A 57,483-nucleotide genomic window follows, 5' to 3' on the forward strand; every position below is an offset into this window, starting at 1 on the left:
GCCCCCGCCCGGTCGACCCGGCCCGCGCACTCGCCGGCACGGAGTCGTTCTGGGCCGACTGGATCGAGCACTGCGACTACCGCGGCGAGTGGCAGGAGGCCGTGCGCCGGTCGCTGGTGACGTTGAAGGCGCTCACCTACGCGCCCACCGGCGGCATCGTCGCGGCCGCGACCACGTCCCTGCCCGAGGCGCTGGGTGGCTCGCGCAACTGGGACTACCGCTACTGCTGGCTGCGCGACGCGACGTTCACGCTGCAAGCGCTGCTGGGCACCGGGTACGCGAAGGAGGCCAGCGCCTGGCGCGAGTGGCTGCTGCGCGCCGTCGCCGGGGACCCGGCGGACCTGCGGATCATGTACGCCCTCGACGGCGCCCGCCGCATCCCGGAGTACGAGCTGCCCTGGTTGTCCGGGTACGCCGGCTCCTCTCCGGTGCGGGTGGGCAACGCCGCCGCGGGGCAGTTCCAGCTCGACGTGTGGGGCGAGGTGCTCGACGGCCTGCACTACTCCCGGGCGTCGGGACTGACCCCGACCGAGGACGCCTGGTCGCTACAGCGGGCGCTGCTGGACTTCCTCGGGGGGCACTGGGACGACCCGGACAACAGCCTGTGGGAGGTCCGCGGCGATCGTCGGCAGTTCGTGCACTCCAAGGTGATGGCGTGGGCCGGGCTCGACCGCGGGATCCAGGCGGTCGAGCGGTTCGGGCTGGACGGGCCGGTCGACCGCTGGCGCGAGCTCCGCCAGGAGGTCCACGACGACGTCTGCCGGCACGGCTACGACGCCGCCCGCGGCACCTTCACCCAGTACTACGGGTCGACCGGCCTGGACGCCGCGCTGCTGCTGCTCCCCCGGGTCGGCTTCCTCCCGCCCGAAGACCCCCGCATCGTCGGCACCGTCGAGGCGGTGCAGCGCGAGCTGGGCCAGGACGGACTGCTGCTGCGCTACCACCCGGACGCCGACGGCGGGGTCGACGGCCTGGCCGGCCGCGAGAACCCGTTCCTGGCGTGCAGCTTCTGGCTGGCCGACGCGCTCAGCATGATCGGCCGGCAGCAGCAGGCGCGGGAGCTGTTCGAGCGGCTGCTCGGCCTGCGCAGCGACCTGGGACTGCTCAGCGAGGAGTACGACACCGGCGCCGGCCGGCAGGTCGGCAACACCCCGCAGGCGTTCAGCCACGTCGGCCTGGTCAACACGGCCTGCCAGCTGGCCGGCGGTGACCGGCGGACCCGCTGAGCCCGGCCCGACCTGCGGCCCGGCGCACCGCGGGAGATACTTGGTGCATACCAATTGAGCTGAGGAGCGGCTGTGGGTCCGCAGGTGGTCGTGGTGACCGGTGCGAGCGGGGGGATCGGGCGGGCGACCGCCGTCGCCTTCGCGCGCCGGGGTGACAAGGTGGCCCTGCTCGCCCGCGGGGTGACGGGCCTGGAGGCGGCGGCGGAGGACGTGCGCGCCGCGGGTGGGACACCGCTGGTGGTCTCGGTCGACGTCGCCGACGCCGACGCGGTGGAGGCGGCCGCCGACCGCGTCGAGACCGAGTTGGGACCCATCGACGTGTGGTGCAACGTGGCGTTCACCTCGGTGTTCGCCCGGTTCTCCGACGTCAGCCCAGAGGAGTACGAGCGGGCCACGGCCGTCACCTACCTCGGCTTCGTCAACGGCACCCGCAGCGCGTTGGCGAGGATGCGGCCGCGGGACCGCGGCGTGATCGTGCAGACCGGGTCGGCGCTGGCCTACCGCGGGATCCCCCTGCAGAGCGTGTACTGCGGCGCCAAGCACGCGATCAAGGGCTTCACCGAGTCGCTGCTCACCGAGCTGAAGCACGAGGGCAGCAACGTGCACGTCACGATGGTGAACATGCCCGGGGTGAACACCCCGCAGTTCGACTGGGTGCTCAACAAGCTGCCGAAGAAGCCGCAGCCGGTGGCGCCCATCTACGCCCCCGAGTTCGTCGCCACCTCGATGGTGTGGGCCGCCGAGCACCCCGGGCGGCGGGCCTGGTGGGTCGGCATCCCGACCGTCTACACGATCCTGGGCAACAAGGTCGCGCCGGCCTTCCTCGACTGGTACCTGGCGCGCACCGGCTTCGCGGGGCAGCAGACCAGCACGCCGGCCGGCCCCGACGACCCGCACAACCTCTGGCAGCCCGCCGACGGCGAGGGCGGCCGGGACTTCGGCGCCGACGGCCGGTTCACCGACGGGTCATGGACCGCCGACCCGCAGATCTGGGCCAGCCGCCACCACGGCACCCTGGCCGCGGCCGGCGCCACGGTGCTCGCCGGCGCCACCGCGGCGCTGCTGCGCGGCCGGCGATGAACAGGCTCGGCGGGCGCGGGACGACCCGCGCCCTGGCGGTCGTCCTGGGCGCGACGAACCTGGCGCTGGTGGCCCGCCCGGACGACGTGTCCGCGGCGGTCGCACCGGGGCGGGAGCGACCGCCGAGCTGGCTGGTGCGGGTGCTCGGCTCCCGGGTGGCGCTCCAGCAGCTCCTGGTGCTCGCCCGACCGACCCGGGGCCTGGTGCTGCTCGGGGCGGCCGTCGACGCGCTGCACGCCACCAGCATGGTCGCCGCCACGCAGATCTGGCCGCAGCACCGGCGGGTGGCCGGCGCCAGCGCGGCCGTGGCCGCCGCCTCCGCGGTCCTGGAGCTGACCACGGCCCCACCGGGGACGCACCGCTGAGCGGACGGAACGCCCGGTACACCCCTGCGCTGGGCCCCGATCCCGACCGTCGCCACGAGACGACGGTGCACCTGGTCTGACCCCGGAGGCGCAAGGACGATGCCGACCTGGCTGGAAGCGGGACTGTGGGGCCTCCTGGGCGGGGGCGCACTGGTCCTCGGCGCCCTGGTGGCCTGGTTCGCGCGGGTGCCGTCCGGCGTCATCGCCTCGGTGATGGCGTTCGGCTCGGGGGTGCTCATCTCGGCTGTGGCCTTCGACCTGATGGCGGAGGCCGCGGACACCGGCGGCCTCTTGGCTACAGCGGTCGGCTTCCTCGGCGGTGCCGTGGCCTACCTGGGTGCCAACGCGCTGCTGGCGCGGCGCGGTGGCCGGCACCGCAAGCGCTCGGGTGACCAGCAACCGTCGGAGTCCGACCAGTCGGGCAGTGGGGCGGCCATCGCCGTGGGCGCGCTGCTCGACGGCATCCCGGAGTCGGTCGTCCTGGGGCTCGGTCTGCTCAGCGGCGGCGGGGTCAGCCTCTCGGTGCTGGCGGCGGTCTTCATCTCCAACGTGCCCGAGGGCTTGTCCAGTGCAGCCGGCATGAAGAAGAACGGTCGGTCGGCCACCTACGTCTTCGGCGTGTGGACGACGATCGCCGTGGTCAGCGCCCTCGCCGCACTCGTCGGCTACGCCGCCCTGGGCGGCGCTCCGCCCGAGCTGATCGCCGTGATCACCGCCGTCGCGGCCGGCGCGATCCTGACCATGATCGCCGACACCATGATCCCGGAGGCCTTCGAGACGACCCGGACCTGGACCGGCCTGATCACCACGGTCGGGTTCCTGCTCGCGTTCGCCATCGATCGCGCCGGCTGATCCTGGGAGCGACCAGCCGGCCGCGGGGTTCAGCCGAGCGAGGCGGTCATGGCGACGGCGTCATCGGTGACCGACGAGCAGGCGAGGGTCAGTGGACCGGCGGACACGCTCTCCCCCTGACCGCACGACACCTCCTGGTCGCCGATCCTGAAGGTGGCCCGGCCGTTCTCGACTCCGCCGAGAACCACCGACGTCCCGAGCACGTCGGCCTCCGCACCGTCACCGGTGAGGGTGACCGTGCACTCACGGCCCGAGCAGTCGACGTCGGCGTCGGAGTCGGACTCGCCGGACGCCTCGGCGCTGCCGGCCGTGCCGGTGGCCGCGTCCGTCGACTCGGTCGTCTGGTCCGCTCCGTCGGTGACCTCGGCCGGGGAGCTCTCCGTGACGCTGACCTCAGGTGTGGCGTCGGCAGCCCCCGGTTGGGAGTCGTCCCCGCAGGCGGCCAAGGGCACCAGCGTGAGGCCTCCGGCGAGCACGAGGGCGGAGACGCGTCGGCGCTGCACTCTTCTCGTTCCCATGCTCCGACGGTAGGAGCGTGTGCCCACGGCGGCCTGCTGGATCCGGGATCCGTCACAGGGTCGTCATGCTCCCGCGCTCTGGTCATCTTCAGCCGAGGACGACGCCACGACCCGCGGTGCGGAGGACGAGGCCGGAGGTCTGCACCTGGGTGCTGGTCACCTGCTGGGCGAACGGCAGCGGGTCCAGCGGCACGCGCAGGCTGAACCGCTAGGTCACCAGCAGCTCCGGCAGGCCCTGCAGCGGCTGCCCGGCGTCCAGCGCCGTGGGCCTCAGGACCAGGTCTGCGCCGTCGGCCGGCGGGCATGCCTTCGACCAGATCGTCGTTCCCTGCGCCGTAGAAGAGCAGTGACCGGAACCGGAAGAGACGCAACCAGGCCACCACCACCGACGAGAACGGCGAGCACTCCACCCGGGCGCTGAACGCCGCGGCCGTCGTCGCCTACACCGCCAGAGCCGACGCCGGGTGTCGCGCGGCCCGCACCAGCGGCCAGCGGCCGGCTACGTCGGGGTGATCGACGAGCGGCTGGACCTGGACCTGGTCGCCGACCTCGCCGCCTCACTGCCCCACTGGACCATCCGGATGGTCGGTCCGGTGACCAAGATCGATCCCGCCCACCTCCCGCAGGCCGACACCCTCGAGTACCCCGGCCTCGTGGCCTACCACGAACTCCCGGAGGTGATGGCCGGCTTGGACGTCGCCCTGATGCCCTTCGCGCTCAACGAGGCCACCCGCTCGATCAGCCCGACCAAGACTGAGCACTCCGTCCACCATCACGAGGTCCGCCGGGACGCCTGCATCCAGTGCTGCTGGCTGCCTACGTCCGGCGGCTGGCCGCTGACCAGGCTGGTGGAGGCGGTCATGAACGTGGTAGACGAACTACCCACCTCCGACCGGGCACGAGCGTGCCCGAGGAGCCGAACGCGCCCGAGCACAGTTCCATCTCCTAGCCCCTTGAGGTGCCGATGCAGGACGACCAGCGTTCACCAGCGCGGATCAGCGTGATCATGCCGTGCTTCGATCAGGAGGCTTACCTGCCGGGCGCGGTCGCCTCCCTGCTCGGACAAACGTGTGCCGACTGGGAGCTGGTCGTGGTCGACGACGGCTCACCCGGCGACGTCGAGGCCGCTCTCGGGGCCGATCTACATGACGCGAGGGTCCGGATCGAGGCGTTCCCTGCCAACCGAGGGCTCGGCGCGGCCCTGAACCGCGGGCTCGACGTGGCGGTCGGAGACTTCATCACCTACCTGCCGTGCGACGACCGCATGCACGCCGACCACCTCGCGTCCCTGGTCACCCTGCTCGGCGCCCACCCGGAGGCACCGTTCGTCTTCTCGGGTCTGAGGCACGGCCAGGACCAGACCACGACCGGTTGCGTCGACGGTGAGCCGCTGCAGCTCATCCAGGTCATGCACCGGCACACGGAGGAACGCTGGCTCGAACGTGCCGAGCTCACGACGGACGACCTGGAGCGCATGTTCTGGTCCCGGCTGCCCGCATCGGCGGAGCCACCGCTCGGGACCGGTGCCGTGACCGCCACGTGGGGAAGCCATCCCCGGCAGCGCCACCGGGTCCTCCGCGAGCCTTGGGGTGGGTTGAACCCGTACCGGGTGCGCTACGGGGTCCAGGAGCCGTTACGTCTGCAGAGCTCCGTCGGTCATCTCCACGACGAAGTCAGCCACTACCGGCGTTTCCGCGAACGTCCCGCCACTCCCCCAGCGCCGGACGGGCTCCGGATCCTCCTCGTCGGGGAACTGGCCCACAATCCCGAGCGCATCCTCAGCCTCGCGGAACGGGGCCACACCCTCTATGGGCTGTGGACCGACGACCCCGTGTGGTTCAACACCGTCGGGCCGCTCCCCTTCGGCCACGTGACGGATCTGCCGAGACAGGGGTGGCGCGCGGCGGTCGAGGAGCTGCGCCCCGACCTGATCTACGCGTTGTTGAACTGGCAGGCGGTGCCCTTCGCACACGAGGTCCTCATGTCCGGATTCGACATCCCGTTCGTCTGGCACTTCAAGGAGGGCCCGTTCTTCTGCCTCGAGCGTGGCCTCTGGCCGCAGCTGGTGGACCTGCACCTGCGATCTGACGGACAGATCTATTCCAGCCCCGAACTCCGGGACTGGTTCGCAGCCACCGTGCCGCAGACCCGCTCGGGGATGAGTCACGTCCTCGACGGTGATCTGCCGAAGGCCGAATGGCTCACGGGCGAGCCCTCACCTCTGCTCTCCGAGCGTGACGGGGAGGTCCACACCGTGATCCCGGGCAGGCCGATGGGTCCACATCCCGACGTCATCGAGCAGCTCGCCCGGCACGGCGTGCACGTGCATCTCTACAGCGAGAAGGCTCACCTGCAGATGAAGGAGTGGGTGGACGAGGTGCGGAGGCGAGCGCCGCGCCACTTCCATCTGCATCCTCAGGTCGATCAGCATGGCTGGGTGGAGGAGTTCTCCCGGTACGACGCCGGATGGCTGCATGACGTCCGCAGCCACAACGGTGGCGACCTGCACGCCGCCACCTGGGACGACCTCAACTACCCCGCGCGGATGGGCACGCTGGCCGCAGCAGGCCTGCCCATGATCCAACCCCGCAACGACGGATCCATCGTCGCAACGCAGACGCTGACGGCAGCCCGGGGGCTGGGGCTCTTCTACTCGGACCCGCAGGAGTTGGCCCGGGCGCTGACTGACACGCCGGCCATGTCGGCTCTGCGTCGGAACGTGTGGGAGCAGCGCAGTCACTTCACCTTCGACGCGCACGTGAGCGACCTCGTTGCCTTCTTCCGCACCGTCATCGCAGGCCGGAACGAACGAGGAGGTCCTGACCTGCTCGCAACGGCATGAGGAGGTCTCCCCCGGACGCCGGGTCGGGCCTCAGCCCGTTGCTCGGGGGGTAACGGGCGTGCGGCCGGTGCGCCCGTCCTCGTCGTCGGGCCGCTGCAGGTGGGAGCGGATGGAGCGGGCGCACCTGCTGCAGATGCGGCGCACCGGCGATCTCCGGTGTCCACGGCACCGGCGCCGCCGAAGCTCTACCCCGGTGCCGACGTGGACCGGGACCACGTCCGTCGGGCGGTCGGTGAGCAAGCCGACGATCGTCTGCCCAAGACCGGGTCTCAAGGGGTGAGGCAGGGTCGGCGCGTGGCGTCGATCGCCTTCGCCGAGCGCAGCGAGGACAACGGCTCGTCTCAGGTCATGCACTCCACGTGCCGCGCGCCTAGGTTGGCCGTCGTGGAGTTCCGACGCCTGGGCCGTTCCGGCCTGACCATCTCGCAGATTGCCTACGGCAACTGGCTGACCCACGGCAGCCAGGTCGAGGAGGACGCCGCGCACGCCTGCGTGCGGGCCGCCCTCGACGTGGGGATCACCACCTTCGACACCGCCGACGTCTACGCCGGCACCAAGGCCGAATCTGTCCTCGGTAGCGCGCTGGCCGGCCAGCGCCGCGAGGGCCTGGAGGTCTTCACCAAGGTGTACTGGCCCACCGGGTCCGGCGCCAACGACCGCGGCCTGTCCCGCAAGCACATCACCGAGAGCTGCAACGCCTCGCTGAAGCGGCTGCAGACCGACTACGTCGACCTCTACCAGGCACACCGCTACGACGCCTCGGTGCCGCTGGAGGAGACGATGACCGCCTTCGCCGACCTCGTGCGGCAGGGCAAGGTGCTCTACCTGGGCGTCTCCGAGTGGCGCGCCGAGCAGATCGCGGCCGCGGCCGAGCTGGCCCGGGAGCTGAAGGTCCAGCTGATCAGCAACCAGCCGCAGTACTCGATGCTCTGGCGGGTCATCGAGTCCGAGGTGGTGCCGACCAGCGAGAAGGAGGGCCTCTCGCAGATCGTCTGGTCGCCGCTGGCCCAGGGTGTGCTCACCGGCAAGTACCTGCCCGGCCAGCAGCCGCCGGCCGACAGCCGTGCGGGCCACGCCGCGGCCGGCACGTCGATCCAGGGCTTCCTCACCGACGAGGTGCTCACCCGGGTCCAGCAGCTGCGCCCGATCGCCGACGAGCTGGGCCTGTCGATGGCCCAGCTCGCGATCGCCTGGGTGCTGCAGAACCAGAACGTCGCCGGGGCGATCATCGGGGCCAGCCGTCCCGAGCAGGTGCACGACAACGTCAAGGCGGCCGGCATCCGGCTGCCGGCGGAGGTGATGACCCGCATCGACGAGGCCCTCGGCGGCGTCGTCGAGCGCGACCCGGGTCAGGTCTTCCTCCCGGCTGACAGGTCTGCCCGGAGCTGACGGACCTGGTAGACCAGGAGTACCTACCCTGACGTCAGGGTAAAGGCGAGGGGTGACGCGCAGCCCCACCCCTCCGACCGGCACCTCCACCCTTCAGGGGGGCACCTTGGACACTCTCGGTGGCAGGGTGCCCGTTCCGACGTACGACCGCAGTCGGGTGACCACGGGCATCGTGCACATCGGCGTGGGCGGGTTCCACCGCGCGCACCAGGCCATGTACGTGGACCGCTTGATGAACGCCGGTCTCGCGCTCGACTGGGGCATCTGCGGGGTCGGCGTCCTACCCGCTGACGTCACCATGCGCGACGCGCTGAGCGCGCAGGACGGCCTGTACACACTGGCGGTCAGGCACCCCGACGGCTCGGTCGACGCACGGGTGATCGGCTCCATCGTGGAGTACCTGTTCGCCCCCGACGATCCCGAGGCAGTGGTCGAGAAGATGGCGGCAGCGTCCACCCGGATCGTCTCGCTGACCATCACGGAGGGCAGCTACAACATCGACCCGGTCAGCCGCCGCTTCGATCCATCGGCGCCGTCGATCCAGGCAGACCTCAGCGCGGGGGCGACGCCGTCCACCGCGTTCGGCCTGGTCACCGAGGCCCTGGCCCGCCGCCGGCAGCGCGGGGTCGCCCCGTTCACGGTCCTCTCGTGCGACAACCTCCAGGGCAACGGTCGGCTGGCCTGCCAGGCGTTCACAGCCTTCGCCGAACTGCGCGACCCGGAACTGGCTTCGTGGATCCACCGTGAGGTGTCCTTCCCGGACGGCATGGTGGACCGGATCACCCCGGCGACCAAGCCACAGGACGTCACCATGATCGAGGAGCGGTTCGGGATCGCCGACGCCTGGCCGGTCGTCTGTGAGCCGTTCGCCCAGTGGGTCGTCGAGGACGACTTCCCCGCCGGCCGGCCGCCCCTGGAAGCCGTCGGAGCGCAGTTCGTCCCCGACGTGGAGCCCTACGAGTCCATGAAACTGCGCCTGCTCAACGGCAGCCACCAGGCCCTCGCCTACTTCGCCGCCCTCGCTGGCCACCGGTTCGTCCATGAGGCCTGCCAGGACCCGATCTGGGCGCGCTTCCTCAGGGACTACATGGACCGCGAGGTGACCCCGACCCTGGATCCAGTGCCCGGGGTGGACCTGGACGCCTACAAGGCAACGCTGATCGGACGGTTCTCGAACGCCGCGGTCGCCGACACGGCAGCTCGACTGTGTGCCCAGACGTCGGCGCTCATCCCCAAGTTCGTGCTCCCCGTGGTGCGCGACCAGCTCGCACGAGGCGGAGAGGTGCACCGGGCAGCAGCCGTCGTCGCGAGCTGGGCGCGCTTCGCGGAGGGACTCGACGAGCAGGGGCGGCCGGTCCCGATCGTCGACCGCCGGGCCGATCTCCTGCAGATCAACGCCCGGCGACAGCGGGAGGACCCGCTTGCGTTCCTGGCTGAGCGGAGCATCTTCGGGGACCTGGTCGATGACGAGCGCTTCGCTGCTCCGTTTCTGCAGGCTCTGGACTCCCTGCACCGGCACGGCGCCCGCGGCACCCTCCAACGACTCACCGAGGGTGCGGGCCTCGCGTCCTGACCGGGCTGCGGGCCCACAGCTGGTGCGGACCGGCGCTGCAGCTGCCCAGTCAGCCTCACGTAGCGTGAGTGTCATGAGCCGCAGGCGTCGTGACCACGAGACCCTCCCGACACTGGCTCCCTCGGCACTGCGCGTGGTGCCACTGGGCGGACTGGGTGAGATCGGCCGCAACATGACCGTGTTCGAGCATGCCGGCAAGCTGCTGGTCGTCGACTGCGGCGTGCTGTTCCCCGAGGAGCACCAACCGGGGATCGACGTGATCCTCCCCGACTTCACCTCGATCCGGGACCGGCTCGATGACGTGGTGGCCGTCGTGCTCACCCACGGGCACGAGGACCACATCGGCGGCGTCCCCTACCTGCTGCGTGAGCGGCAGGACATCCCGGTCGTCGGCTCGAAGCTGACCCTGGCCTTCCTCGAGGCCAAGCTCAAGGAGCACCGGATCACCCCGGTCACCCGACAGGTCGCCGCGGGCGACCGGATCGACCTGGGCCCGTTCGGCTTGGAGTTCCTGGCCGTGAACCACTCCATCCCCGACGCCCTGGCCGTGGCCATCCGCACTGCGGCCGGGCTGGTGCTGCACACCGGCGACTTCAAGATGGACCAGTTCCCGCTGGACCGCCGGATCACCGACTTGCGCGGGTTCGCCCGCCTGGGCGAGGAGGGGGTCGACCTCTTCCTCACCGACTCCACCAACGCCGACGTGCCTGGTTTCACGATGTCCGAGGGCGAGCTCACCCCGGCCATCGACCAGGTGTTCCGAACGGCGCCCAAGCGGGTCATCGTCTCCAGCTTCGCCAGCCACGTCCACCGCATCCAGCAGGTCCTCGACGCCGCGCAGGAGCACGGCCGCAAGGTGGCCTTCGTCGGCCGGTCGATGGTCCGCAACATGGGCATCGCCCGCGACCTCGGCTACCTGCGGGTGCCCAAGGGCTTGGTGGTCGACATGAAGGTGCTGGAGAAGCTGCCCGCCGACCAGGTCTGCCTCATCTGCACCGGCTCACAGGGCGAGCCGATGGCAGCGCTGTCCCGGATGGCCAACCGAGACCACGTCATCCGCATCGCCGAGGGCGACACCGTGCTGCTGGCCAGCTCGCTCATCCCCGGCAACGAGAACGCCATCTACCGGATCATCAACGAGTTCACCCGGCTGGGCGCCAACGTCGTCCACAAGGGGAACGCGAAGGTGCACGTCTCCGGGCACGCCAGCGCCGGCGAGCTCGTCTACTGCTACAACGTCGTCCGGCCGCGCAACGTCCTGCCCGTGCACGGCGAGTGGCGACACCTTCAGGCCAACGCCGACCTGGCGATCCGTACCGGCGTGGACCCGAGCCGGGTCGTGCTCGCCGAAGACGGCGCCGTGGTCGACCTGGTCGACGGCCGGGCGTCGATCACCGGCCGGGTCCCGGCGAGCAACGTCTACGTGGACGGATCCACCGTCGGCGGGGCGACCGAGGCCTCGCTGACCGACCGGCGGACGCTGGCCGAGGAGGGCGTAATCACGGTCGTCGCGATCATCGATGCGGACACTGGGCGACTGGCTGAGGCGCCGGACTTCCTGGTGCGAGGGTTCGTGCACGAGGCGTCGTCCTTCGACGCGGCGGTGCCGCTGATCGAGAAGGAGCTGGCTCGGGCCGCCGAGGAAGGGGTCACCGACGTCGTCCAACTCGAGGGGCTGATCGCCCGTGCCGTCGGCACCTGGGCGCACCGCAGCCACCGCCGCAGCCCGATGATCATCCCCGTGGTCATCGACGCCTGACCGCCAGGATCAGGAGCTGGAGCGGCCTCGCGGTGGCCGACCAGGGCTCTACGCCGTCCCCCAGCACTCCGCGCGAGCCCTGCCCTCGGCTCGGCGAGCGCACCGCCTGTCGGTGATGGGCCGATTCCCGGAGCGCCGGGTGAGGGCGGCGGTCGCGGTCCGGTGGTCGTCCGAGCGCGTCGATGTCCGCCACGCTGGCCTGACAGGCGGCCTCCTCGCGGCCGGTGAGCAGACCGGCGACCCGGTGTGTTCGGCGACGGCGATCCCGCCGACCATTCGACGGGCGTCGGGGTGGCCCGGGAGGCTGAGCAGGCCGACGGTGACGGCCGGCGCGGCCACCAGGTCCTGCGGATCTGCCGCCGCGTGGTCGACTCAGCTCACCTCGGCGTAGCAGGTCAGTAATTCGCGCACCGCCGGAGGATGAGCTGGATGGCCGCGCACCCGGGTGGTCATTCACAGGACGCCGACGGCGGCCGGATCCAGCTGGACAGGCGTCAGTACGGCGCGCGGATCCTGCTGGCCAGGGCCATGGACCAGGCGCCGCGCGGCACCGGGTCGGGGAGACCGGGCGTGTGAGACGGCAGATGGCCCGTTGCGTGGCGAGCCGCCGGGATGGGCACTGATCAAGCGTCTTCGGTCCTCGCAGGTGGTCATGCTCGCGCGACACCACGGTGATGAACCCCACCGCAACACTTCCCTGACGTCAGGGTATGTTGATGACGACGCCACGGCCCCTCGGCCGTCGCCCCCGGAACGCAGACGTTCCGGACCCCGTCGCCGGCGGCCTCCTGCTGGGGAGCCACACCGTGCACGTCCGGTGCCTCACGCACCCATTCCCGCTTCGCGACACTCCCAGTGCCGCGCTCCCCCTGCGTCACCAGGCGCACGACCCGGAAACGGTGACATGACTCCTGCTCTGCCGGCGCCGCCCAAGCCGCGCCTGGCCCGACCCACCTGGCTCTCCCCGAGAGTCGCCCGCACCGAGGCCCTCGCCGGCGTCGTCGTTGCCCTGGCGCTCATCCCCGAGGCGATCAGCTTCTCGATCCTCGCCGGCGTCGACCCCCGGGTCGGCCTGTTCTCCTCGTTCGTGATGGCCGTGGTGATCGCCTTCACCGGCGGTCGCCCCGCCATGATCACCGCCGCCACCGGGGCCATCGCCCTGGTCGTCGCGCCTCTGGCGCTGGAGCACGGCGTGGAGTACCTGCTCGCCGCCGTCATCCTGGGCGGCGTCTTCCAAGTGCTCCTGGGCCTCTCCGGCTTCGCCCGGCTGATGCGGTTCATCCCGCGCAGCGTCATGGTGGGCTTCGTCAACGCCCTGGCCATCATGATCTTCATGGCACAACTGCCGCAGCTGACCGACGTCCCCTGGCTGGTCTACCCGATGGTCGCTGTCGGGCTGCTCATCATCGTCGGACTGCCCCGGCTGACGACGGCGATCCCCGCCGCACTGGTGTCGATCGTCGTGCTCACCGCGCTCACCATCGCCGCCGCGCTCACCGTGCCGAACGTGGGCGACGAAGGGGCGCTCCCCGACAGCCTGCCCTTCTTCGGGATCCCCGACCTGCCGTTCACCTTCGAGACGCTGTCCATCATCGCGCCCTACGCGCTCGGCGTGGCCTTCGTCGGGCTCATGGAGTCCCTCATGACCGCCAAGCTGGTCGACGACCTGACTGACACCCACTCCGACAAGACCCGCGAGTCCTGGGGCCAGGGCGTGGCCAACGTCGCCTCCGGCTTCTTCGGCGGCATGGGCGGCTGCGCCATGATCGGCCAGACCATGATCAACGTGAAGTCCGGCGCTCGCACCCGGCTGTCGACCTTCCTGGCCGGAGTCTTCCTCCTCGTCCTGGTCGTCGCGCTGGGGGACGTGGTGGCACTGATCCCGATGGCCGCTCTCGTGGCCGTGATGATCTTCGTGGCCGGCGCGACCTTCGACTGGCACAGCCTGCGGACGATCCACACCATGCCCCGCAGCGAGACGCTGGTGATGGTCTCCACCGTGGCGGTCACGCTGGCGACCCACAACCTCGCCATCGGGGTGGGCGTCGGCGTCCTGGTCGCCTGCGTCGCCTTCGCCCGTCGGGTCGCGCATCTCGTCGAGGTCACCAGCGAGACCGACCCCGATGGGGACACCCGGGTGTACTCCGTGCAGGGCGCCCTCTTCTTCGCCTCCAGCAACGACCTGTACAGCCGGTTCGACTACGCCGGCGATCCGGAGAACGTGGTCATCGACCTGACCGACGCGCACGTGTGGGACGCCTCCACCGTCGCCGCACTCGACGCGATCACTCACAAGTACGAGACCCGGGGCAAGCACGTCGAGGTCATCGGCCTCAGCGGGCACTCCGCCGCCCGCTATGACCGACACAGCGGCCAGCTCGCTGGCGCCCACTGACTCGCCGTCCACTCCCCAGGCCGCGCCGGCTCTCGTGATCCGGCTGACAGACCTCCGGGGCGGTCGGCTGCTGGCCGCCCGGCCGCCCCGAGCTCCCCGCACCGCAGGCAGGAGAGTGCAGGATCCGATGCCCGTTCCCGACAGCGGACCGTGGTGGCTCAGCACCCTCATCGTGGACGTCACAGGGCTGCTCCAACACCAGCTGCGACGCGACCGGGACCACCCTGGGCGCCACCACGGGACTCGACGAGGACCGGGCGGGCGGTCGCGATCCCAGTCCACTTTCGACGATGACCGCATTGCCGCCATGCTCTACGACCAACACCTGTTCGACGAGTCACTCTTCCCCCCGGCCGAAGACCCTCCGACCGACTCCGACGACGACCCCCGGGGCCACCGCCACGGATGACGGCCACATCGACAGGGTCAGGACGGCGTGGTCCGGAGGGCGTGGTCACGGCGACTCGGCGTGCCTGCGTCTCATCGAGCACAGGTGCAGCACGACTACAGCCGGAGCACCGATCACCCCGCCAGCCACGACGTAGGCACTGACCTCCGACCACGCGAGAGAGGCGTTCGACACCGCAGGTCGGTCACGAACGACACCTCGCCCCTCGGCGCGGCAGGAGCACGGCAGGGCTCCCCATGGTCGCGAGCCCGAACTCCCCCGATCAGGCGGCTGGTCCGTGCGATGAACTGCCGGTGCCAGATCCCGTCCTGGGTGAGCGTCAGCGGCTCCCCCCTTCGAGCGGCGGCCAGCGAACCGACCAACCGGATCGTGGACTGATCGGCCGGCATCAGGAGGAGCAGGAGGACGCGAGCCAGGTCCGTGACCAGCGTGGCCGGATCGCACCCGACACAGTTGCGCTGGTCGGTGGTGCGGTGCTGCCTCTGGTGGTGGCGCTGGCGGCGATGGCGCTCCCTACGCCTCGTCCGGTGGACCAGCTGCCATCGGTCGACGGGCCGGCGCTCATCGACGACGTCCCGCCACCACCAGTGGACCCTGGACCTCCGGCGGGGACAGCCCTGACGCAGCTGCCGATTCAGATGGCGAGCGCTCCAGGCTGTGAGGCTCGCCGCCATGCGGCAGGGAACAACTACGTCACGTAAGGGTTAGATTGTGCAGGCGCTAGGACCGCCGGGGACTGCACACCCCGACCGCGGACGATCGGCGCGCCCGCCCGACGGCAGCCTCTGCAGGTCGGGTCCCGACTCGGGGTGCAGCGCCGCACCTCTTCCCACCCGCGCCCATGCGGACACCCGCGCCGCACGGCGCTCGACCGAAGACGGTGGCATGTCCTCCCTGCCCGCACTGTCCGCACCAAGCCGACCGGCCTGGCTGTCTCCCCGGGTGGCCCGCACCGAGGTCCTCGCCGGCCTCGTCGTGGCGCTGGCGCTGATCCCCGAGGCGATCAGCTTCTCGATCATCGCGGGCGTCGACCCGCGGGTCGGTCTGTTCGCATCCTTCACGATGGCGGTGGTCATCTCCTTCACCGGCGGCCGCCCGGCGATGATCAGCGCCGCGACCGGCGCCGTCGCCCTGGTCATCGCCCCGCTGGTGCACGAGCACGGCCTGGGCTACCTGCTGGCCGCCGTCGTCCTCGGCGGGATCTTCCAGATCCTGATCGGCCTGGCCGGCTTCGCCCGACTGATGCGCTTCATCCCGCGCAGCGTCATGGTCGGCTTCGTCAACGCCCTGGCCATCCTGATCTTCACCGCCCAGCTGCCGCAGCTCATCGACGTCCCCTGGCTGGTCTACCCCATGGTGGCCGTCGGGCTGGCCATCATCTTCGGGCTGCCCCGCATCACCAACGCGATCCCCGCGCCGCTGGTCAGCATCATCGTGCTCACCGTCATCACCGTGGTCGCCGGCATCGGGGTCCCCAACGTCGGCGACGAGGGCGACCTGCCCAACAGCCTGCCGTTCCTCGCCCTGCCCGACGTCCCGCTCACCTTCGAGACGCTGCGGATCATCGCCCCCTACGCCCTCGGTGTGGCCTTCGTCGGGCTCATGGAGTCGCTGATGACCGCGAAGCTGGTCGACGACATCACCGACACCCACTCCGACAAGACCCGCGAGTCCTGGGGCCAGGGCGTGGCCAACATCGTCACCGGCTTCTTCGGCGGCATGGGCGGTTGCGCCATGATCGGCCAGACCATGATCAACGTGAAGTCCGGGGCCCGCACCCGGCTGTCGACCTTCCTCGCCGGGGTCTTCCTGCTCATCCTGGTCGTCGCCCTGGGCGACATCGTCGCGATCATCCCGATGGCCGCGCTCGTCGCCGTGATGATCTTCGTGTCGATCGCCACCTTCGACTGGCACAGCCTGCGCACCCTGCACACCATGCCGCGCAGCGAGACCCTGGTGATGCTCGCGACCGTCGCCGTGGTCGTGTACACCGACAACCTCGCCATCGGCGTCGGGGTGGGCGTGCTGGTCGCCTGCGTGGCCTTCGCCCGGCGCATCGCCCACCTCGTCGAGGTCACCGCGACAACCGACGAGCAGGGCCGCCGCGTCTACTCGGTGCACGGCGCGCTGTTCTTCGCCTCCAGCAACGACCTCTACACCCAGTTCGACTACGCCGGCGACCCCGCCGAGGTGGTCATCGACCTGTCCAACGCCCAGGTGTGGGACGCCTCCACCGTCGCCGCACTCGACGCGATCACCTACAAGTACGAGACTCGGGGCAAGACTGCCACCGTGGTCGGGCTCAGCGACCACTCCGCGGCCCGTTACGAGCGGCACGCCGGGCAGCTGAGCGGAGGTCACTGATGTCCCCCACCAACAGGTCGACGACGGCCCCCTCGCCTGAGGAGCGGACGCCGAACCCCCGTGCGGGTCTCATGCAGATCGGGCAGGTCGCCGAGCGGACCGGGCTGAGCCTGCGCACGATCCGCTGGTACGAGGAGACCGGGCTCGTCGTCCCGACCACCCGCAGCGACGGTGGGTTCCGGCTCTACAGCGACGAGGACGTCGAACGCCTCGAGGTCATCAAGCGGATGAAGCCCCTCGGCTTCTCCCTCGAGGAGATGCAGGAGCTGCTCAACCTGCTGCACGACCTCACCCACGGACGCGGCGACCGAGGGCAGCTGATCGACCGGCTGGCGATGTTCCACCAAGCGGCCACGGCCCGGGTCACCGCCTTGCGAGACCAGCTGTCCTACGCCGAGGGCTTCGCCGACACACTGGCGAGTCACCTGGAATGCCACCAGTGACTCTGCGTACCGTGACCTGAGCAGTCCTGGCGCTCGCGCATGTCGTACGGCCCCGCCGACGGTGGGTTCAGGCGGCCGAAGGCCGGTCTAACGCCGCCGACCAGATCCCCGCGCGCCTCAACAGCCAGAGTGCGCAGCGCGCATCAGCGCCCTCAGGCGTCAAGGCAGCAACCGTCGCCAGCGTTCTCACCGGGCCGGCGAGCTGTCTGGCCGTCCTCCGGCAGGTCCAGGTCGACGTCGCTGCGCAGGCGGTGAGCAGGGATTCAAGGTCACCAACGTCGTAGTTGGATACACACAGGCGGGCTGACGCTGTCTGATCGGCCATTCGGTGGGGGCGGCGCCCGTCCTAGTCCGTGATCAGAGCGGACGACAAGCCAAGCCGCAAACGGTCACGTAGCTGGACCGCTGAACCTGTGCCACCAGGGGTTCCACGGCGAGCGCCCACTGCTCGGAGGTGCGCACGACAGGGTTGACCGGGAGGTCGAGTCGCTGCTCAGCGCGCTCCGCAGCCTCGGCAACCGCGACACCAGGCGGCGACCCCACCACCAGGACGTCGACGTCTCTGGCCGGAGGCGTCTCGTGACCGGCGAGGCCGTCTGCCCATTCGCCGAAGATCAGCACGCACTGGGTTGCCGCGAGTGCTGAGAACTCTTCCCCGACGACCGGAACTGGTCCAGACCTGGCCGCGAGGAACTCGGGAAGCGCTCGTGCACAACTGTGTGTCGTGTCCGCCTGGTAGACATCAGCCGAATGGTGCAGGCGCTGGGTCACCAAGCCACCCGCCACCAGTGGCCGTACTTCCAGGTCGACAGCCCACGTCGGCATCCCCACGTCCACGGCCAGTTCTACGAGAGCGAATGCTTGGGCCGGGTGCAGGAAGAGGCGCGCCAAGATCTCGGCCTGACACCTGGTCAAGTGCCTGGGTGGGCCCTCACTCATACCGGCGCCTCCGCAGTGCGGCCCGCAGGACGGTTGCTGCCCGGCAGCCCAGCGAGGCCTTCCGAATGTCCTACTCTACCGTGACGTCACGGTAGTTGCGGCGCGCCCTCGGAGGGCGGATGCACCAGGCCCCGGTTTCCCGGGAACGGCCTCTGACCTGCCACTTCTTCTGTCGGGCTGACAGGATTCGAACCTGCGACCCCTTGACCCCCAGCCACCTGCCCGGGGTCCGCCCGAGTCCGCCGCCGTCTCGTTCTTGCAGGTCAAGCGTTCGTCCCGTTCGCGCCCGTCCGCACCGGTACCTCGCCGATCGGACCGCGTTGCTGTACCGGTTGCTGTACGCGGTCTTGGTTCCGAGCCGCCTGACGCGGCCTTCAACCGTGTGTGGATGATCTCCTCCGGCTCGCAGGACGCGGTCACACCCCCACCGGCAGCCCGGTCTCGGGCCCCGGCGTCTGCTCGACGTCCTCGCCGAGGAGAGCAACATCCTGGATCAGACGCTGACGTCGGCCAGCAGGTATCGCACCGCCATCTCGCCCAAGTCGGCGGTGAAGGCGTCGTCGCCGACCGGAACGGACGTCGCGAAACCCGGTCCGTAGGCGACGCGGATGATGGAGCTCGCGAACACCGTCCCAAAGCAGGAGCGGACAGCGGCCTCCGCGTCGTCGTGCCGGATGGCCCCCCGCGCCCGCAACACCACCCGAGAAAATCCCTCCCCCAGCTCTGCGCTGTAGCGCGAGCCGCGGCAGCGGACCTCCGCGTGCGCAGCCGAGACCAGCACGACCGCACGCAGGAACCGCTGGTGCCGCAGCGAGATGCCGACCATCTCGGCCACCGCGGCCCGGACCAGATCGGCGGGCGCCAGCCCGGCCCAGCGCTCCTCGTCGGCGAAGACCGCCTGATCGGCCTGCAACCGCGCGATCCCGTGCTCGTAGACGGCCAGGAAGAGCGCGTCCTTGCTCGTCGTGCGGGCGTAGAGGGCCGTCGGCGCGACCTGCGCACGCTCACTGACGGCCGCGATGGTGAAGCCGTCGTACCCGCCGTCCTCCAACACCGCAACGCCGGCGTCCAGCACCCGCGCCCAGGTCTCCCGGCTCCGCCGCTGCAGCGGCGGCCGGACCGCGAGATCGCTGAGGGGGGCGTTGTCCATGGGTGCATCCTCCCCGCCGTCATGGCCTTGACAGAATTGTGACGCGCACTACTGTTCTGATGCAACGGTAGCGTTCGCTACTGTTCCTCCGCACAACGAGGTGTGCCGTGACTGTTCCACCCTCCCCAGCTCCCCGTGGCCGGGTCGCCGTCCTGGGCGCCGGTCCGGCGGGCATGGCCGCCGCTCTCGGCGCCATCAAGGCCGGTCATGACGTCGTCGTCTACGAGCGCTACCGCGAGGCCCGGCCGGCCGGCAACATCCTCAACCTCTGGCCGCCGCCGCTGAAGGCGCTGCGCTCCCTCGGGGTCGACACCGTCGACCTCGGCGCCCCCACCGACTCCGAGTTCCGGAACCTGCGCGGCAAGGTCCGGGCACAGGTCAAGCTCGACGAGGACGTGAAGCGCGAGTTCGGCGGCGGCTTCATCGGCCTGCTGCGGCCCGAGCTCTACGAGCGGATGCTGGCCGCCCTCCCCGCCGGGGTGATCCGGTTCGGCCAGCAGGTGGCGCGCATCGAGCAGGACGACCGTGCGGTCACCCTGCACTTCGCCGACGGCAGCACCGCCGAGCACGACGTGCTGGTCGGCGCCGACGGCATCGACTCCCTCGTCCGCCGCACGCTGTGGGGCGATGCGCCCAAGCGGGAGCACCGGCTGCACATCTTCGGCGGGTTCACCTTCGCCGACGTCCCGGGCACCGAGCCCGACAAGTGCATCGTCGGGCACAGCCGGACGACCCAGGGCAGCTGGACGTCGATCCGCAACAAGGGCCGCAGCGGGCATCAGTGGTGGGTGCTCACCGCCACCGACCCCGATGCCCCGGCACCGGCCGACCTCAAGGCCGCGGCCACCGCGCTGGCCGCGGAGTTCCCCGCCCCGCTGCCCGGGCTGGTCGCGGCCACCGACCCGCAGAGCGTGCAGCGCTGGGTGCTGCGCGACCGGCCCGCCCTCACGCAGTGGTCGAAGGGCCGGGCCACGCTCGTCGGCGACGCAGCCCACCCCACCTCCCCCTACGCCGCCTACGGCGCCGGCATGTCCATCGAGGACGGCTACTTCCTCGGCCGGGCGCTGCGCGGCGTCGACCTCACCGACCCCCTCGCAGTCTCCCGGGCGCTGCAGACCTACGAGGACCCGCGCAAGCCGCACACCGCCAAGCAGGTCCAGACGGCCTACGTCCTCGGCAAGGTCTTCCACCATGCCCCCGCACCGCTGCGGCCGGTCCGTGACTTCGTCCTGGACCGCACGCCGTTCATGCAGAAGGTCGTGGGCGACTCCAACCCCCGCGAGATCAACAAGCAGCTCGCCCTGATGGAGGACTGAACCGTGCTCGTCATCCTGTCCAGCGCCACCGCCGCCCCCGGCCGCCGCGACGAGCTCGTCGCGGCAACCCGCGCCGTCGCCGCCGCCACCCGCGGCGACCGCGGCTGCCTGTCCTACTCCTTCTCCGCCGACGTCGAGGACGACGACCGCATCATCGGCATCGAGGTCTGGGCCGACCAGGCCGCGCTCGACGAGCACATGGACCACGATCACACCCAGGAGTTCCTGCGGGTGGCTCCCGGTCTGGTCACCGGCGAGCCTGTCATGGCCTTCCACTCCGTCCCGGACGACGGACACGCGGATGTCCCCCCGCCCACTGACCCGCTCCCCACCCGAGGAGCTCAGCAGTGACCACGACGCCACACCCCTCGACCGCCCGTCCACGCACCCGCCGTGGAAAGACGTTCGACGCAGCGCTGAACCGGCTCTTCAAGCTGCCGCGAGCCACGTCGGACTACACCGTCACCCGAGGTGTCCGGGTGCCCATGCGGGACGGCGTGGAGCTGCTCGGCGACCACTACGCGCCGACGTCCAAGGCGTTGGGCACGCTGCTGGTACGCGGACCCTACGGTCGGTCCGGCCTGTACGCGGTCAACTACGCCCGCCTCTACGCCCAGCACGGCTACCACGTGCTGTTCACCAGCAGCCGGGGCACCTTCGGCTCCGGGGGCACCTTCCGCCCGATGGTGGACGAGGTCGACGACGGAGTGGACACCCTTGCCTGGCTGCGCGAGCAGTCCTGGTTCGGCGGGCGCCTGGTGACCGTCGGGCTCTCCTACCTCGGCTTCACCCAGTGGGCGATGCTCACGGACCCCCCGCCGGAGCTGGTGGGCGCGATCGTCATCGTCGGCCCCCACGACTTCACCCGCGTCGCCCACGGGACCGGGGCCTTCACGCTGAACGACTTCCTCGGCTGGAGCGACATGGTCGCCGACCAGGAGAAGTACGGCCCCGCACGGTCGCTGGTGAACATGGCCCGCGCGGAGAAGCGCCTCGGCCCGGTCCTGTACGCCCTCCCGCTGCGCGAGGCGGGCGAGCGGCACCTCGGCAGCGGCGCCCCGTGGTACGGCGACTGGGTGTCCCGCCGAGACCTGACCGAGCCCTTCTGGAGGGCCCACGACATGACCGCCGCCCTGGACCGGGTCACTGTCCCCGTCCACCTGGTCGGCGGCTGGCAGGACCTCTTCCTCGACCAGACCCTCGAGCAGTACGCCCGACTCCACGAGCGGGGGCAGGACGTCTCGCTCACCGTCGGGCCCTGGGTACACGTGGACTTGGTGACCAAGGCGGCGGGATTGGTCGGGCGGGAGGCCCTGGCCTTCCTGGGCGAACACCTCGCCGAGACCGGTACCCGGACCCGGCCGTCACGGGTGCGCGTCTACGTGACCGGAGCCGACGAGTGGCGGGACCTGCCCGGCTGGCCACCGGCCACGACTGGGCAGACGCTGTACCTGCAGCCGGGGAACAGGCTGGGTGCCGAGGTGCCGGCCGACGACACCGGCACGGTGGGCTTCACCTACGACCCGGTAGATCCCACACCCACGGTCGGCGGGCGCCTGTTGTCCCAGGGCATGGCCGGCCGCCGCGACGACCGCACGCTCGCCGAGCGGGGCGACGTGCTGGCCTTCACCGGACCGGTGCTCACCGCGCCGCTCGAGGTGCTGGGCGTGCCGGTGGTGGAACTGGCGCACACGTCCGACAACCCGCATGCCGACCTGTTCGTCCGGATCAGCGAGGTCGACGCCGAGGGCGACTCACGGAACGTGTCCGACGGCTTCGTCCGGCTGGACCCGGCCGCACCGGCGGGCGTCGTCCGACTGCCACTCGACGCGATCGCCCACCGCTTCCCGGCCGGCAGCCGGATCAGGCTGCTGGTCGCCGGCGGCTCGCACCCGCGGTTCGAGCGCAATCTCGGCACCGGCGAGGACCCGGCGACCTCCAGCGCCACCGCCCGCTCACGCCGGACGATCACCCTCGCCGGGGGCGCCTCCACCCTCGTGCTCCCGGTGACCGCCTGAGCTGAGCGGCGGCGTGCCCGCCGGGCTGGTCGTCTACGCGCACCGGGAGTCTGCCCCGCGTAGCGGGCGCCGGGTCGAGCAGGCGCGACAGGTCAGCCGACGGACTGACCGAACGTCTCGGCGACCCAGTCGGCGATGAAGCTGGTCGGGTTGGCGGGGTCGTCGAGGTTGCAGTGTTCGACGCCGCCCTCGTCAGCGGTGTACACCTTCAGCTCCCGCTTGGGGCTGCTGGTCGCCTGCTCGTAGCTGCGGTGCGCGTACTCGACGGGGATCTGCCGATCGGAGCCGCCGTGCACGACCAGGTAAGGCACCCGGAGCCGCTCGACGACGCCGTCGAGGTTGATCCGGTCCCACAACTTCTCGAAGTCCTCCATCGAGGTCTGACCCCACACCCACAGGGCGTGCTCCCAGTAGTGCGGTACCGGGTTCTCGCCCTCTCGCTGCAGCCGGCGCCGTTGCACCTCGCCCCAGTTGTGGTTGGCGCCCCAGGACACGACCAGCGCGAAGCGCTCCTCGAACGCGGCGGCGCGCGGGGCGTAGTAGCCGCCGAGCGAGACCCCGAGGACGCCGATCCGGTCGGGGTCGACGTCGTCCCGTCCGGCCAGGTACTCGTAGCAGGCGGTGCCGTACGCCTCGGTCTCGGGGACGGCGTGCAGACCGTGCAGCCGCAGCGCTCCCCCGGTTCCCGGCTGGTCGACGAACAGGGTGGAGACGCCGCGCCGGGCCAGCTGCTGGGCGAGGCCGGCACCGAGCAGCTGCTCCTTGAAGCTGTCGAAGCCGTTCCACACGACGAGGCAGGGAGCCGGGGCGCCGTCCGTCCCAGCCGCCTTGTACAGGTAGGCCGGCAGGGATGCCCCGGCGTACGGGATCTCGATGACCTCCACCGGGTCGCGCGCCAGCCGCATCGCCTTGTGCTGCAGGGCGATCGCCCGCTCGTAGTGGGCACGCCGGTCCGGGGCGTGCACGCTCTGCATGCGGTCGGCGTTGATCAGGTAGAGGGCTGCCCGCCGGTACTTCTCGCCCGCGGAGAAGCTGCGGCCGGCCGCCTCGTCCCGCTCGGCCAGCCCGATCAGCCGGTCGGCCACCGCGGACCACGAGGCGAAGAACTCCTGTGTCCCGGCGTCGGCCCCCTGTGCGGCGGCCTCGCGGATGGGACGGCATGCCTCATCGACCTCGGCGAGCTCGCCACCGTTGCCCAGCGTGGCCACGACGGCCAGGTTCCACACGTAGTTGCCTGGAAAGTACTCGAACACGGGGGATCTCCTCAGAAGGACGCCGACCAGTGCGGCAGCGGCGCACCGGGGACGGGAGAGCGGAAGGTGGGCAGCGAATCGCCGCCGAGCGAGCCGATGTAGACGGTGCGCAGATCGGCGCCGCCGAAGGTGATGCTGGCCATGCGCGGAGCCAGGCCATCGCCCGGCTTGGCGTCGAGCGGTGTGCCGGCGCCGCTGCTCCCCGCAGGTACGGCGGCGTCCTTGACGGCCCGGTCGCCGTCCTCCCAGATGGTCAGGACGTCGCCCTCGGGGGTGATGGCGACGAGCTTGTCCTGGCCTATCAGGGTGGTCCACAGGTTGCCGTGCGCGTCGAAGGCGAAGCCGTCGGGCGCGCCGTACAGCCGCTCCGGGCCGTAGACCTCGCGGCCGGTGAGCGTGCCGTCGTCGTGGACCTGGAACCGGGTCATGTGGTCACCGCCGGTCTCAGCGGCGTAGAGCTGTCGTCCGTCGGCGCTGAACCGCAGCTCGTTCGTGCCCGCGAGGTCTGTCGCCACGACCCGGCCGACGGACTGTTCGCCGGGCACGAAGTCGTCGATGACGGCGATGTAGCCGTCGGACTCCACGTTCTGCCCCCGGTTGCGCCAGGCTTCAGCTGACGCGGTGACCGAGAACCACAGCCGACCCGAGGCGTCCAGAGCCGGGAAGTTGGCCTTGCCGATCGGACGGACCTCACTGTCGGGCCACATTACGGATCCCGCGACGAGAGACCAGTGCCCGTCGCGGGTGAGGTGCTCGATGACGTTCGTACCGAAGTTCCCGATGACGAAGTCCCCGTGGGCGTCGAAACACATCCCGTTGGGCATCGAGAAGCCCTGGTTGCCGTCGATGTTCGCGCCCACCTCCGGGGCGAAGGGGCCGCCGCCGTTCCGCGGGCGGACGATGTCCTGACTGCCGTCCGGGCGGATGTGCACGATGCCGCCGCCGAGGTCGGCGACCCAGAGGTCACCCGACGGCTGGGCAAGCACACACTCGGGACGACGCAGCCCCGTGCCGGTCAGCGTGATGTCGGCCGGGTCGACCGACCAGCCGACGAGGGGGTTGTCGCTCATTCCACCGGCTCCTCGGGGGCGGACGCCTCGGCGCCGATCCACACGCTGCGGACGTTGGTGAACTCTCGGATGCCCTCTTCCGACAGTTCCCGGCCGTAGCCGCTGCGGCGGGTGCCGCCGAAGGGCAGCCGGGCGTCGGAGGCGACGACCGCGTTGACGAACAAGGCGCCGGAGGTGATCCGCCGGCCGACGGCCAGCGCGCGGTCGACGTCGCGCGACCAGACGCTCGCGCCGAGACCGAACGGGCTGTCGTCCGCGAGCCGGGCGGCATGGTCATCGTCGACCGCCCGGATGACCGCGGCCACCGGACCGAAGGTCTCCTCTCGGAAGACCGCCATCTCCGAGGTCACGTCGGCCAGCACCGTGGGCGCAAAGAAGGCGCCGCCTTCCTCGAGCCGCTTACCGCCGGTCACCACCGTGGCGCCGGCCGCCACCGACTCGTCGACCTGCCGCTCGATCGCGGTCACCTGCTCGACGCGGGCCAGCGGACCTACCTGCGTCGACGGGTCGTGCGGATCGCCGACGGTGAGCTCGGCGACGGCTGCGCCGAAGCGGTGCGTGAACTCGTCGGCGATGCTGTCGGCCACGATGAACCGCTTGGCGGCCAGGCAGCTCTGGCCGCTGTTGAGGAACCGCGATCGCACGGCCATCCGTGCCGCGAGCGCTACGTCGGCGTCGTCGAGGACGACGAACGGGTCGGAGCCACCCAGCTCGAGCACCGACTTCTTGATGGCCCGGGCGGCCACCGCGGCTACGGCCGCGCCGGCCCGTTCGCTGCCGGTGAGCGTCACGGCGGCGACCAGCGGGTGCTCGATGATCCGAGCGGTCGCCTCGGCGACCTCGGTCTCGTCGACGAGCAGGGTGGTGAAGAGCGCCTCAGGCGCACCGACCGCAGCGGCAGCGGCACGGAAGACCTCCTCCGCCGCCAGGGCACAGCCGGTCACCGACGGGGCGTGCTTGAGCAGCGCGGCGTTGCCTGCGGCCAGCGCTGGTGCCGCGAAGCGGACCACCTGCCAGAACGGGAAGTTCCACGGCATCACCGCCAGGACGACACCCACCGGCTCGTGCGAGACCCAGCTGCGAGCGGCAGGGGTCTCCACGACGCGGTCGGCGAGGAACTCCGGCGCCTTCTCCGCGTAGAAGCGGGTTGTCCATGCGCACTTGTCGATCTCCGCCAGCGCCTCGGCGACCGGCTTGCCCATCTCGTCGGTCATCAGCGCGGCCAGCTCCCGCCGACGCGCGGTCAGCTCGTCCGCGACCGCCTCCAGCAGCGCCGTCCGCTGTGCCCAGTCAGTCGTGCGCCAGGAGATGGCTGCCGCGTGCGCAGCGCGGACCGCCGCGTCGACCTGCTCGGCGGTGAAGGTGGGCCACGTCGCGAGCACCTCGCCGGTCGTCGGGGAGGTACTGGTCAAGGTGCCCACGTCAGGCCTCCGGAGCGGGAGCGGCCGGCGCGGCCCCGCGCACGGCATCGGACAGGAACTTGACGCCGGCCTGGTTGGTCTGGCCACCGTCCACGGCGATCTCGGCACCGGACACGTACCGCGACTCGTCGCTGATCAGGTAGACGACCAGGTGCGCCACGTCGTCCGGGTCGCCGAGGATCCCGAGCGGGTTCACCTCCAGGCTCGCCTGACGGAACGTGGCGGGGGCGTTGGCGACCATCGGGGTGTCGATGAAGCCGGGATGGACGAGGTTGGACCGGATGCCCAGCGGCCCCAGCTCCAGGCTGGCCACCTTCGCCAGTCCGCGCACGGCCCACTTCGAAGCGGTGTAGGCCACCGTGTAGTGCGGGGTGACCGCAGCGGCGCTGCCGATGGTGACGATCGACGAACCCGGCGGCATCAGCGGCACCAGCGCCTGGATGCCCAACAGCGGGCCAGTGGTGTTGACCCGGAACATCCGCTCCCAGTCGGCGAGCTCGACGTCCAGCAGCCGGGCGCGGTGGGTGAGCCCGGCGTTGTTGACCAGGCCGTGCACCGCCCCGTACCGCTCCCCCAGCTCGGCGGCCAGCGTTGCCCAGCCGGCCGGGTCAGCGACGTCCAGCTGCCGGTAGAAGATCGTGTCCCCGTCCAGCTCGGCCGATGCGACGTCCTCCGGCGCGACCACGTCGGTGGCGACGACGGTTGCGCCCTCAGCAGCGAGCGCGCGTGCCTCCGCTGCACCCTGCCCCCGCGCGGCGCCGGTGATGACGACGACCTTGCCGCCGACCCGGCCCGTCACGGCCGCACTCCGGTGTCAGCCTGCAGCTCGGCCAGCGGGGTGGGCCGAGGGATGGGGCTGCGCTCCGGAGCTGCTGCGACCACCGGGTTGGCGACCGTGCCGAGCCGGTCGACCGTCAAGGTGATGACGTCGCCGGGCAGCAACGGGCGGGGTTCCTGCCGCCCGGCCCGGCCCCAGGCCTCGGCGAGCGAGCCGCCGTGGCAGGTGCCGGAGGCGATGAGGTCACCCGTCCGAACCCAGGCGCTGCGCGAGGCGTAGCTGACCAACTGCTCGAACGACCAGCCCATGTGCGCCAGCGTGTCCTGCCCGAACACCTCGCCGTTGATGTACGCGGTCATGGTGAGGTCCAGCCGGTCCCCGCGCCGAGCAGGCTCGAGCTCGTCCGGCGTGACCAGCCACGGACCGACGGTCGTGGCGAAGTCCTTGCTCTTCGCCGGCCCGAGGCCACCCTTCATCTCGTGCGCCTGGATGTCGCGGGCCGACCAGTCGTTGACGATCACGTACCCGGCGATGTGCTCCCGGGCCTCCTCGGGCGTCAGGTCGCGCCCGTCCCGGCCGATGACCACGCCGACCTCGAGCTCGAAGTCCAGCGCCTCGGAGCCGGGCGGCGCGGCCACCGGCTCCTCCGGCCCGACCACCGAGTGCGGGCTCCCGTACAGGTAGGTCGGCTGCTGGGACCACGCCGCGAGAGCGACGTCTGCGTTGCCGGTCATGGCCGCCGCACCCTGCACGTGCTGCTCGAAGGAGACGAAGTCGCGGAAGCTCGCCGGCCGCACCGGGGACAGCAGGCGCGCCTCCGTCATCGGGATGCTCGGGGCGTCCTCCGCCGGCTTCTGGCGGGCCACGGCCGCCGCGAGCAGGTCCGTGCCGGCCGGCAGGAGCCGCACCGAGCCGGTCCCGTAGGCAGCAGCCACGATCTCAGCGGCGCTGCTGCCCGCGTCCGGCTCCTCGGGTGTCAGGACGCCGACCCGCTCCTGCCCGTCGACGTCCAGGCGTACGAAGCGCACGGCTCAGAAGTCCAGGACGGTGGTCAACGCGCGCTCGCGGTTGGCCAGCACCGGGATCGCCTTGCCGAGCGCGTGCTCCTCGAAGTGCGGGTACGTGCCGTGCGTCTTGAAGGCCGCCTCGTCGTCGTAGACCTCGAAGATCTTGAACACCGAGGGCTGCTCGGGGTCCTGGTGGACGATGTAGGTCTGGCAGCCGGGCTCGTTGCGGGAGGCGGGGGCGAGTTCGACGAGCGCGTCGCGGACGACGTCCTCCTTGCCGGGCTGAGCGGTCCAGGTGGCGGAGCAGACGAAGGCCATGGCAGTTCTCCTTGTACTAGAGGGCAGTGCAGGTCAGTAGGGGCCGGCGAGCGTGGCCATCGAGGAGCGCATCAGCCCGGCCGGGTCGGCGCCGGGGATCGCGGGGTCGACCTCCCACCGGGCCAGTTGCACGGAGTTGTCGACGACCATCGCCGCGCGCCGCTGTCGCCGCTCCATGAAGAGGGCGAGCACCTTGTCGGCGTCGTACCCCTCGCCGATGAGCTCGGCGAGCACGATGGCGTCCTCGGCGGCCATCGCCGCGCCCTGGGCGAGCATGGGTGGGCAGGCGTGGGCGGCGTCGCCGATCACCAGCACCCGGCTGCGGTACCACGGGCCATCGATGAGCGTCGCGTCCAGGGACCGGTAGTCGATGGTCGTGTCGGGCCCCATGCTCGCCCGGATGGCCGGCCAGAGTCCGCCGTAGCCCGCAGCCCGCTCGGCCATGAGCTCGTGCAGCGGCCGGTCGCCGTAGGACTCCAGCCGCCGGTCCTCGTCGAGGACGTAGGCGTACATCCGATCGGGGCTGATGGGTGCGTAACCCGCCTTGTACCGAGGACCGCCGTAGTAGAGCTCGGCGCAGTCCATGCCGGACTGGCGAGGGCCCTCCATCCGCCAGATCGCCATGCCGACCGGCCGGCGACGAGCCTCGAGGCCGACCAGCGAACGGACCGCCGAGTGCTGGCCGTCGGCCCCGACCACCAGGTCGAACAGCTCGGCGGAGCCGTTCGAGAGCGTGGCTCGGACACCGCCGCCCTCCTCCGTCAACGCCTCGATGCCGGTGCCGAGGCGGACGTCGGCACCGGAGGCGTGCACGTGCCGGCTGAGCACCTGCTGCAGCAGGAACCGCATCGACCCCATCGTCGGCGGGAGGTCGTCACCGCCCAGCGGCGGCGAGATGATCTCCTGGATGAGCCCGCCGTCCGCGGTCCGCATCCGTAGCCGGTCGAACGGCGCGCCTGCAGCGACGACCTCGTCGGCGACGCCCACCTCACGCAACGCCCGGAGGGCGTTGCCCTGGATGGTGATGCCGTGGCCGATGGCCTTCCACTCGGTCTGCCGCTCGGCGAGGACGACGTCGAGGCCGCGCTGACGCAGGGCGAGGGTGAGCACCGATCCTGCTGTGCCACCACCGACCACGAGAACTCGGCGAACGGGCTGGTCCATGAGATCCCCTCCGGGGTTGTGCGCTGTGTGCCCGCTCACCATTCGTCGGAACGGGCCGGGCCGGAAGCTGATCGCTGATATCGCAGGCATGGCCGTCTCCGATGGTTCGGGGACCGCGCGAGGCGACGGGGCGCTGCGCCGGGATGGAGCCCAGGCCGGCACAGGCCGAGTCAGGTGGTGCGCATGCCGCGGCTGCGGCCCAGGTAGTGGGACAGCGCCACCGCGACGAGGAGTGACGCGCCGTTGAACACCGGGCTGGCCCAGGTGCTGGCGCCAGAGAGCGTCAGGCCACTGACGGCCACGGACACGAAGAGCACGCCGATGATCGTGCCAACCACGTTGAAGAAGCCCGGCCGGACGGCTGTGGCACCGAGGAACGCAGCAGCCAGCGCCGGGAAGAGCAGTCCCGTGCCGGGATCGGCGGTCGCCGAACCCGATCGGGCCAGGGCGAGCACGCCGACCAGCCCGGAGAGGGCGCCGGCGAGGACGAACGTCGTCCAGACCGACCGTTGCACCCGGATGCCGACCAACGCCGCCGAGCGGGGGTTGGAGCCGATGGCGTACAGGCCGCGGCCGAAGGGTGTCTGGGCCAGCAGGTACCACAGCAGCACGGCGATGACAGCGACCACGTACACGACCTGCGGGATGCCGAGCAGTGTCTTCGACCCGAACTGCGCCAAGCGGGGGTCCAGCCCGTTGAGGATGGTCTGCCCGCCGGTGTACCACTGGACGAGACCGCCGAGCAGCGTCGCCATGCCCAGCGTCGTGACGAACGAGTTCAGCCCGAAGCGGGTGACGAGCAGGCCGTTGAGGCCGCCGATCAGGACGCCGACGCCGATGCCGACGACCATGGCCAGCCCCAGCGGCAGGTCGTTGAAGCTCATCAGACCCGCGGTGAGCACCGAGGAGGACGCCGCGATGGCCCCGAGCGAGAAGTCGAAGTAGCCGCAGACGAGGGGGAGGATCACCGCCAGCGCCAGCAGGGCCACGGTGGCCTGGTTGCCCAGCAGGACACTGGCGTTCTGCTGGGTGAAGAAGATGTCGCCACTGGCGGGGTTGAGCGAGAAGAACGCCGCCACCGCGACCAGCAGCAGCAGGAGGGCGTGTCGTTCGAGCAGCCCCTTGGCACCGCCGTGGGCACCGGATCTGGACACCCGAGGTGGCGTGGTCCGGTCGTCCGTCCCGGGCTCGCCGGGACCCGGGGACTGCAGGGGCGGGGTGTCGGTGACGCTCATCGGGATGCTCCCTGGTGGGCCGGGTCCGCGGCCGGTGCCCCGGCCGTGCTCTGGGTGAGGGCGGTCAGGTGGTCGGGGGTGAGCTGGGCGCCGGCGACGTGCGCGGCGACCCGTCCGTCCTGCAGGACGAGCACGCGGTCGCACAGTGCGCACAGCTCCAGCAGGTCGGAGGAGGCCACCAGGACCGCGCACCCGTTGGCGGCCGCCTCCTGCACCGTGCGGTAGATGTCGGCGCGGCTCATCACATCGACGCCCTGGGTCGGCTCGTCGAGCAGCAGCAACGACGGGGTGCGCTGCAGCCACCGCGCGAGGACGACCTTCTGCTGGTTGCCACCCGACAACGAGGTGAACGGCACGTCAGCGGAGGCAGCCCGCACACCGTGCCGGGTGACCAGCGCGTTCGCGTCGGCTCGCTCCCGGCCCACCGACATCCCCCAGGGCCGCCAGTAGCGGCGCCGGACCGTGACGCTGATGTTGTCCCGGACCGTCAGGTCGGCGAACGCGGCCTCCCCAGCACGGTCCTCCGGGACCAGCGCCACACCTGCGTCCATCCGGGTCCGCACGTCGCCGTTGCCGTGCAACCGGCCGGCGGGGTCGCGCACGGTGACGCTGCCGGACGCCGGTCGGTGCTCACCGAAGACCGTGCGCAGCAGGGAGCTGCGACCCGATCCCACCAGCCCCGCGACACCGACGATCTCGCCCCGGCGCAGCTCGAGGTCCACACCACGGAGCGGGCCGCCGTGCAGGTCCCGCACCTGCAGGACGACGTCCTCACCGTCGGCGTCAGTGGCCGGAGTGGCGCGGGTGGTCGCCGCCTGCTCGTCGGCCGGCGCAGAGTCGTCCCCGTCGAGCCCGCCGGCCACCACGTTCGCGTCGATGGTCCGGGCCAGCGCCGCGCCGGTCATGTGGCGCACGAGGTCGTGCTCGGTGGGACGCTCCCCCACCAGTGCGGCCACCGTCCGGCCGTCGCGGAACACGGTGAAGTCGTCACAGACCGACAGCACCTCGGGCATGCGGTGGCTGACCATCATCACGGTCTGCCCGTTGTCGGCGCGGCGACGCACGGCCTCGAGCAGCACGTCCGACTCGTGCTGGGGCAGGGTGGCCGTCGGCTCGTCGAGCACCAGGATCAGCTGTTCGTCGCCCTCCTGGTCCTGCAGGGCCCGGCAGATCGCCACCAGGGTGCGCTGCGCCGGCCGGAGCGCGCCGACCGGGGTGCGGGGATCGGCGTCGATCTCGTACGCCGTCAGCAGTTCGGCGACGCGGCGGTGCAGGCCGCGCCACAGGACCCGGCCACCGGGGCCCGTCGGGTAGCCCGCGTCGAAGGCGAAGTTCTCGGCGATCGACAGCTCGGGGAACAGCCCCAGGTCCTGGTGGACGAAGCGCAGGCCGGCGGCGCGGCCGGCGCGGGGGTCGTAGGAGTCGACGTCCCAGGCCTGCCCGGCGACCTCGATGCGTCCCCCGTCCCCGCGGTGCACGCCGGCGAGCACCTTGATGGTGGTGCTCTTCCCGCAGCCGTTGCCGCCGACGAGGGCGTGCACGGTGCCGTGGCGGAGCGCCAGGTCCGCCTCGTCGAGGGCCAGCGTGGCGCCGAACCGCTTGGTGAGAGCGGAGACGCGCAGGACCACGTCGGATCCCGGCGGGGCGGTGGGGGGTGTTCGGGGGGTCATCGGTTCTCCTCCGTTCCGGTGGCCGCCCCCGCAGGGGCGGCCACCGGTCGAGCCGGACGGTGGGCCAGGGAGGTCAGACGCCCCAGGCCTTCTCGTACGCGGCCTGGTAGTCGACCTCGCCGGTGAACGGCTGTCCGGTCTCCGGCATGTTGTGGTCGGCGTCGACCACCTGGACACCGGAGCCCTGGGGCTGCGGCTCCTCACCGTTGAGGGCACGGATCGCGGTGTCCACCGAGCCCCAGGCGCCCCACTCAGCGGGGATCGCGACGGTCGCGTCGAGCCCCCCGTCGTTGCGGATGAGGTCGAGGTTCGGGCCGCCACCCAGGCCGGAGACGACCTGCAGGTCGGCCGACCGGCCAGAGGCGACGACCGCCTGCGCCAGCCCGACGTTGACGATGCCGCCGACCGGGAAGAAGACCGCGTTCGCGTCCGGCGCCTGCAGCAGCGCGGTGGAGAACTTCTGCGGGAGGGTCCCGCTGCCGACGTCCTGGTTGGAGTAGTCGAGGGTGGCGGCGATGGCGCACCCGTCACAGGTGGCGATCTCGTCGGAGAACCCCGTGGCCATCCACTTCCCCCACACCGCGTCGGTGAAGTTCAGCTGGACGACCTGGGCCGTGCCGTCGGTCTTGCCGATGAGCCAGTCAGCGGCCAGCTGGCCCATCAACTCGTAGTAGTCCTGGGGGGCGACGCCGTCGAGCTCGATGCGGTTGCTGGCCCACAGCGCCTGGCCGCCGGCCGCGTCGCAGTCCACTCCGCCGCCACCGACGACGGTGATGCCGGCGTCCTTGGCCTCCTGGAAGGGCTGCTGGACCGACGGGCAGTCGATGCCGATCGGGATGATGACCTTCGCGCCGGCGCTGATCGCCTGACGCACGCACGTGCCCCAGCCGTTCGGGTTCAGCTGGCCGTCGCAGACGTTGACGGTCCACCCGACCGTCTCCCCGGCCTCGCGGGCCGCTGCCGTCGGGACGGCACAGCCAGGGACCTGCTCGCCGCAGGAGACGACCCAGAGGTCGACCCCGGCCGGCGGAGTGGTCGGCGTGCTCGGCGGGGTGCCGATCTCGCCCTCGTACGCAGTGTCCAGAGCCTGCTGGGACGCTCCCGACGCGGGGGCGCCGCTGGCGCTGCTGGCGGCGCTGCTGGAGCCGGAGCCGGAGGCGACCTCCGACGGGGAACTGCACGCCGACAACAAGATGGCGAACACGAGCGCCAGGACGGCACCGATGCCGTACCGGCGCGGGGACTTCGACATGGGGCCTCTTTCACTGGACGGCGAGGCGGACGGCGAGGCGGCCGAACCTCGAACGCGGTTGACGCGAGCTGGGTCACAGCGAAGCGGGAGCAGTGCTCCACCGGAAATCACGATCGACGATGTGATCCATGCCGCTGCCCGATGCCTGAGCCGAGCGACTCACCGGCTGTACGTCGTGACCGACCCGACCTGTCAGGTCGGCGGCCGTCCGATCAGCTCCACCAGGTTGCCCTCCGGGTCCCGCACCCAGGCGAACCACCAGCCGGCCTCGGGAGACGGTGCGGGCGCGAGGACGGCGGCCTCTCCCCCGGCGACCAGTTGCCCGTAGCTCGCCAGCAGGTCGGGGACGACGAAGGCGACGTGCCCGAAGCCCCATGTGGCTGCCGCCTCCACGGGACTGGCTGCCCGCAGGCCAGGCGACCCGCTGCCGCGGGCCAGCAACTCGAATCGTCGTCCCGCGTCGTCGATCAGCATCACGATCCGCAGGTCGAGCGCCCCCAGGACGAACCGGGACTGCACTCGGTGACCGAAGGCGCTGACGTACCACTCGACCATCGCCTCGAGGTCGCGGACGTTGAGGCCCACGTGGTCGAGGCGCGGCCGGTCGCCGGGCTCCACGGGATCAGGAGTCAGTCTCACGGCTGCCACGGCCGGCCAGTCGGGGTGACCACCAGCTCGTAGGTGACGGCCCGCGGGTCCTGGTCCGCGAGGAACCGGACGGCCTCGGCCACCGCCGCCTGGTCGACGCGCTCCAGCCTGGGGACGCGCTCCTGCCAGCGCCCTTCATCGGTGGCTGGACTGTCCAGCGGTGCATCGACGACGAGGACGGCGGCGCGGATGCCCTGGGGCCGCAGTTCCTGCGCTGCCGCGTGGGTCATGGCCCGCAGCCCGGCGTGGGCCGCCGACCAGAGGCCGTGACCAGCTGCCGGTCGGCGGGCGGAGTGATTGGTGACCTGGATCAACACGCCACCGTTGCCGCCGGCCTGCAGGGCCCGGGCGCCCTCGCGGAGGAAGGAGAACCCGGCTTCGAGCACCGGCACGGTCCACCACTGCAGCGCGTCGTCCCGTGCCTCGGCCAGCGAGCCGCCGTGGAACCCCTCCGCCGGACGGGCTCGCGCCAGGCTCACCGCGTTCACCACGACGGTGAGGTCCACCAGTTCGACCCGGGCGCGGTCGAGAACGGCGGCGAGGGCGGTCGGGTCGCGGATGTCGCAGGTGTAGGCGCGGGCTCCCCGAGCTCGGGTCTCCCGGGCGGTCCCCTCGGTCAGCGAGACCCCTGCCGCCGTCCAGCCGTCGGCGAGGAACCGGTCGAGTATGGCGCCGCCGAGGTTGCGCCCGCCGAGGACGACGACACCGGACACCTGATCTCCTCGGTCTGCAGGGCACACCCCAGTGCCCCGGACGACGCTACGCAGACGTGGCGTCCCCAGGCACCGTCGGTCTCGGCATACCAGGCATGAGCTGCCCCGCTTCGGCCGGCGACGGCGGCTGCGCACTCGCCTGCGCTGGCTCGTCGACGGCCAGTTCCACGGCGACTTCCTCCAGCACGCCGACCAACCAGCGATGCCCGGCGTCGACCGTCCGGGAGGCGTGCCACCATGCCGTCTCCAGCATGTCCACGAAGCCGAAGGGTGGCTCGACCAGCCGAAACCGCTCGTCGGCCAGGAACCGGTGGACGAGCCGCTCGGGCACGACGGCGACAGCCTCCGTCCCGAGCACGGCGAAGGGCAGCAGGAGGAAGCCCCGGGCCTGGATCGCCACGCGGCGGACGATGCGGAGCTGTCCGAGCACCCGGTCCATCGGTGTGACGGCGTCGTTGTGGAACACGGTCACCGCATGCGGCATCGCCTGCAGTGCGTCGAGATCGAGGCCGCCGTCGCGGAGGTAGGGATTGTCCCGGGCCACCAGGCACACCAGGCGGTCGTGGAACAGGAAGGTGTGTTCCCCGGCGAACCCGAAGCCGAGCGGACCGACCACCAGGTCGTACCGCAACAGGGCACCCGGCGAGTTGACCAGGTCGTCCGGGAGGTCGACGAAGCGCAGCCGCACCGACGGGGCCTTCTCGCGCACCCGTCTCCTCAACGGTTCGAGCAGCACGGTCATCGCATAGTCGCTGGCCGTCACCGTGTACACCCGGTCGCTCGTCCTCGGATCGAAGACGTCCGTCACCCGCAGCGCCTCTCGTAGCAGGCGCAGCGCCTCCTGCACCTGCGGGAGCAGGTCGCGCGCCAGCGGGGTGAGTTGGTACTCCCGGCCGACCCGGACCAGCAACTCGTCGTTGAAGTGGCGGCGGTAGCGCCCCAGCACGCCGCTCATCGCAGGCTGAGCCATCCCGACCTTCGCGCCGGCGCGGGTGAGGTTCCCCTCCTCGAGCACAGCCCCGAGCGCGGCCAGCGTGTTGAGGTCGAAGGCCCCCAGGTCCACCGCTCCTCCATCGCGACATCGTCGTCACGGCCGCCCCGATGACGGAGCGCAGCTGAGGGCGCAGCCTATCCTCGGCCGCAGCCGAGCAGGGACCAGTCAGGGAGGAGCCGCATGTCCGGGGTCCGCGGCATCGACTTCAACCTCCTCGTCGCCCTCCGTGCCCTCCTCGAGGAACGCAACGTCACCCGAGCTGGGCTGGCGGTGAACATGAGCCAGCCGGCGATGAGCGCGGCGCTGGCGCGGCTGCGCGAGCACTACGGGGACGAGCTGCTGGAGCGCACCGGACGGACGTACGAGTTGACGACGCTGGCGCAGGAGCTGCTGCCGCAGGTGTCGCACGCGCTCGACGCCGTCACCACGGCGCTGGAGCCGTGGGCGGGCTTCGACCCGTCCACCAGCACCCGCCGGTTCACCGTGTCGGGGTCGGACTACGCGCTGGCCGTCCTGCTGGAACCCCTGATGACGGTGGTCCACCGGCGGGCACCGGGCATCACCGTCGACTTCGACCCGGTCCCGTTGCCAGGTAGCGACGTCGACGCCCACCTCCTGCGCCGTGATGTCCTGATCGCCGCGATGGGCTACGCCTTCCCCGGCCGCAGGCAGGTCGTCTTCTCCGACCGCTTCGTCTGCATCGTCGCGGGGAGCAACCCACGGCTGCGCGACGGCCGGCTGACCCGGGAGGACCTCGCGGAGCTGCCGTACGCCGCCGCCTTCGGTGGGCAGCTGCAGACGCCGGCCGACGCAACGCTCCTCGAGGCAGGGATCACCCCGCGCGTGGAGGTCTCGGTCCAGGGCCTGCTCGCGCTGCCCTTCGCCGTGTCGGGCACCGACCTGTGCGCGTTCGTGCCCGAACGGCTCCTCGACCGGTGCCCCCCGACCCTCGACCTCGCGGTTGCCGACCTGCCGCTCGACGATCCCGAGCTCGCGGAAGCTGCGCACTGGCACCCGTCCAGGCAGGACGATCCGAGCGTGCGCTGGCTCCGGGAGGTGCTCAAGGAGGTCTCGGCTGCTCTGGGGCACGGATTCGCCACGGCCTGATCGGCACCCATCGTGAGGGCGATGCCTGGTATGGCCGCGGTGTATTTCTGAGAGCCCCGTCACCGCGCCTAGCGTCGATGACGACATCGGCCGCCACGTGCAGCCCGGTCCTCGATGCAGGAGCGAACATGACCTCTCAGCTGATCACCCATCTCCGGCACGTCGACCTGGCCGTGCCGGACTACGACAAGCAGCTGGCCTTCTACACCGACACCTGGGGCCTGACCCAGGTCGCCGACGACACGGGGATCGCGTTCCTCGCCGCCGAGGGCTCCCCTGAGCAGTACGTCGTCCGGCTGCGCCACGGCGAGAAGCGCATGGACCTCGTGTCCTTCGGCGCCGCGAACGCAGCGGACGTCGACGCGCTCGCCGACCGGCTGATCGCCGACGGCGTCCAGATCGTGCGCGAGCCGCAGAAGCTGGACACCCCCGGAGGCGGCTACGGCTTCCGCTTCTTCGACGTGGACGGTCGCGTCGTGGAGGTCTCCAGCGACGTCGCCCTGCGGCAGCACCGCAAGATCGAGGAGCGTGAGGCCATCCCCGTCAAGCTCTCGCACTGCGTGGTCAACTCCCCGGACCCCACCCGGATGCGCGACTGGTACGCCAAGCACCTCGGCTTCCGGTTGTCCGACACGCTGGCGCACCCGCACGCCGGTGACCTCATGTACTTCATGCGGTGCAACGAGTGGCACCACTCGTTCGCCATCGCCCGCGGTCCGCACGCCTCCCTGCACCACGCGTCCTTCGAGATGCGCGGCATCGAGGAGTACATGCGCGGCACCGGCAAGATCCTGCGCGCCGGCGCCCGGATGGTGTGGGGACCGGGACGGCACCTGGCCGGTGACAACACGTTCTCCTACTTCCACGACCCGCACGGCAACACCATCGAGTACACGACCTCGATCGCCCTCCTCGACGAGGACACCTGGCACCCCGGCATCCACGACGTCACCGACCCGCTGACCCAGGACCAGTGGGGCACCGCAGACCCGATGAGCGAGTCGGTCGCCAGCACCTCGTTCAACGACCCCGACGTCCTGTTCACCCCTCCCCCGGTCTGACCGGTGTTCCTCGCCACCCACCCAGCGCTCGCCCGGCTGGCCGGTCACGCCTTCCAGCGCATCGCGCCGATCGCGCTGGCGAAGGCCGCCCCGGCGGTGCGGTTCGCCGACGTGCCAGCACGGACCGAGGTCCTCTCCGCCTCCAGCCGCCTCGGTCCAACGTCGGTGACGGCCTACCGCCCGGCCGGTGCCGATTCGTTGCCGGCGGTCTACGTGAACTTCCACGGTGGTGCCTTCCTCGTCGGGCACCCCGGCCAGGACGACCCCTGGTGCCGCTACCTGGCCGCAGCTGCGGGAGTGGTGGTGCTCAACGTCGACTACGCACTGGCGCCGCAGCACCCCTTCCCGGCAGCCGCACACCAGGCGTTCGACGTGGTCCGCTGGGCCGCCGAGGCCGGCGGTGACCACGGCTGGGACGGCACTCGGCTGGCGGTCGGGGGGCAGAGTTCTGGTGCCTCGCTGGCCGCGGCGGCCGCACGGCAGGCCCGGGACGCGGGCGCACCGCCGATCACCCTCCAAGTCCTCAACTACGGGGTCTTCGACCAGGCCGGTGACCCGGCCGACAAGCCGAAGCCCGTGCCCAGGCCCCAACTGCCGCTCCCGGTGCTGGACCTGTCCATGGGCGCCTACCTCCCCGACCCCGCACAGCGACGGCATCCGCTGGCGTCACCGGTCTTCAGCCACCCGGACGGGCTGAGGGGCATCGCCCCCGCCCTGGTCGTCGCGGCGGAACACGACCGCCTCCGCGCCGAGTCCGAGACCTACGCGGACCTGCTCGACCGAGCGGGAGCCCTGCAGGAACTCATCGTGGTGCCCGGCGCTGACCACGCCTGCAACATGCTGGCGAAGGACGACCGCCAGACCCGGGAGATGTACGACGCCATCTCGGGACGTGTGCGCGACGCCCTGAAGGCCTGACTTCGTCATCTGGCCCGCCACCTCTGCTCCCCCACCACGTCGGGCCCCACACCCGGTCACCGGCCGCGGGACGCCCGAGGCAGCCGTCAGGAGGAGTGAGCCAGGCAGGGGGAGGTCGGGGAGCTGGACGGACGTCGGGGAGCTGGACGGACGTCCACGGGCCGGTGGAGGTGGTCGCACCTCGGTGCCGCTGTACGGGAGGACCTCGGCCACGGTCCGCTGGTGGGCGGCCGCCATCCGCCGGACCACCGGCATCGGCGTAGCCCGTTCCCCGGCTCGTGGCGCGCCAGGGTGCCCAACGAGACCTTGAGGTGAGCTGCCGCCTCAGGCACCCCTCCATCGCCGTCACGGGCGACGTCCATGGGCACGTGTCGCCGGAGGTTGCGCGGGATGCAGTGCGGACGCTCGGCGAGGTCCTCGCCAACTGGCGGCCGGCTGGTGGTGGTCGGGATGGTGGTCAGACCGCCCCTGACGAGGAGCAGGGCCGCTCCGCTCCCGGTTTCCCACAAACGGCCCCTGACCGGCTGTTTCTCACGTCGGCTCACAGGACTTGGACCTGCGTCCCCCTGACCCTGTACCGGTTGCTGTACGCGGCGGCGAGGCGACCATCGGCTGCGTGGATGCCTGCACATGGGCAGATGTCATTTCCGCTGACCCACGGCGGTCAGCAGACTCGCAGGCGGCAGTGGCGCCGCTCAGCCGGGATCGGCGCGCCGAGCTCCGGAGGTCCTGTGACGTCGCCCGCTGGAGTCGTCGCTCCCCCGTCCCCGCCTGCCTTGGACGCGCTGTCCGGCCTGCTGCGCGATGCCGTCCTGCTCGCCAAGCGCGGCACCGCGACCCCGGCCGACATCGACACCGCGATGCGGCTGGGCGCCGGCCACCCGACCGGGCCGTTCACCCTGCTCGCTGGCATGACCGCCGATCAGCAGCGCGGCCTCGGTCTGCCCGGGCAGCAGCTCCCCGAGACGTCCGCCCCCGACGAGCTGCCCGCCGCGGACACCGGCTGGACCGGCCCGGTCGGCGTCGTGGGGACCGGGCACATGGCCGGCGGCATCGTCGAGACGGTGGCCCGCAGCGGGCGTCCGGTCCGGGTGCTGGCCCGCAGCCAGGCATCAGGAGACGGGCTGCGCGCCCGGCTGACGGCCAGCCTCGACCGCGCGGTCAGCCGCGGCCGGCTGGACGAGGAAGGCCGTGCCGACGTGCTGGCCCGGGTGTGGGTCACCACCGAGCCGGCTGCGCTGGCCGGGTCCGACGTGGTGGTCGAGGCAGTGGCCGAGGACCTCGACGTGAAGGTCTCCGTCGCGCACCAGCTCGACGCGCAGCTGCCCGCGTCGACGCCGCTGGCGACGAACACCTCGTCGTTCCGGGTCGCCGACCTGCGGCCGTTCGTCTCGGCCGGACGACCGGTGATCGCGCTGCACTTCTTCAACCCGGCGCCGGTGATGAAGCTGCTCGAGGTGGTGGTCCCGGACGACGTCGCGGACGCCGGCGCGCTGCGGGCGACGGCGTCCTCCTGGGCACGCGGCCTCGGCAAGACGCCGATCAGCTGCGCGGACTCCCGCGGCTTCGTGGTCAACCGGCTGCTCATCCCCTTCCTCAACGACGCCGTCCGGCTGCACGAGGACGGGCTCCCCGTCGCCGAGGTCGACGACCTGCTGCGCACCGGCGCGGGCCACCCGATGGGCCCGCTGGCGCTGGTCGACCTGATCGGCGTCGACGTCACCGTCGCCGCCCTGGAGTCCATGGCCGCCGTCGAGGACGACCCGCGCATCTCCCCCGCGGCGACCCTGCGCGAGCTCGCCGCCGCCGGTCGGCTGGGCCGCAAGACCGGCGCCGGCTTCCACACCTACTCGTGAGAGGGACCCGCATGGACGACCCACGGACGGCCACCGACCCCGCTGCCGCCTGGACCGCGCTCATCACCCGGTACTACGACGGCTGCAGCGCCGGCGACGTCGACCTGATGCTGGAGACGCTGCATCCCGACGTCGTGCACTGGTTCCTGGCACCCAACACCGGGTCGCAGGCCGTGGCGGGCGCTGAGCACCTGGCCCGCTACTGGCGCAAGGTCACCGGGATGCTGCAGGCCCGCTGGGTGGTCGACAGCATCTGCGCCACCCCGGAGCAGGCGGTCATCGAGTGGACCATGTGGTGGCTGCCCGAGGGGGCGAACGAGCGCGTCGCCACCCGTGGCGCCGAGTGGTTCACCTGCTCCGACGGCGTGATCCGGGAGATCCGGTCGTACTACCAGCTGCGCCCGGAGACCACCGAGCTCGCCGGCTTCCCCTATCCCGAGCGCGGGTACTCACTCCCCGACGCCGAGCGCAGCACGATCCACCCCCACGCCGAGCAGTACGGCCCCGGAGGCACCGCATGAGCGCCGTCGACATCACCCGGGACGGCGCGGTCGCGACCGTCACGCTGAACCGCCCGGACAGGCTGAACGCCCTGGACCGGGCCACCCGCTGGGAGCTCATCGGTGCCCTCCGCGAGGTCGCCGGCGACGACGCGGTGCGGGCGGTGGTGCTCACCGGCACTGGCCGGGCGTTCTGTGTCGGCCAGGACCTCGCGGCGGTGGAGGAGCTCGAGCACGCCGACGAGACCGTCGCCGGCTCCTACAACCCGATCGCGCAGACCATCGCCGACATGTCCAAGCCCGTGGTGGCCGCGGTGAACGGCGCGGCGGTCGGCGCCGGCCTCGGCCTGGTGCTGGCCTGCGACCTGCGGCTGGCCGCGGAGCCCGCGTCGTTCTCCTGCGCCTTCGGCAAGGTGGCGCTGGTCCCGGACACCGGGGTCTCCTGGCACCTGGTGCGGGAGCTGGGCTACGCCCGTGCCTTCGCCCTCGCCACCCTCGGCCGGACGTTCACCGCCGAGGAGGCGAAGACCTACGGCCTGGTCAACCGGGTGCTGCCTGCTGACCAGCTGGCCGCGAGCGCGCAGGAGCTGGCCGGGATGCTCGCGGCCGGCCCGACGCTGGCGTTCGCGCTGACCAAGCGCCAGTTCCGCGCCGTCGGCGAGCTGTCGTTCGAGGGGGCGCTGGCGATGGAGGCCCGGCACCAGGGCGAGGCAGCGGCCCATCCCGACCACGTCGAGGGACGCACCGCCTTCGCGGAGAAGCGCCCGGCGCGCTGGGCGTGACCGACGTCGGAGCCGTCCTGGTCCACGGCCTCTGGCACGGCGCGTGGTGCTGGGACGCCGTGCGGGCCGAGCTCGCCGAGCGGGAGGTCGAGAGCGTGGCGGTCGAGCTGCCGCTCACCGACCTCGCGACCGACACGCAGGTGACGCTCGACGCCATCGGGGGCTTCGGTCGGCCGGTGGTCCTGGTCGGCCACTCCTACGGCGGTGCCGTCGTCACCGCTGCCGGCGTCCATCCGCTGGTCCGTGAGCTCGTCTACGTCGCGGCGTTCCAGCTGGACGACGGTGAGTCGGTCAGCCGCATCCGCCCCGGCTCCGACCTCCCCGACACCCGGCTGCCCGAGGCGATGGTCGTCTCCGGTGACGAGGTGGGCATCGACCCGGAGCTCGGGCCGCGGCTGCTGTACAGCGACGTGCCAGGGGGCGCCGCCGGGGCGGCGGCTGCCCGGCTGCGGCCGGTCGGACGGATGCTCTTCCGCGGCGTCCCGGACGCGATCGCGTGGCGCACGGTGCCCTCGACCTACGTCGTCTGCGGCGCCGACGAGGTGGTGCACCCGGAGCTGCAGCGGGCGATGGCCCGGCGGGCCACGCGCACGCTGGAGTGGGACTGCGGGCACAGCCCCCAGGCCGGCCGGCCCGGGGCCGTGGCCGACCTCATCGCTGGACGGGTGGCCGTGCTCAGGGGCTGACCACGTCGGCGACCGGGATCTCCCGGACGTCGTCCGCCACCTGCAGTCGCGCCCCGCTCGCCGTCCGGACGTCGTCGACGGAGGCGCCCGGGGCGACCTCCCGCAGCACCAGCCCGCCGGGCGTCACGTCGACGACGGCGAGGTCGGTGACGATCCGCTGCACCACACCGGCCGCCGTCAGGGGCAGCGTGCACCGCTCGAGCAGCTTCGGTTCCCCGCGGCGGGTGACGTGCTCCATGGCCACAATGACCCGGCGCGCACCGTGCGCGAGGTCCATGGCACCGCCCATGCCCTTGAGCGCCTGGCCGGGCACCGTCCAGCTGGCCAGGTCGCCGCCCGCGGAGACCTGCATCGCCCCGAGCACGGCGACGTCCAGGTGACCGCCGCGGATCATCGCGAACGAGACCGACGAGTCGAAGAACGCCGCCCCGGGCTGCACGGTGACCGTCTGCTTGCCGGCGTCGATGAGGTCGGGGTCCTCGCCCCCGGGCAGCGGGAACGGGCCGACGCCCAGGACGCCGTTCTCGCTGTGGAAGACGACGTCCACCCCCGGCGGCAGAAATCCGGGCACCAGTGTCGGCAGCCCGATCCCCAGGTTGACGTAGCCGCCGTCGGGCAGCTCCTGGGCCACCCGCGCGGCGATCTGGTGTCGGGTCAGGGTCACCGGTCCACTCCCCACTGGTCGGGCTGCCCCTGCACGGTCAGCCGGTCGATGCGCTTGGGGGTGCCGGGCGGCACCTCGACGACGCGTTGGACGAAGACCCCGGGCAGGTGCACCTCGTCGGGGTCGAGCTCGTCCACGTCGACCAACTCCTCCACCTCCGCGATCGTCACCCGGCCGGCCATCGCGGCCAGCGGGTTGAAGTTGCGGGCCGCGGCGTGGAACACCAGGTTGCCGGCCCGGTCACCGAGCGCGGCGCGGACCAGCGCGACGTCGGTGCGGGTGGCGTGCTCCAGCACGTGCGGCACGCCGTCGAAGAGCTCGACCCGGCGGGGTGGGCTGGCCACGGCGACGGTGCCGTCAGGTGCGTAACGCCAGGGCAGGCCGCCGTCGGCGATGGGCGTGGCCACCCCGGCGCGCGTGTAGAAGGCGGCGATGCCCGAGCCGCCGGCTCGCAGCCGCTCGGCCAGCGTCCCCTGCGGTACCAGCTCGAGCTCGACCTCCCCGGCCTGCCACTTCGTCGCCAGGACGGCGTTGTCACCGACGTAGGACGCGGTGACCCGGCGCAGCCGACCGGCGGCCAGCAGGGTGCCGAGGCCGTGCGCGTCGGTGCCGCAGTTGTTGGAGACGACCGAGAGGTCGGTGGTCCCCGCCTCCAGCAGCGCCTGGACCAGCACCGTGGGGAGGCCACAGGTCCCGAACCCGCCGACGGCCAGGCTCGCGCCGTCCGGGATGTCGGCCACGGCTGCTGCGGCGTCGGCGACCACCTTGTCCCGTGCCATCCTCAGCCTCCGGTCTTCCGGGTCAGCCGGCGGACGCCGGCCAGCCACCGCTGCGGGTCGGCGGCCTTCTGCGCCCAGTAGGTGCCGACCTCCGGGTGCGGCAGGAGCAGGAACCGGTCCTCGGCGAGCCCGTCGACCACCGACTGCGCGACGTCCTCCGGCGTGATGACCGTGCCGGATGCGGCCACGACGGCCGCGGCCGAGCTGCCCTGCTCGAGCGGGTCGAGCAGCAGCGGGGTGGCCACCCCGAGGGGGCAGACCACGCTGACGCCGATCCCGCGGTCGCCGTACGTGACAGCCAGCCACTCGGCCAGCGCGACCGCGCCGTGCTTGGTCACCGTGTAGGGCGCATCGCCCGGGGCGGTGAGCAGCCCGGCTGCGGAGGCGACGTTGAGCAGGTACCCGCTCCCCCGCTCGAGCATCGAGGGCAGCACCGCCCGCGCCGCGTACACCTGGGAGAGCACGTTGACCGCGAAGACCTGCTCCCACACCGCGGTCGGGGTCTCCACTCCCCCGCCGGAGAAGACCCCGGCGTTGGAGCAGAACAGGTCGATCCGCCCGTGGGCGCCCAGCGTCCGCTCGACCAGGGCGGCGACCGCGGCCTCGTCGGTGACGTCGGTGGTGTCGGCGGTGCCGCCGATCTCGTCGGCCACCCGCCGGGCGGCGTCCCCGTCGCGGTCGCTCACCACGACGGCGGCCGCGCCCTCGGCGGCGAAGCGCCGGGCCAGTGCCGCGCCGATCCCGCTGCCGGCACCGGTGACGACGGTGACGGCGTCGCGCAGCCGCACGGTCAGCCCTCCCGCTGGATGCGCCGCCGGCCGCGAGGCACCGGCAGCGGGTCGGCGCCGGGGACCAGCCGGTTCTGGATCACGCCGAGCTCCTCGACCTCGATGCGCACGACGTCGCCCACCCGCAACCAGTCCGGCGCGGTGTCGGGCCGGCTGCGCTTGAGCTCGGCCAGGCAGCCGGTGCCGCACGTGCCCGACCCGAGCACGTCGCCGGGCCGGACGACGGTGCCGCGCGAGGCGTGCGCGACCAGCTCGGCGAACGACCACGCCATGTTGGAGGTGACGTCGCCACCGACCCGCTCGCCGTTGAGCCGCACCTCGGTGCGCAGCGCCAGCCGGCCGGCCTCGACCCGGTCGGCGACCTCGTCGGCGGTGACCAGCCAGGGCCCGAGGGTGACCGCGGCGTCCTTGGACTTCGACGGCCCCATCGGGAACTTGAACTCGTGCACCTGCAGGTCGCGGGCGGACCAGTCGTTGACGATCGTGTAGCCGACGATGTGCTCGGCGGCCTGCTCGGGCGTCAGGTCCGAACCGGCGCGGCCGACGACGGCTCCGACCTCGAGCTCGTAATCGTACTGGGTCACGTAGGGCGGCATCGGCACGTCGCCGTAGGGCGCGACGACCGACGCCGGGTTGCCGAAGTAGAACAGCGGCTGGTCGTACCACTCCTCCGGCGGAGGGGCCCCGGTCAGCTCGGCCAGGTGCGCCTCGTAGGTGAGGAAGTCCCGGAAGCTCGGCGGGTCCAGCAGCGGGCCGAACGACGCCTGCCCGACCTCGACGGCGTCGGCCGACCGGGTGGCCCGCCGACCGGCGTCGGCCAGTGCGTCTTTGCCACCGCGGACGACGTCCAGCATCGTGGGGCCCGGCTCGAGCAGCCGGACGACGCCGTCGGTCATCGACCCGTCGAGGACGCCTACCCGCGGGCCATCGGCCAGGAGCAGGGTGGTCAGCCGCACGTCACTTCACCGCCACGGGGTTGACCGGGGAGCCGACGGCACCGGTGAACGGCAGCGGCTGGGCGGAGAGGAAGAACTCGTAGACGCCGTCCTGCGCGCAGTCGGCGGCCAGCCCGTCGAGGTCCCACATCTCCCCCAGCAGAAGGCCGATGTGCGGCAGCGCGACCTGGTGCAGCGGCTGCATCGCGTCGGGCCACTCGTTGGGCCGCACCTCGACGCCCCAGGTGTCGGTGGCGACGGCGGCGATCTCCGAGCCGTGGAGCCAGCCGGCGGTCTCGAAGGACAGGCCCGGGGCGGGCCCGCCGGCGTAGGCACCCCAGCCCTCGCCGGCGGCCAGCCGCCGCCGGGCCCGGGTCAGCTGGCCGGTGCGGACCAGCAGGATGTCGCCGCGGCGCACCTCCGACGTCCCGCCCTGCCGGCGGACGGTCTCCGCCAGGTCGGCGCTGGTGATCGGGCAGCCGTCGGGCAGCTCGCCGTCCTCCCCGAGCGCCCGGCCGACGTCGAGCAGCACGCCCCGGCCGACGACCGGGGCGGCGAGGTGCTCGATACCGGTGGCCGAGTCGCCCTCGCTGGTCACGATCTCCCGAGCGACCCGGCCGTTGTAGGCGATGCCGTGGTCGAAGCAGTGACCGAGGCCGTCCCACTGGGTCGAGCACTGCAGCGGCATGAACACGACGTCGTCGGCGACGGACAGGCCGTGCGGCAGCCCCATCTGCTCGGCGGTGTCCATGCCGGTGGAGGTCATGGTGTGCACCGGGTTGACCCGCCGCTTCCAGCCGAACTGGGGGCCGTCGGTGTCGAAGGGCAGCGAGAGGCTGAAGGAGTCCCCGCGCCGGACCAGCGCCGCGGCTGCCGCGCGGGTGGCGGCGTCGAGGTGGTTGACCGTGCCGAGCGCATCGTCGGCGCCCCAGCGGTTCCAGTTGCCGTACCGCTTGGCGGAGTCGGCGATCGCCGCCTCGGGGTCAGGGCCGAAGTCGGTGGAGATGTCGTAGCCGTTCACGCGTCCAGCTCCAGGAGTCGGGCGGCGTTGCCGCCGCGGATGGCGTCGGTGGTGGCGGCGTCGAACCCGGCCGCCTCGAGGCGGTCGACGGGGTCCTCGACGCCCATGTCGAAGGGGTAGTCGCTGCCGAGGGTCACCTGGGTCGGACCCATGACGGTGACCAGGTGGCGCAGCTGCTCGGGGGTGTAGACCAGCGAGTCGACCCAGGTGCGGCGCAGCAGCTCGGACGGCGGCTGCTCGGTGGTGCGGGCGTCGACCCGGGCCGCCCAGGCGTGGTCGGCGCGCACGACGTAGCTGGCCAGGTAGCCACCGCCGTGCGCCGACCAGATGCGCAATCGCGGGTGTCGCTCCAGGAGGCCGGAGAACACGATCCGGGACAGGGCCAGCGCCGTCTCGGTCGGGTTCCCGACGGTGTTGAACAGGTAGTAGGCGTCCAGCCGCTCCCCCAGCGTGCATCCCCAGGGGTGGATCAGGACTGCGGTGCCGAGCTCCTCGGCAGCGGCCCAGAAGTCGGCCAGCGACGGGTCGTCCAGCTCCCTGCCGGGGCCGGCCGAGGTGGAGATCTGCACGCCCCGGACGGCGTGGTCGCGGACGGCGCTCTCCAGCTGGCCGACGGCCAGGTCGGGGTGCTGCAGCGAGACCGTGGCGATGGGGAGCAGCCGGTCAGGCTGCTGGGCGCAGAAGGCGGCCACCGACGCGTTGCTGGCCGCCGTGTAGCGGATCGCCAGGTCGCGATCTGTCCACAGGTGCGGGACCGGTGCGGCGCTCACCGCCTGGACGTCGACGCGGGCGGCGTCCATCGAGGCCAGCCGGAGGCCCGCGTCGGTCAGCTTCGGGCCGATCTCGGCGATCTGGCGCAGGTTCAGCTGCAGGGACGCGGCGCCCAGCGACGCCGCGTCGACCCCGCGCTGCTGCGCGAGACCGGGCTGCCCCTCCAGGAGGGCGTCGGCGGTGGGGACGGCGACGTGTGCGTGGACGTCGATGGCGGGGTGGTGTGACGGCGCTGACACGTCCGCCAGCATGGGTCGTGCGGGCCACCGACGGAACCGCTGATCCGGTATGCCCTCGTATTCACGGCGCGGATGACTCGGGCTCCTCGGGTCCCGACTCCGCGCCGAGGATCAGCCGGCGCAGCCACTGGTGGGCCGGGTCCCGCTGAGCGGACCGGTGCCAGTACAGGCACTCGACGAGCGGCTCCCCCAGGAACGGCAGCTCCACGACCCGGACGTCGTAGCCGAGCGCCAGCCGGCGCGCCAGCCCGGCGGGGAGGAAACCGACCCGGTCGGTGCCCTCCACGAGGGCCGGCACGGCGGAGAAGGACTCGACGTTGACCGCGCCGGTGGCGGTGATCCCCCGGACGGTGAGCAGCCGCTCGATGTGCGCCCCGGAGCCGAGGTCGTGGAAGAGGCCGACCAGGGAACGCCCGACCAGCCCCTCCTCGGTCAGGTCCCCCGCCGGCTGGTCGGCATCGACGACGGCGACCCACGGCTCGCTGGACAGGGCTGCGTTCGGGTGCCCGCTGAGGAACGCCCGGGGAGCCAGCAGGAGGTCGACACCGCGCATCACGGTCTCGCTCTCCCGGACGAAGCCGTGGTCGATCTGCACCAGGTCCACCGTGATGCCGGGGGCGACCCGGCGCAGCTCGCGGAGCCGCTCGGCGAGGAGCGTCATGCCGTAGTCACTGGCCGCGATCCGGAAGTGCTGCACCGCGGTCGCCGGATCGAAGGACGCCTGGATGCGCAGCGCCCGCTCGACCATGCCCAGCGCGGGCTCCACCGCGTGCTGCAGCTCGCGGGCGACCGGGGTCAGGGCCAGCCCGCGCCCCTCGCGGACGAGCAGCTCGTCGCCGAACTGCCGACGCAGCCGGGCGAGCGCGTTGCTCATGGCCGGCTGGCTGAGGCCGACGACCTGTGCCGCCCGAGTCACGTTCCGCTCCTGCAGCAGCGCCCGGAGCGCGACGAGCAGGTTGAGGTCCGCTCCCGCCAGGTTCATCTCAGACTTCTCCCATTCACCACATTGATGCTTTGCATCAGAAGGAACCATTTCCGTGTGATCCGGGCAACCCCCTAGCGTCCGCGGCTGTGACCCACGCCATGCCCGCCGCGGCCGCTCCACCGGCCTCGTCCGCCGAGTCCCCACCGGCCCTCGGTGCCCGTGGGGTCGGGCTGTCCTTCGCTGGACTGCGCGCCCTCGACGGGCTGCAGTTCGAGGTCCCCGCCGGTGGCACCTCGGCCGTGATCGGGCCCAACGGCGCGGGCAAGACCACGCTGTTCAACTGCATCAGCGGCCTCTACCGCCACGAGGGCGAGCTGCTGCTGCACGGTCGGCCCCTCGGTCGGCTGCGCCCCCACCAGCGGGCCCGGCTGGGCGTCGCCCGCACGTTCCAGACCCCGGCGCTGCTGGACGGCGAGTCGGCGCTGCAGAACGTGGCCCTGGGCGCGGTGGCGCACAGCCGGGTCGGCGTCCTGGACTCGATGCTCATGACGCCCCGGCGACGCCGCGAGGAGCAGGCGACGCTGGAGCAGGCGTTCGAGCTGCTGCGGCGGGCCGGCATCGACCAGCTCGCTGACCGGCCGGTCGCCGGGCTGCCGCACGGTGACCGCCGCCGGGTCGAGGTGTCCCGCGCGCTGATGAGCGCGCCCACCCTGCTCATGCTCGACGAACCCGCCGCCGGTCTGGGCGCCGAGGAGGCCCGGGACCTGCTGCGGGAGGTCGAGGAGGTCGCCGGCCCCGGCACCACGGTGCTGCTGGTCGAGCACGACGTCGCGCTGGTGATGTCGGTGGCCCGCCGGGTCGTCGTCCTGGACTCCGGGCGGCTGCTCGCCGTCGGCACGCCGGACGAGGTCCGGGCCGACCCCCGGGTCGTCGAGGCCTACCTGGGGGCAGAGGACGTCGACGAGCCCGCTCCCGAGCGGCTGCACGCGGTGTCGGAGGAGGCGTCGTGACCGCACTGCTGGAGGTCGCCGGGCTCACCGCCGGCTACGGCGCGGTCCGCGCCCTGCACGGCATCGACCTGACCGTGGGCGAGAACGAGATCGTCGCGGTGCTCGGGGCGAACGGCGCCGGGAAGACCACGCTGCTGCGGGCGCTGTCGGGCACCGTGAAGGCCGCCGGCCGGGCCTCCCTGGGCGGCCTGGACCTCACCCGGACCGGTGCGCACCGCATCGCGCGGGCCGGCCTCGGGCACGTCCCGCAGGGCCGCGGCACCTTCACCGGGCTGACCGTGGAGGAGAACGTCCGGCTGGGGCTGCTCTCCCGCCCGGCCGGGGCCCGTGGTCAGGCCGACGGCGACCTCACGCGCATCTACGAGACGTTCCCGGTCCTGCAGGAGATGCGGCGCCGCCCGGCGGGTGCGCTCTCCGGCGGGCAGCAGCAGATGCTCGCGCTGGCCCGGGCGCTGCTGGCGCGGCCCCGGCTGCTGCTCATCGACGAGCCGTCGCTGGGCCTGGCCCCGCTCACCTCCGCGGACATGTTCGCCGTCCTCTCCCGGCTGCGGGAGGAGTGGTCCCTGTCTGTGCTGCTGGCCGAGCAGAACGCCCGGGCGTCGCTGAAGGTCGCCGACCGCGGCGTGGTCCTCGCCCGCGGCCGGGTGGTGGCCACCGCCCCCGCCGCCGAGCTCGCTGCCGACGCGTCGCTGCGCGCGGCCTACCTCGGCACCGCCGCCGACAGCCCCGAAGGGGTGACCGCATGACCGAGTTCCTCCAACAGACCGTGTCAGGACTGACGACCGGCCTGGTCTATGCCGCCCTGGCCCTCGCCATCGCGCTGATCTTCCAGGGCACCGGCACGCTGAACTTCGCCCAGGGCGAGTTCGCCACCCTGGCCGCCTTCGTCGCCTTCGCCCTCAGCACCGCCGGGCTGTCCTGGTGGCTGGTCGTCCCGGTGCTCGTCGTGGTGGCGTTCGTCTTCGGCGCCGGCGTGGAGCGACTGCTCGTCCGGCCGGTGGAGAACAGCGGCCCGCTGGCCCTGCTGACCGTCACCGCCGCCCTGCTGCTGGGCACCAACGCGGTGACCGCGCTGATCTGGGGTACCGACGTCCGGTCGATGCCCAGCCCGTTCGGGGACTCCGTCTTCCACGTCGGGGCGCTGACGTTCACCGCGCAGGCGCTGGGCGGCGGGGCGCTGGTGCTCGTCACCATGCTGGTCTGCGGTGCGGTGTTCCGGTTCACGCCGCTGGGGCTGCGGCTGCGGGCCGTCGCGGACAACCCGGACTCCGCCCGGCTGCTGGGCATCTCCACCGGGCTGATGCTCGCCGTCGGCTGGGGCATCGCGGCCGCCGTCGGCGCGATCGCCGGCCTGGTCGCCGCGCCCACCCTGGGCCTGTCCCCCGAGCTGATGACCAACGCCCTGCTGCTGGCGCTGGCCGCGACCACTCTCGGCGGGTTCTCCAGCCGGCTGGGTGCGGTGGTCGGCGGCCTGCTGGTCGGCGTGCTGTCCAACCTGGCCAGCAGGTACGTGCCGGGCATCGGCGGTGACCTGCAGCTCGTCGTCCCCTTCGCGATCATCTTCCTGGTCCTGCTCGTCCGCCCGCAGGGTCTGTTCGGTCGCGCCTCGACGGTGCGTGCCTGATGGCCACCTCGATCTCCGAGCCGGCCGGCGCTGTCCCGGCCACGCAGGCCGCCCCGGGCGCCGCGAGCGCCCTGACCACCCCGGGCCGGGTCGTCCACCGGCCGATCTGGCGGCGCCCGGTCACGTGGGCGTGGACCGCGCTGTTCGTCGTCGGCCTGCTGCTGCCCTTCCTGATCAGCGACTACGACCTGTTCAAGGCCACCCGGGTGCTCACCATCGCGATCGCGGTGGCCGGCCTCAACCTGCTCATCGGCCGGGCCGGGCAGATCAGCGCCGGGCACGGCGCGCTGTACGGGCTCGGCGCGTACACCGCGATGATCCTGGTCAAGGAGCTGGACTGGGCCTGGCCCCTGGCGGTCCTGGCGGCCGTCGCGGTGTCCGGGGTGGCCGGCTGGCTGATCGGCCTGCCGGCGCTGCGGGTCCGCGGGCTGAACCTGGGCCTGCTCACCATCGCGATCGCGGCGGTCTTCCCGTTGCTGCTGAACCGGTTCTCCGGCCTCACCGGCGGCACGGTGGGGCTGCAGCTGGCCGGCTCACCGATCACCCCGCCGGAGTCCTGGGGGCTCACCCCCGAGCAGTTCCAGTTCCTGCTGCTGGTCCTCGTCGTCACCGTCGTCCTGGTGGTGCTCCGCAACCTGAGCACCGGTCCGCTGGGCCGCTCGATCGAGGCACTGCGGGTGAACCCGTTGATGGCGCGGTCGGAGGGTGTCGACGTCAACCGGCTCACGCTCACCGTGTTCGGCATCAGCAGCGCGGTCGCCGGTCTCGGTGGCGCGCTCGGCGGTCTGGTGCTGGCCTCCACCGTGCCGGACAGCTACTCGATGTTCTTCTCGCTGACCCTGCTGTCGGCGTGCGTGGTCGGTGGCTCCCGTACCTGGGCCGGTGCCCTGCTGGGCGCCGCGTTCATCGTCTACCTGCCCGACCTGATCAGTCAGCAGATCGGCAGCACGACCGGGGGTCAGTGGTCGCAGCTGGTCTACGCCGCGGCGCTGCTGCTGACGCTCTTCTTCCTCCCCTCCGGCGTGGCCGGCGGCATCGGGCGGCTGCTCGCCCGGTCGACCCGCCGCCCCGAGCGCACCTGACCCGTCCTCCCCGTTCACGGGGGCCGGCGACCGCCGTCCCCTCCCGTCCGACACTGCACCGGTGCAGTGAGAGCGAGGTACTCCCATGTCCGTTGCCACTGGCCCGTGGTCTCGTCGCGCGGTCGTCGCGCTGGCGGCCGGCAGCCTCCTGCTGACGGCCGCCTGCAGCGGCCGCAGTGACGACTCCTCCTCATCGGGCTCGGGGTCGAGTTCGGACCAGCCGATCGTGGTCGGGATGAGCTTCCCGCTCAGCGGGCCGCTCGCGGGAGCCGCAGCCGTCGCCGACGGCGCCTCGGCGTACTTCCAGCACGTGAACGCCGACGGCGGGATCAACGGTCGGAAGATCGACTACCAGCTCCTCGACGACGGCTACGACCCGGCGCGGCAGGCCGACAACGCTCGCCAACTGATCTCCGAGGACAGCGCAGGCGTCGTCCTCACCTTCGGCGGCATCTCGTCGGCGACGGCGCCGTACCTCAATGCCCAGAAGGTCGCCCAGGTCGCCTTCGGCACCCAGGCAGCGCTCTCCGACACCGACGCCACCCCCTACACCCGCGGCTGGTTCCCCGACGGCAGCTGGGAGGGCCAGGTCGTCGGACAGCACATCGCCGAGGCCGCGCCGGGCGCCACGGTGGGAGTGCTCGGCATCAACAACGACCTGACCACGAGCCAGGTCGAGGGCCTGACCGCCGCCGGGGTGACCCCGGCCAAGGTGCTCACCGTCGCTCCGGGCGTCGTCGACCTCACCAGCCAGCTGAACGAGCTGCGCGGCGCCGGCGTCGACACGCTGTTCCTCGCGGTCGTCGGCCCGGCGCAGTCGGCCACCCTGCGGACGATGGCCGACATCGGCTACAAGCCGCAGGTCTACCTCTACAGCGCCGCGTCCGACTTCGCGACGTCGATCGGTCCGGCCGGGTTGCCGAACGTGACCGGCGCCCTGACCGCTCAGTACTTCAAGGACCCCGCCGACCCGCGCTGGGCCGACGACGAGGGCGTGCAGGCCTTCCGCTCGGACATCGCCGAGTACGGGGACGCCAAGAACGCCGACAGCTACCTGGCCATCGAGGGCTACGGAGCGGCCGCAGCGATCGTCGCGACGCTCGAGGAGTCCGGCGGCGAGGGAGGCGAGGCCTTCACCGAGGCCTGGGACGGGATCGACGGCGAGGACAACCCCGCCCTGCTCCCGGACATGCAGCTCTCCGCGGGCCCCGGCAGCCGGCTGGTGCACCAGTACCGGGTGCTGCAGTTCGACGGCACCAGCTGGCAGGACGCCGGCGACGTCGTCGACGCCGCCGGCCTCACCCAGGGCTGACCGCACAGCACCCCGGGCGCCCGGCCATCCGGCTCCGGCCGGGTGGGCGGGCGTCCGCCGTGTGCCGGGGGCCGAGCGAGGAGGAGCCCTGCTGCGACGGGCGGTCGCAGCAGGGCTCCTCGCGTTCGTGCTCAGGCAGGCGTGCTGGTGAGCTGCGCGACCCGGCCCATCAGCGCGGGGACGTCCCCCCGCTCGTGGGCCAGCTGCCAGCGGGCCAGCTGGACCGACGCCTCGACGACCTCTCGCGCCCGCGGCAGCCGGCGCGCCGTGAAGCCCCCCAGCAGCTCGTCGTCCCAGGCGTTGGCGTCGATGAGCAGCTCGGCCAGGACCGCGGCGTCCTCCAGGGCCTGCGCGGCACCCTGCGCGAGCGTGGGCGGGCAGGTGTGCACCGCGTCGCCGACCAGGACCACCCGGCCGCGGTGCCACGGGGCGTCCAGCAGGTGCTCCTCGAACCAGGTGTAGTTGATCGCGGCGGGATCGGTGATCGAGTCGAGGATCTCCCGCCACGGGCCGCCGTAGGAGCCGACCAGGTCGCGGACGACGGCGACCTTGTCCTCGTCGGTGATCGTGGTGCGGTCCTGCGCGTCCTCGACCAGGAAGGCGTAGAGCGAGGACCCCGAGGTCGGGGTGTACCCGGCGATGTAGCAGCGGCCGCCGTAGACCGCCTCGGAGCTGACCACCTCGGCCGGTCGCGGGGCGAACACCCGCCAGATGCCCATGCCGACCGACCGGGTCTCCAGCGGGACGTCGAGCAGCCGGCGGGTCCACGACCGGAGCCCGTCGGCCCCGACCACCAGGCCGTACCGGGCCGTGGAGCCGTCGGTGAACCGGACGCCGACACCGGCGGGGTCCTGCTCGAGCTCGTGCACCGTGGTCGAGAACCGGGTCTTCACCCCGGCCCGCTCCGCTCGGCCCATGAGCACGCGGGCGAGGTCCGGACGGTACATGCCCATGCTGGCCGGCAGGTCCGGTCCGCCGGACCGGTGCTCATCGAGCCGGGCGACCACCGTCCCCGCGGGATCGGGCGCCCGCAGCACCAGCTGCTCGGCCGGGTAGCCGAGCGCCAGGCACTCGTCGAGCACCCCGAGCTGCCGCAGCACCCGCAGGGCGTTGCCCTGCAGGGTGATGCCGGAGCCGAGCGCGGTCACGTCGGGCTTGATCTCGACCAGGTCGACGCTGACGCCGGCGTCGGCCAGCAGGATGGCGGTGGCGGCGCCGGCGACACCGCCGCCGACCACGAGGACGCTGTCCACAGCGGCCATGGGAGGACTCCTTCGTCCGAGGGCGGGTGGGGGGCGAGCAGACCGGCTCAGACCGGGGGCGCGACGAAGAGCCCGCGGTCCACGTCGTTGAAGCTCTCCTTGGCGACGAGCTCCTCGAACGGGTTCGCCGTCCCCCACTGGTCCTGGTTCTCCGGCAGCGAGACGTCGTAGACGCTCGGGTGCCAGCTGTCCTCGTCCAGCAGCTCGAGTTCGGTCGTGTACTCGATCGTGTTGCCGTGCGGGTCGAGGAAGTAGCTGAAGGTGTTGTCCCCGGCCATGTGCCGGCCCGGGCCCCACACCATCCGGGTACCGGCCCGCTTCAGCCGGCCGGTGCCGCGCATGTACTCGTCCAGCCCGCGCATCTCGAAGGAGACGTGGTGCAGCGACACGTGCGGGCCCTTCGCGATGGCCATGCTGTGGTGCTGCGGGTTGCACCGCATGAACTTCATCAGCTCACCGGCGTAGGGGTGGACGAGCGAATCCGTCAGCGCGAAGTCCAGGTGAGACTCGTAGAAGGCCTGGGTGCGCGTCGGGTCCGGGGAGTTGATGACGACGTGCGAGAGCCGGACCGGGATGGCCTCGCGCTCCTCGATCTTGCGGTGCTGCCGGGTGGTGACGTCGGCGGAGACCTCGATGGTGCGGCCGTCGACGTCGAAGAACCGGAACCCGTAGCCGCCGCCGGCGGTCTGCAGCAGGTCGGGCTCGCTGACCAGCTGGACGCCGGCCTTGCCCAGCCGCTCGGCGAGGGCGTCGACGTCCTCACGGGAACCGGCGCCGTAGGAGATCAGGTCCAGCCGCTTGTCGGTGTCCTTGCGGAGCCGGACGATGTACTGCTCCGGCGATCCCTCGGCGGCCAGGTAGACGAGGCCACCTTCCTCAGCGACGGGGGTGAGACCCCACAGGGTCGTGTAGAACTCGCGCTGCTTGTCGAAGTCCGGCACCGCCAGGTCGACGTGCCGCAGGTGGGTGATCAGCCGGTCGCTCATGAGCGCTCCTCGAGGATGCAGTGGTTGGCCTGAAAGCCCAGGCCGGTGATGGTGGAGTCCATGCGGTCGCCGGCGCGCAGCAGTCGGCCGCGGGGCAGGCCGTTGCCGGCCGGGCTGCCGGTGAGCACGAGGTCACCGGGGAGCAGGGTCGCCACGGTCGAGCAGTGCGCGATGACGCGCGCGACGTCGAAGAGCATGTCCTCGGTCGACTCGTCCTGCATGACCTCGCCGTTGAGCTGCAGCTCGATGCGCAGGTCGGACGGGTCCGGGACGGCGGCGCGCGGCACCAGGACCGGACCGGTGGGCAGGAAGGTGGGCGAGTTCTTCGCCGCCAGCCAGTCCGCACCCAGGGCGGGCGCGTCCCGGCGGAAGATCCGCTCGCGCAGGGTGAGGTCGTTGACGATGGTCCAGCCGGCGACGACGTCGAGCGCGTCCTCGGGAGCGACCCGGCGAGCGCGGCGCCCGATGACGGCGGCCAGCTCCAGCTCCCAGTCCGGCTGCTGCCCGTCGAACGGCAGGACGACGTCGTCGTAGGCGCCGCAGATGGCACTGGGCAGGCCCTGGAAGACGTAGGGCGGATGCTGCAGCCGGGTGTCCATCTCCGCTGCCGCATCCGCGCGGACCTGCTCCACCGTGCGGCCGTCGGAGGCGTCGTGGTGGGCGACGGCGATGTCGATGACGTGCGTGCGGTAATTGGCGCCGGCCTGGAACACCTGCCGGGGCTCGACGGGGCTGAGCACCGTCAGCCCGTCCAGCGGCCGCCACTCCCGCGTCGAGCCGGCCAGGTCCTCGAGCACGGGAAGCGCGTCGTCCCACCGGTCCAGGAGCTGCCGGGTGGAGGACGGCCGACCCAGTTCCGGGCGGTCGGAGAGGTCGAGCACCCGGTCGCGGACGAGGAGCGCGGGGAAGGCAGGGCCGTCAGGTGTCGCCAGCGACGCGAGAGCCCAGCTGCCGGCGTGGTCGATGGTGAGCGGCACGATGACCAGCATCAGCCGCCCGGTGGGCCGAGCGGAA

General features: G+C 72.1%; 54 protein-coding genes. 28 read left to right on the plus strand and 26 right to left on the minus strand.

The features are described from left to right. From FHL79_RS03240 to FHL79_RS03255, 4 genes are all read left to right on the plus strand, one after another. A partial coding sequence (locus FHL79_RS03240; protein WP_138757191.1) for a glycoside hydrolase family 15 protein occupies window positions 1-1,226 on the plus strand: 1,226 nt, incomplete at its 5' end. Window positions 1,227-1,298: 72 nt separating this feature from the next. After that, the gene (locus FHL79_RS03245; RefSeq protein WP_138757192.1) at window positions 1,299-2,306 is read left to right on the plus strand and encodes an SDR family oxidoreductase; all 1,008 of its coding nucleotides are present in this window, start codon (window positions 1,299-1,301) and stop codon (window positions 2,304-2,306) included. Then, on the plus strand, window positions 2,303-2,671 hold the full coding sequence (locus FHL79_RS03250; RefSeq protein ID WP_138757193.1) for a hypothetical protein: 369 nt from the start codon (window positions 2,303-2,305) through the stop codon (window positions 2,669-2,671). Before FHL79_RS03245 ends, FHL79_RS03250 begins: the two co-directional genes overlap by 4 nt. A gap of 99 nt (window positions 2,672-2,770) precedes the next feature. After that, window positions 2,771-3,523, plus strand: a complete 753-nt coding sequence (locus FHL79_RS03255) for a ZIP family metal transporter (protein ID WP_138757194.1) — start codon at window positions 2,771-2,773, stop codon at window positions 3,521-3,523. 29 nt (window positions 3,524-3,552) lie between these two features. Here the strand turns inward: FHL79_RS03255 and FHL79_RS03260 are convergent, their stop codons facing one another. Further along, a complete protein-coding gene (locus tag FHL79_RS03260) occupies window positions 3,553-4,041 on the minus strand; it encodes a hypothetical protein (protein WP_138757195.1) in 489 nt (162 codons plus the stop codon). A 464-nt stretch (window positions 4,042-4,505) separates the two neighbouring features. On the opposite strand from FHL79_RS03260, the gene FHL79_RS03265 reads away from it, so the two are divergent. The 9 genes from FHL79_RS03265 to FHL79_RS03300 all read left to right on the plus strand — a co-directional run bounded on the left by FHL79_RS03265 (window position 4,506) and on the right by FHL79_RS03300 (window position 17,215). Continuing rightward, window positions 4,506-5,045 (plus strand): glycosyltransferase family protein, encoded by a 540-nt coding sequence (locus FHL79_RS03265; protein ID WP_138757196.1) that lies wholly within the window; start codon window positions 4,506-4,508, stop codon window positions 5,043-5,045. Then, window positions 5,006-6,883 carry a glycosyltransferase family 2 protein gene (locus FHL79_RS03270; RefSeq protein WP_138757197.1) on the plus strand — a complete coding sequence of 626 codons (1,878 nt, stop codon included), beginning with the start codon at window positions 5,006-5,008 and terminating at the stop codon, window positions 6,881-6,883. Before FHL79_RS03265 ends, FHL79_RS03270 begins: the two co-directional genes overlap by 40 nt. 384 nt (window positions 6,884-7,267) lie before the next feature. Next, a complete protein-coding gene (locus FHL79_RS03275) occupies window positions 7,268-8,272 on the plus strand; it encodes an aldo/keto reductase family protein (RefSeq protein WP_138757198.1) in 1,005 nt (334 codons plus the stop codon). Window positions 8,273-8,429: 157 nt separating this feature from the next. After that, window positions 8,430-9,845 carry a mannitol dehydrogenase family protein gene (locus FHL79_RS03280; RefSeq protein ID WP_246080296.1) on the plus strand — a complete coding sequence of 472 codons (1,416 nt, stop codon included), beginning with the start codon at window positions 8,430-8,432 and terminating at the stop codon, window positions 9,843-9,845. Window positions 9,846-9,918: 73 nt separating this feature from the next. Continuing rightward, window positions 9,919-11,604 (plus strand): ribonuclease J, encoded by a 1,686-nt coding sequence (locus tag FHL79_RS03285; RefSeq protein WP_138757200.1) that lies wholly within the window; start codon window positions 9,919-9,921, stop codon window positions 11,602-11,604. Between the two features lie 429 nt (window positions 11,605-12,033). Then, the gene (locus FHL79_RS24925) at window positions 12,034-12,180 is read left to right on the plus strand and encodes a hypothetical protein (RefSeq protein WP_171057984.1); all 147 of its coding nucleotides are present in this window, start codon (window positions 12,034-12,036) and stop codon (window positions 12,178-12,180) included. 328 nt (window positions 12,181-12,508) lie between these two features. Continuing rightward, entirely contained in the window at window positions 12,509-13,999 is a 1,491-nt protein-coding gene (locus FHL79_RS03290; protein WP_138757201.1) for a SulP family inorganic anion transporter, read from the plus strand. A 1,294-nt stretch (window positions 14,000-15,293) separates the two neighbouring features. Next, a complete protein-coding gene (locus tag FHL79_RS03295; protein WP_138757202.1) occupies window positions 15,294-16,772 on the plus strand; it encodes a SulP family inorganic anion transporter in 1,479 nt (492 codons plus the stop codon). A gap of 71 nt (window positions 16,773-16,843) precedes the next feature. Then, window positions 16,844-17,215 (plus strand): MerR family transcriptional regulator, encoded by a 372-nt coding sequence (locus FHL79_RS03300; RefSeq protein ID WP_246080298.1) that lies wholly within the window; start codon window positions 16,844-16,846, stop codon window positions 17,213-17,215. A 357-nt stretch (window positions 17,216-17,572) separates the two neighbouring features. Here FHL79_RS03300 and FHL79_RS03310 read toward each other — a convergent pair whose 3' ends face one another. Continuing rightward, a complete protein-coding gene (locus FHL79_RS03310; protein WP_138757204.1) occupies window positions 17,573-17,986 on the minus strand; it encodes a hypothetical protein in 414 nt (137 codons plus the stop codon). A 661-nt stretch (window positions 17,987-18,647) separates the two neighbouring features. Then, entirely contained in the window at window positions 18,648-19,304 is a 657-nt protein-coding gene (locus FHL79_RS03315; protein WP_138757205.1) for a TetR/AcrR family transcriptional regulator, read from the minus strand. Window positions 19,305-19,411: 107 nt separating this feature from the next. Here FHL79_RS03315 and FHL79_RS03320 point away from each other — a divergent pair, with 107 nt between their 5' ends. Genes FHL79_RS03320 through FHL79_RS03330 form a run of 3 tightly spaced genes read left to right on the plus strand, consistent with a single transcriptional unit; the run spans window position 19,412 to window position 22,638 of the window. Further along, complete coding sequence (locus FHL79_RS03320) at window positions 19,412-20,620, plus strand: FAD-dependent oxidoreductase (protein ID WP_138757206.1); 1,209 nt, start codon at window positions 19,412-19,414, stop codon at window positions 20,618-20,620. A gap of 3 nt (window positions 20,621-20,623) precedes the next feature. Further along, the gene (locus FHL79_RS03325) at window positions 20,624-20,971 is read left to right on the plus strand and encodes a putative quinol monooxygenase (protein ID WP_138757207.1); all 348 of its coding nucleotides are present in this window, start codon (window positions 20,624-20,626) and stop codon (window positions 20,969-20,971) included. Beyond that, the gene (locus FHL79_RS03330; protein ID WP_138757208.1) at window positions 20,968-22,638 is read left to right on the plus strand and encodes a CocE/NonD family hydrolase; all 1,671 of its coding nucleotides are present in this window, start codon (window positions 20,968-20,970) and stop codon (window positions 22,636-22,638) included. Before FHL79_RS03325 ends, FHL79_RS03330 begins: the two co-directional genes overlap by 4 nt. 92 nt (window positions 22,639-22,730) lie before the next feature. Here FHL79_RS03330 and FHL79_RS03335 read toward each other — a convergent pair whose 3' ends face one another. The 13 genes from FHL79_RS03335 to FHL79_RS03395 all read right to left on the minus strand — a co-directional run bounded on the left by FHL79_RS03335 (window position 22,731) and on the right by FHL79_RS03395 (window position 36,230). After that, entirely contained in the window at window positions 22,731-23,891 is a 1,161-nt protein-coding gene (locus FHL79_RS03335; RefSeq protein WP_138757209.1) for an alpha/beta hydrolase family protein, read from the minus strand. 11 nt (window positions 23,892-23,902) lie between these two features. Further along, window positions 23,903-24,961, minus strand: coding sequence for an SMP-30/gluconolactonase/LRE family protein (locus FHL79_RS03340; RefSeq protein ID WP_138757210.1), 1,059 nt, complete (start codon window positions 24,959-24,961; stop codon window positions 23,903-23,905). Beyond that, window positions 24,958-26,382 (minus strand): aldehyde dehydrogenase family protein, encoded by a 1,425-nt coding sequence (locus tag FHL79_RS03345; RefSeq protein ID WP_246080300.1) that lies wholly within the window; start codon window positions 26,380-26,382, stop codon window positions 24,958-24,960. Before FHL79_RS03345 ends, FHL79_RS03340 begins: the two co-directional genes overlap by 4 nt. Before the next feature lies 1 nt (window position 26,383). Next, on the minus strand, window positions 26,384-27,181 hold the full coding sequence (locus FHL79_RS03350) for an SDR family NAD(P)-dependent oxidoreductase (RefSeq protein ID WP_138757212.1): 798 nt from the start codon (window positions 27,179-27,181) through the stop codon (window positions 26,384-26,386). Then, on the minus strand, window positions 27,178-28,188 hold the full coding sequence (locus FHL79_RS03355) for a fumarylacetoacetate hydrolase family protein (RefSeq protein ID WP_218938305.1): 1,011 nt from the start codon (window positions 28,186-28,188) through the stop codon (window positions 27,178-27,180). The genes FHL79_RS03350 and FHL79_RS03355 overlap by 4 nt, the downstream gene beginning before the upstream one ends. A 3-nt stretch (window positions 28,189-28,191) precedes the next feature. Then, a complete protein-coding gene (locus FHL79_RS03360; RefSeq protein WP_138757213.1) occupies window positions 28,192-28,485 on the minus strand; it encodes a putative quinol monooxygenase in 294 nt (97 codons plus the stop codon). Between the two features lie 33 nt (window positions 28,486-28,518). Next, complete coding sequence (locus FHL79_RS03365; RefSeq protein WP_342777090.1) at window positions 28,519-29,739, minus strand: FAD-dependent monooxygenase; 1,221 nt, start codon at window positions 29,737-29,739, stop codon at window positions 28,519-28,521. A gap of 80 nt (window positions 29,740-29,819) precedes the next feature. Beyond that, complete coding sequence (locus FHL79_RS03370; protein ID WP_171057985.1) at window positions 29,820-30,803, minus strand: ABC transporter permease; 984 nt, start codon at window positions 30,801-30,803, stop codon at window positions 29,820-29,822. 77 nt (window positions 30,804-30,880) lie between these two features. Beyond that, on the minus strand, window positions 30,881-32,554 hold the full coding sequence (locus FHL79_RS03375; RefSeq protein WP_138757216.1) for a sugar ABC transporter ATP-binding protein: 1,674 nt from the start codon (window positions 32,552-32,554) through the stop codon (window positions 30,881-30,883). Between the two features lie 73 nt (window positions 32,555-32,627). Then, entirely contained in the window at window positions 32,628-33,806 is a 1,179-nt protein-coding gene (locus FHL79_RS03380) for a sugar ABC transporter substrate-binding protein (RefSeq protein ID WP_138757217.1), read from the minus strand. A 192-nt stretch (window positions 33,807-33,998) separates the two neighbouring features. Continuing rightward, window positions 33,999-34,424, minus strand: coding sequence for a VOC family protein (locus FHL79_RS03385; RefSeq protein ID WP_218938306.1), 426 nt, complete (start codon window positions 34,422-34,424; stop codon window positions 33,999-34,001). A gap of 17 nt (window positions 34,425-34,441) precedes the next feature. Then, the gene (locus FHL79_RS03390) at window positions 34,442-35,167 is read right to left on the minus strand and encodes an SDR family oxidoreductase (protein ID WP_171057986.1); all 726 of its coding nucleotides are present in this window, start codon (window positions 35,165-35,167) and stop codon (window positions 34,442-34,444) included. Window positions 35,168-35,213: 46 nt separating this feature from the next. Then, window positions 35,214-36,230 carry a LysR family transcriptional regulator gene (locus tag FHL79_RS03395; RefSeq protein ID WP_138757219.1) on the minus strand — a complete coding sequence of 339 codons (1,017 nt, stop codon included), beginning with the start codon at window positions 36,228-36,230 and terminating at the stop codon, window positions 35,214-35,216. A gap of 111 nt (window positions 36,231-36,341) precedes the next feature. Between FHL79_RS03395 and FHL79_RS03400 the strand changes: the two genes are divergently transcribed. The 7 genes from FHL79_RS03400 (at window position 36,342) to FHL79_RS03430 (ending at window position 43,071) form a co-directional block, all read left to right on the plus strand. Then, entirely contained in the window at window positions 36,342-37,268 is a 927-nt protein-coding gene (locus tag FHL79_RS03400) for a LysR family transcriptional regulator (RefSeq protein ID WP_138757220.1), read from the plus strand. A gap of 128 nt (window positions 37,269-37,396) precedes the next feature. Next, the gene (locus FHL79_RS03405; RefSeq protein ID WP_138757221.1) at window positions 37,397-38,329 is read left to right on the plus strand and encodes a VOC family protein; all 933 of its coding nucleotides are present in this window, start codon (window positions 37,397-37,399) and stop codon (window positions 38,327-38,329) included. Between the two features lie 3 nt (window positions 38,330-38,332). Beyond that, window positions 38,333-39,247, plus strand: coding sequence for an alpha/beta hydrolase fold domain-containing protein (locus FHL79_RS03410; RefSeq protein WP_138757222.1), 915 nt, complete (start codon window positions 38,333-38,335; stop codon window positions 39,245-39,247). A 731-nt stretch (window positions 39,248-39,978) separates the two neighbouring features. Beyond that, window positions 39,979-41,103, plus strand: coding sequence for a 3-hydroxyacyl-CoA dehydrogenase family protein (locus tag FHL79_RS03415; protein WP_171057987.1), 1,125 nt, complete (start codon window positions 39,979-39,981; stop codon window positions 41,101-41,103). Between the two features lie 11 nt (window positions 41,104-41,114). Continuing rightward, window positions 41,115-41,624: a nuclear transport factor 2 family protein gene (locus FHL79_RS03420; RefSeq protein ID WP_138757224.1), complete on the plus strand. Its 510-nt coding sequence runs from the start codon at window positions 41,115-41,117 to the stop codon at window positions 41,622-41,624. Next, a complete protein-coding gene (locus tag FHL79_RS03425) occupies window positions 41,621-42,385 on the plus strand; it encodes an enoyl-CoA hydratase/isomerase family protein (protein ID WP_138757225.1) in 765 nt (254 codons plus the stop codon). The genes FHL79_RS03420 and FHL79_RS03425 overlap by 4 nt, the downstream gene beginning before the upstream one ends. Further along, a complete protein-coding gene (locus tag FHL79_RS03430) occupies window positions 42,382-43,071 on the plus strand; it encodes an alpha/beta hydrolase (protein WP_171057988.1) in 690 nt (229 codons plus the stop codon). The genes FHL79_RS03425 and FHL79_RS03430 overlap by 4 nt, the downstream gene beginning before the upstream one ends. On the opposite strand, the gene FHL79_RS03435 is transcribed toward FHL79_RS03430, so the two are convergent. From FHL79_RS03435 to FHL79_RS03465, 7 genes are all read right to left on the minus strand, one after another. Beyond that, entirely contained in the window at window positions 43,061-43,735 is a 675-nt protein-coding gene (locus FHL79_RS03435) for a 3-oxoacid CoA-transferase subunit B (protein WP_138757227.1), read from the minus strand. The two genes, FHL79_RS03430 and FHL79_RS03435, sit on opposite strands and share 11 nt — an antisense overlap. Further along, a complete protein-coding gene (locus tag FHL79_RS03440) occupies window positions 43,732-44,514 on the minus strand; it encodes a CoA transferase subunit A (RefSeq protein ID WP_138757228.1) in 783 nt (260 codons plus the stop codon). Before FHL79_RS03440 ends, FHL79_RS03435 begins: the two co-directional genes overlap by 4 nt. A gap of 2 nt (window positions 44,515-44,516) precedes the next feature. Then, the gene (locus FHL79_RS03445; protein ID WP_138757229.1) at window positions 44,517-45,302 is read right to left on the minus strand and encodes an SDR family oxidoreductase; all 786 of its coding nucleotides are present in this window, start codon (window positions 45,300-45,302) and stop codon (window positions 44,517-44,519) included. Between the two features lie 2 nt (window positions 45,303-45,304). Continuing rightward, the gene (locus tag FHL79_RS03450; protein WP_218938307.1) at window positions 45,305-46,258 is read right to left on the minus strand and encodes a fumarylacetoacetate hydrolase family protein; all 954 of its coding nucleotides are present in this window, start codon (window positions 46,256-46,258) and stop codon (window positions 45,305-45,307) included. 1 nt (window position 46,259) lies between these two features. Next, on the minus strand, window positions 46,260-47,258 hold the full coding sequence (locus FHL79_RS03455; RefSeq protein WP_246080304.1) for a cyclase family protein: 999 nt from the start codon (window positions 47,256-47,258) through the stop codon (window positions 46,260-46,262). After that, window positions 47,255-48,268, minus strand: coding sequence for an amidohydrolase family protein (locus FHL79_RS03460; RefSeq protein ID WP_218938308.1), 1,014 nt, complete (start codon window positions 48,266-48,268; stop codon window positions 47,255-47,257). Before FHL79_RS03460 ends, FHL79_RS03455 begins: the two co-directional genes overlap by 4 nt. 61 nt (window positions 48,269-48,329) lie before the next feature. Next, a complete protein-coding gene (locus tag FHL79_RS03465; RefSeq protein WP_179966081.1) occupies window positions 48,330-49,250 on the minus strand; it encodes a LysR family transcriptional regulator in 921 nt (306 codons plus the stop codon). A gap of 89 nt (window positions 49,251-49,339) precedes the next feature. On the opposite strand from FHL79_RS03465, the gene FHL79_RS03470 reads away from it, so the two are divergent. The 5 genes from FHL79_RS03470 (at window position 49,340) to FHL79_RS03490 (ending at window position 54,221) form a co-directional block, all read left to right on the plus strand. Beyond that, window positions 49,340-50,203 (plus strand): ABC transporter ATP-binding protein, encoded by an 864-nt coding sequence (locus FHL79_RS03470; protein ID WP_138757232.1) that lies wholly within the window; start codon window positions 49,340-49,342, stop codon window positions 50,201-50,203. Further along, entirely contained in the window at window positions 50,200-50,949 is a 750-nt protein-coding gene (locus FHL79_RS03475; protein ID WP_138757233.1) for an ABC transporter ATP-binding protein, read from the plus strand. The genes FHL79_RS03470 and FHL79_RS03475 overlap by 4 nt, the downstream gene beginning before the upstream one ends. Continuing rightward, complete coding sequence (locus tag FHL79_RS03480) at window positions 50,946-51,827, plus strand: branched-chain amino acid ABC transporter permease (protein ID WP_138757234.1); 882 nt, start codon at window positions 50,946-50,948, stop codon at window positions 51,825-51,827. The genes FHL79_RS03475 and FHL79_RS03480 overlap by 4 nt, the downstream gene beginning before the upstream one ends. After that, on the plus strand, window positions 51,827-52,909 hold the full coding sequence (locus tag FHL79_RS03485; protein WP_138757235.1) for a branched-chain amino acid ABC transporter permease: 1,083 nt from the start codon (window positions 51,827-51,829) through the stop codon (window positions 52,907-52,909). The genes FHL79_RS03480 and FHL79_RS03485 overlap by 1 nt, the downstream gene beginning before the upstream one ends. Before the next feature lie 85 nt (window positions 52,910-52,994). Further along, complete coding sequence (locus FHL79_RS03490; RefSeq protein ID WP_138757236.1) at window positions 52,995-54,221, plus strand: ABC transporter substrate-binding protein; 1,227 nt, start codon at window positions 52,995-52,997, stop codon at window positions 54,219-54,221. Between the two features lie 131 nt (window positions 54,222-54,352). Here the strand turns inward: FHL79_RS03490 and FHL79_RS03495 are convergent, their stop codons facing one another. Genes FHL79_RS03495 through FHL79_RS03505 form a run of 3 tightly spaced genes read right to left on the minus strand, consistent with a single transcriptional unit; the run spans window position 54,353 to window position 57,458 of the window. Beyond that, a complete protein-coding gene (locus tag FHL79_RS03495; RefSeq protein ID WP_138757237.1) occupies window positions 54,353-55,483 on the minus strand; it encodes an FAD-dependent monooxygenase in 1,131 nt (376 codons plus the stop codon). A 47-nt stretch (window positions 55,484-55,530) separates the two neighbouring features. Continuing rightward, window positions 55,531-56,469, minus strand: a complete 939-nt coding sequence (locus tag FHL79_RS03500; RefSeq protein WP_138757238.1) for a VOC family protein — start codon at window positions 56,467-56,469, stop codon at window positions 55,531-55,533. Further along, window positions 56,466-57,458: a fumarylacetoacetate hydrolase family protein gene (locus FHL79_RS03505; RefSeq protein WP_138757239.1), complete on the minus strand. Its 993-nt coding sequence runs from the start codon at window positions 57,456-57,458 to the stop codon at window positions 56,466-56,468. The genes FHL79_RS03500 and FHL79_RS03505 overlap by 4 nt, the downstream gene beginning before the upstream one ends. Between the last annotated feature and the right edge of the window lie 25 nt (window positions 57,459-57,483).

This window comes from Modestobacter altitudinis (genome assembly GCF_005930475.1).
Classification (GTDB): domain Bacteria; phylum Actinomycetota; class Actinomycetes; order Mycobacteriales; family Geodermatophilaceae; genus Modestobacter; species Modestobacter altitudinis.

Coding starts and splice junctions, on each gene's coding strand:
- FHL79_RS03500 (WP_138757238.1), bottom strand. CDS start 56,469: ATGAGCGACCGGCTGATCACCCACCTGCGGCACGTCGACCTGGCGGTG.
- FHL79_RS03505 (WP_138757239.1), bottom strand. CDS start 57,458: ATGCTGGTCATCGTGCCGCTCACCATCGACCACGCCGGCAGCTGGGCT.
- FHL79_RS03465 (WP_179966081.1), bottom strand. CDS start 49,250: ATGAACCTGGCGGGAGCGGACCTCAACCTGCTCGTCGCGCTCCGGGCG.
- FHL79_RS24925 (WP_171057984.1), top strand. CDS start 12,034: ATGGCCGCGCACCCGGGTGGTCATTCACAGGACGCCGACGGCGGCCGG.
- FHL79_RS03380 (WP_138757217.1), bottom strand. CDS start 33,806: ATGTCGAAGTCCCCGCGCCGGTACGGCATCGGTGCCGTCCTGGCGCTC.
- FHL79_RS03405 (WP_138757221.1), top strand. CDS start 37,397: ATGACCTCTCAGCTGATCACCCATCTCCGGCACGTCGACCTGGCCGTG.
- FHL79_RS03300 (WP_246080298.1), top strand. CDS start 16,844: ATGCAGATCGGGCAGGTCGCCGAGCGGACCGGGCTGAGCCTGCGCACG.
- FHL79_RS03250 (WP_138757193.1), top strand. CDS start 2,303: ATGAACAGGCTCGGCGGGCGCGGGACGACCCGCGCCCTGGCGGTCGTC.
- FHL79_RS03315 (WP_138757205.1), bottom strand. CDS start 19,304: ATGGACAACGCCCCCCTCAGCGATCTCGCGGTCCGGCCGCCGCTGCAG.
- FHL79_RS03425 (WP_138757225.1), top strand. CDS start 41,621: ATGAGCGCCGTCGACATCACCCGGGACGGCGCGGTCGCGACCGTCACG.
- FHL79_RS03260 (WP_138757195.1), bottom strand. CDS start 4,041: ATGGGAACGAGAAGAGTGCAGCGCCGACGCGTCTCCGCCCTCGTGCTC.
- FHL79_RS03420 (WP_138757224.1), top strand. CDS start 41,115: ATGGACGACCCACGGACGGCCACCGACCCCGCTGCCGCCTGGACCGCG.
- FHL79_RS03440 (WP_138757228.1), bottom strand. CDS start 44,514: ATGGCACGGGACAAGGTGGTCGCCGACGCCGCAGCAGCCGTGGCCGAC.
- FHL79_RS03490 (WP_138757236.1), top strand. CDS start 52,995: ATGTCCGTTGCCACTGGCCCGTGGTCTCGTCGCGCGGTCGTCGCGCTG.
- FHL79_RS03295 (WP_138757202.1), top strand. CDS start 15,294: ATGTCCTCCCTGCCCGCACTGTCCGCACCAAGCCGACCGGCCTGGCTG.
- FHL79_RS03375 (WP_138757216.1), bottom strand. CDS start 32,554: ATGACCCCCCGAACACCCCCCACCGCCCCGCCGGGATCCGACGTGGTC.
- FHL79_RS03400 (WP_138757220.1), top strand. CDS start 36,342: ATGTCCGGGGTCCGCGGCATCGACTTCAACCTCCTCGTCGCCCTCCGT.
- FHL79_RS03340 (WP_138757210.1), bottom strand. CDS start 24,961: ATGAGCGACAACCCCCTCGTCGGCTGGTCGGTCGACCCGGCCGACATC.
- FHL79_RS03285 (WP_138757200.1), top strand. CDS start 9,919: ATGAGCCGCAGGCGTCGTGACCACGAGACCCTCCCGACACTGGCTCCC.
- FHL79_RS03270 (WP_138757197.1), top strand. CDS start 5,006: ATGCAGGACGACCAGCGTTCACCAGCGCGGATCAGCGTGATCATGCCG.
- FHL79_RS03255 (WP_138757194.1), top strand. CDS start 2,771: ATGCCGACCTGGCTGGAAGCGGGACTGTGGGGCCTCCTGGGCGGGGGC.
- FHL79_RS03365 (WP_342777090.1), bottom strand. CDS start 29,739: ATGCCTGCGATATCAGCGATCAGCTTCCGGCCCGGCCCGTTCCGACGA.
- FHL79_RS03495 (WP_138757237.1), bottom strand. CDS start 55,483: ATGGCCGCTGTGGACAGCGTCCTCGTGGTCGGCGGCGGTGTCGCCGGC.
- FHL79_RS03360 (WP_138757213.1), bottom strand. CDS start 28,485: ATGGCCTTCGTCTGCTCCGCCACCTGGACCGCTCAGCCCGGCAAGGAG.
- FHL79_RS03485 (WP_138757235.1), top strand. CDS start 51,827: ATGGCCACCTCGATCTCCGAGCCGGCCGGCGCTGTCCCGGCCACGCAG.
- FHL79_RS03290 (WP_138757201.1), top strand. CDS start 12,509: ATGACTCCTGCTCTGCCGGCGCCGCCCAAGCCGCGCCTGGCCCGACCC.
- FHL79_RS03480 (WP_138757234.1), top strand. CDS start 50,946: ATGACCGAGTTCCTCCAACAGACCGTGTCAGGACTGACGACCGGCCTG.